We start from the raw sequence: 54,850 nt of genomic DNA, 5'->3' as shown, positions 1-54,850 counted from the left end.
CAGATTCCGCCGAGACAATGAAATTGTAGTTGTTGATCCGCGGATCGAACAGGTCGAGCGTGATGAGTTGGCCCTTGCGTCCCGTGTAGAGCAGGGCAGGGCGTCCGCCGCCCCGGAAATCGGTCTGGATCGGGGACATCAGCACCGCGGCGCGCGCGGGCACGCGAAAATCACGCTGGAGCATGCCGATGGTGCGACGGTCGGGATAAAGCCCGAAGGGCAGACTTGCGGCCAGCAGGATAGGATTGAGGTAGGACTCTTCCTGCACCATCCAGGGCAGCGGCTCGCTTTCCCACAGCCGTTTGGCGCGGGCGGCCATCTCGCGCGCCTGATGCCGGTCGCGCCCGAACACCCAGAGCGTCGGGATCACCGAGACGAAACGGCTGTTGCCGACCTCGTCCAATACCCAGCTGATTTCCTCGATCTGTTTTCCGACCTCGACGGCGAAGCTGCCTGCAGCCTTCTGGGCAGAAAGAATCTGCGCACGCTTGTGAACTTCAAACGCGGAATGATCGAACAGGACATTGAGGGTATAGAGAAACGGTCCACCGATTTGGTCGCTATCTTCCGAACTGCCGCGCATACCGCCGGTGAGGCGATTGGCGCGCTCGGCCGTGATCCGGCGCGGCGGTGATTTGGGCGTCAGGCAACGTGCGACCTGGTTGCCGAGAAATACTTCCGGTCCCTCGAAGCTCAGCGCCGGTCCCGCGTCGATGATCTGGCGGCGCAGCGGCACATCGGCCGTCTGGGTGAACACGCCGGGCGCAGGTACGTGGACGCCATTGAAAATTCGCCGGTAGAGCGAGACGATCTCGCCGGGCGCCATCGGTCGGATGCCCAGCTTGGCCATCTGCTCCTCGATCTGGCGCTTGAGATCGCTATCCATGGGCTGACGCATCTTGACCGCGAGGAACGTGCGGAAATCGCGGACCGGGATGCCGTGCAGAGCCTTCAGGCCCAGGGTGCCGGCGCGCAGATAGTCAAAGGTACGCCGCGCCGAAGCCTGGATCAGCGGATCGGGGCGGCTTTTCAGATCGAGATAGGCGTCGAGCTGATTGTCGATCAGTGGATCAGCGAAGCTCTGGATTTGCAGAATTGTGCCTTCGGGAAATTGCACATTGAGCAATCCCAGCAGCGCTTCATGGACGTGTGCGAACATATAGGCTGATGGGACCAGCTCCCAGGCATAGCCCCAGCCGTCATCTATGGTCAGGAAGGCTTGTTCTTCCTCGACCCAGGCCGCGAGCGGCAGATAGTCGGAATAGCTGTCCCGCTCGACGCTGCGCCGCAGTCGTGCGAGCGTCATGCCGCCCTTATGCGCGCTCATGGCTGCGGCTCCGCATCGTTCTGGCGATCCTTGACCTGCTCAAGCACGCTGGCGCGCGCTGCGGCCGGAACTGGTTCCACCAGATAGTCGCCGACCACCCATTGCGGGCGCTCGAGCACCGAATAAACATAGCGCGGCATGTAGAGCCGGTCGGGCCGCTGACGGTCGGCATAGGGCAGAATCAGCGTGCGCACCGCGCGCGAGGGCTTCAGCATCGGCGTGACGGGCTGGTCGATCAGACCCTGAAGCTCGCGATAAACGCTGTCGCGGTAGCCGGTGAAAGCCCCAGGCGCTGCCTTGCCTGCACGGCCTGCGGTCTTGTCGCCGCGCAGCATCTTCTTGTCGCGCGTGACGGCGGGATCGGATTTTGACGCTACCCCGGCTACCGCGTCGGCATAAGCCTTGTCCGGGTGAATGCATTGACCATGATCGTCATTCTTGCACGAGAATTTCTCGGAGTATGGCGACATGACCGAGCCGAGTGTCGCGCAGCCACTCAGCATGAGTGCCGCCGCAACAGGTATGACGAGTGACGCTACGCGCGCACCGCGCGAGCAAGTTGGTAGCCGCATGGGGCAAACTCCCTGTTTGATGGAGGGCCGGCGCATCAGAATTTGCTCCCGGCGGTAGGCTTGATCTCGAGCGTGACGCCTTCCTGGATCACGACAACGACGTCCTTGGCGGCACCTACCTCAACGATGGGGCCAGCTTGACGGGCGAGATCGAGATAGAAATCGGTGAGCTTGTCAGAGGACTTGGAGAGACCGCCGGCGATACCGGCCTTGGCGGCATCGCCCGCATCGAAGCTGCGCACCGAGCCCAGCGCCGAGGTCGAGACGTTGCCGACTGTGTTTTCGACCGTGTCGGCGATGCCCGTGATGGTGCCAGCGATAAACGCGCGAGCAAGAGCTGCCCCGGCGCGCGTCACGACTTTGCCGGATAGGCCTTTTTTCCCGTCAGCGTCGACGAAGAAGCCCTTAATTGGCTGGTCTACAACGGAGCGCTCGTCAAAATCGACGCAGGACAGCGAGACCAGCTGGATCTCGACCCGTTCCTTGGCGAGACTGCCGGTTGCGTTGCCAATAACGAAGCAGCCGGCGAGGTTTGCCTTCACGTCATTGGGAAGCACGGCGGGAGCCTGAACCCGAGCGATCAGCGGTTCGGGATTGCTGGTCGCGTCCCGACTGGCCAGCGCGTCGATCCCGGTCAGGAGCCGCGCCTTCATGAAACCAGGTGGTAAATAGATAGTCCGATTCTTTTTTTTCGAGCCCGAAGCCTGATCACCGGCCGCGACCGGACTGGTCGCGCCGCCGATCGCGCCAACGGTTTTTTCGACGGGTGGCGCGGGAGGGGCAGGCGGAGCGGATGGAGGCGCGGGAGGGGCAGACCCGATGTCGCCGGTCGAAGGCGGTTCGGGGAAATCGGGTACTTCACCCGGTATTGCTGGAGGCAGATCGGGATTGGCGGTATCCGGTGATGATCCGCGAGACCCGGCGCCGGGCACGATTTTGCCCTCTTCTATCGCGGTGATGCGTTCACCGAGCAGCGACTGACCATCGAGGATCTTCTGAAGGTCGCCGCGCAGTTTGACCTCGAGACTATCGCCGCGAAGACCCGCGCCCATATCCAGTTTCGATGCCGGCGGCGCACTCGCTTGCTCCGGCTTGTCGCCGCTTGCGATATACAGACCCAGGCCCAGTGCGCCGATCGCGCCAATGACACCGATCTGCTTGAGCCGGAGTTGATGACGGGCACTCAGTGCTGCCCAACGTGCCTTGACGTCAAGCAAGGCAGGACCTCGCTCGAAACCTGTAGCCCGGACGCGGTTTTCCGCCATGCTTTCAAGGTCGAGCTCGTCGCCTTCAACCTGGGAGCCGCGATCACGGGGAGAGCCGCCCGCGCTCATTGTCCGGCTCCCCGGCGAACGACGATGAGCCTCGCGGTCTCGCCTGCTGAGAGATTGCCGCGGTCCAGCGTAACGGCGAAAATATTGGCGCCAAGCGCACTATCAAGGAAGCTACGCTCGTCGAGCACGGCTTCACTGCTAACCGAAACCAGATATTCGGACGCTGATAGTCCCGAACCATCTATCTCGATACGCTGGCGTTCCTCGATCGCTGCGTCAGGCAGGCTGACAAGGCGGATCGTACCGGAACGTGGTGCGACAGTTGTGAAGCTTCCCGGTATGCGATCCTGGAGCATGGCGAGCGTGATGGAAATCGCACGCTCTTCCTCGACCAGGGGGCCGAGCAATTCTTCATTGGCTCTGGCGCGCTGAGGAGTCCCAGGTTGCAACATGACTGTCTGCGCAGGAATGTCGGAAGGCTCGGCATAGAGCGGGTAGACCGCACCGTTGCAGGTCACGAAAAACTCCGATGGGGTGGTGACGAAGCTTCGCGTCACCATGCCCGCATCGTCGATCTCTCGGACCAGAAACTTGATCCAGGCATCGGACCCGGCGCGCTCGACCGCGATAGCCTTCTCAGCGCTGAATTTGACGTCCTCGATCTCACCGCCCGCACAGATGACATGGTTGATGTCACGGTTGGACAGGCGGATCGTGCTGGTCTGGTCAGGCAGCGCGACGATGGTCTGCGCTTGTCCCGGCAGCGGCGTCAGCGCAAGGCCGAGCGCCAGCAGCCGCTTAACGGGGCTGGGCATCGAAATTTTCCTCCGTCAGGGCAGTCAGCCAGAAGCGGCCATTGTCGATCACGTAGCGAATCCGCAGATTGCCCCGGAATTTGCGGATCACACCGCCGATGACTCGAACCTTCTCGACCGGCACGAGTATCTCGCGGTCGGTCCAGGTCACGGGCTGGTCGGGGCGGATGTAGGTCGCGATCGAAAGCGTGGAATTGTCGGCGAGCTCGTCGAGCAAACGATTAAGGCTGTCTCTCAAGCCATTGTAGCTTGAAGGATGCACAATGCTCAGCAGCTCCTGAAACTGCCGGTCAGCCGAATAGGCGGAATATGTGCCCGAGAGCGAAACCACGTTGCGCGTGATCATTCGGAGATAAGCTTCAGACGGCTTGTTCCCCGTGACATAGAGATCGCCACCCGCGCCGAAGGGCACGACGACCGTGCGCGTGTTCTGGTCAGACGTGTAGATCGCCATGCCCAGCACGGCCGTGATGCCGAACAGCCCAACCACCGCGAGCTTCAGCAGCCGGTTCTCTTCGAACAGGTTGCTTGCGCCCTGGACATAGCGATGGATGCCGTAGCTGGCGGGCTTGCCGAGCAGCGGGTCGCGCGGGGGCATATCGGGGGATTTGCGTCCGAACATCGCTTGTCCTCACTCGAAAAAGCGGGTCTGCGTCGGCCCAGGATACTTGGACCAACGGACCAGCCCCCAACGCCAGGCAAGGTGCGGAATGAACCCACGTGACTTGGTCCGGAGCCAGGGAATGAAAAGGAGAAGGGCCGCGATGAGCGCCCAGCCGAGCATCCCGCCGACAATCACGGCGACGAAGATGGTCGACATCACCAGCACGAATTCGTCGGAGCCAAACCACAAGATTTGGACCGGCTTATGCAGATATTGGGGTAGCCGTTCGTCCACGAACCCTTCTCCTCCTGCTTCAAGACCGCCCTGCGAAGCTGCGGTTGAACAACACAGGCAGTCTCACCAGCACGCCGGAGCGCCCTGGTCTGTTGAGGTCCGTCGTCCGCGCGAACGGGCGGCGGACCGAACCGTCAGATCACCATTCCGAAGGTCTGGAGGATGGTGTCGGATTTGATCAGGCAGACCGCGGCGACGATGGTCGGGATGCCGACCATGACGTTGCTGAACAGGCGCGAGACGCCGAACAGGAAGGCGGCGACGCCGCCCACAAAGCCAAGTGGGCCTTTCACGCCTTTGTTGACCACGATATCGTAGATGTCATAGCCCAAGTCACCGGCCGTGGGCGCGGTGAACGCGTGGGCTCCGCCGCTGACCAGCGCAGCGAGAGCGAGGGGAATGCCGATATTGGCAAAGGATGCGGACTGTCTTCCGAGAGTCTTCAACATGTACGTGCTCCAGTGAAAATGGGCCGTTCCGCGATATGCTTGCCGGCATCGATGGGTATCGCTGTCGGCCGACGGCGAGGCTGAACGGCCCGTTTCGGGCTTCGCCATCGGCATTCCGGTGCGCGCGACGTCCCTGCAGTGCGGCAGGAGGACAACCGCGAACATCCGCGATGGGGGAGTAAAGAGGGGGCGTTCATCGCGCAGCATCGGCGAGCGCCTTCCCGGTCTTCAGAAACTCTTCGAGCTCGGCCTGCTGAAAGCCGGAAATAACCTTTCCATCGACGATCAGCGTGGGTGTCCCAGTGATACCAACCTTGCTCACGACCTTGGCGTCAGCCTCGACCCTGGACCGGCCTTCCGCGCAGCTTTGAAGCGCAGTGGGTGCCGCACCCGCGTAGATCGCCTTGAACGCGACCTCCTTGTCAGGCGAACAGAGGATATGCTCTGCCTTCGCCGCCGCTTCGGCATGGATGCCGGAAACGAAAAAGATCAGGCGCCGAACCGGCTTGCCTTCCGCCGCCTTCGCGGCCCAAAAGCGATCAAGGGCTCGACAATAAGGGCAGTCAGGATCGGTGAACTCGATTACCACCGGTGCCCCGATGGGACCGAGCGCCAGCGCTTTGCTCGTATCGATCCCTGCCAGCTTCCGCTGTGCAGTCGAATCCTGGGCAAGAGCGGTAATGTTTATACCGTTGCGGTCATAGACCGCCGCGAAGAGCAGATGCTCGCTTTCGGGAGCATAATATATGATACGGCCGCCAGCTGAGGCCTGATAGATCGGTCCCTTGACTGGCGCTGGTCCGAAATCCTCAAACTGCAAATTGCTAAAGGTCTGCCGCAATTCGCTTTCGGCCTCGCGAGCTGCTGCGATAAGCGGATCAGCCTGTTGCGCTGACGCGGCGCTTTGGGCGACGAGGATCAAAGGCAGAACGAGAGCGACCGCCCCCAGCTTAGCGACGCGCATGTGAATTCTCCTTGATTGAGCTGGCCGGGCGCAGGAGCAGTCGCGCATCGAGATGCACGCCGGTACCGATCCGGATGGTTTTGGGTGGAGCCGAGCGGTTGGAGGTGTCGTCGCCTTGTTCGGGGATGGAAGCGCGAATGACGAAACCACTCCCCGTCGGAACGATGTCACGCGGGCCTTCCACGCGCGGCGATGCGTTTCCGCCAGGTGCCGCCTTTGCGGCTGTCATGGTGACGACGGCGCAACAGGCAAGCGCAATCGCTTTGGCAATCGGCTTCATGCACGACTCCATTCGGCGCCTCGCGCCATGTTTGAGAATTACTTGTGATCTTGAAGTATCAGGTTCGATTCGACCTGAGTTTTCAGGAACGAAGTCTGATTGATTTGAAACGAAGAAGATTGCAACAGCGCTAGGCAGTTAAGTTCCGATTCCTTAAAATTAGCCGGTAACACACCGATTTTGTTTGTTTTATCCTTGGATTGCAGAATCGAACTATGCGTTTGCTATTCGGTCTTGAAATGCTGAATAGGCGCATCTGTGAACATTTTTGCGCGCTGGCGATTTTTCGGCATGTATTAGAGAACGGGGACTGCTAACTACAAAACCGGCAACGAAGTTCCTCTAAAATCAACGCTAAATATTATTGCATAAATCCTTGAGATTAACTTAGCTGCTCTCTCTGCCTGTCATGTCAGGAGCGTCTGCCGAGGAGTGCGGAAGCATGTCATCGAACGAGAGATTTGCCGCTGTCGATCTGTCCCCTTTAAAGCTGATCAAGAAGATTGCCGGGGAACGGATCAGGCAAGAGCGAAAGCGGCGCCACATTACGCAACCGGAGCTTGCCCAGGAGATGGGCTTCAGTCCGCGATGGCTTCGCGAGATGGAGTCCGGGGCCCCGAGCACCCGACTGGACGATCATCTGAACGCCACTTTGCGGCTAGGGCAATCGGTTGGCCATATCGTGCTGCCGCTGCTCTGTATGGGGCACGGCATCCGATTTCCCCAGCACCTGATCTATGATGATCTCGGTGACATCGAGCTCAAATGTATCGAGTTGATCGCGGGTTCAGCGGTCAATTCGCTGAAGCAGGATCTGTCTCCCGAGTGGTGGCCATCAGGCGAGGCTTGATCGAAGCTCGCTACGATATCGCCCGCGAGCACCAAGGTCACTGATCAATCCGGTGCGGGACTTTGGCAAGCTCGTCGCAGATCAGTCCGTAAGCTACATTTTGTATCCATCACAAGCACGTAGCGAGAAGACTGTCTGAGAGACAATTTTGTTCAATGGGTTTGCCAAAAAATGCGCGTCGGCGTGTCCTAGAAATAGGGCAAGTGCATCAATGCGATGGTCGGCCAGAAGGGTCGATACGGAGCAGCGCCTTGCCGGAACACGGGGGCAGAATGATGCAAATTTCGCTGAGTCGGCGTTTCGCGGCAATCTCCTTAAATTTCCGGTGCACTCCCTTGCTCCGAGTTCTGATTGCGCTCGCTGTTGTGGTTGGACTCTCATGCCAGCCTTCACTGGCGCAGACCGGCGTCACTACGGTGGAACCCCCACCTTTGGTGCAGTCGGTGGATGAGAATATGGTCGACCTGATCAGCGGGCAAATGAGCATCGCATTGCCCGACATCTCGGTTGGAAATGGCGACAGTGGCCTGTCGTTTGCGTTGACCGCTGACAGCGACCAGATCGTGCCCACACATCTGTCGGGCATCCAGTATATGAATACTAGAACTTATCTAGGGAGTGGTGCAGCGATTGATGGCTTGAGGCTGCCTGTAAATGTTTTAGGCATTACTGATTCCTTGTTTCAATGTACTGACAAGTATCAACGTGCCCAGGTAGGGCTACCGCATCGATACACGCCCTGCGAAAACGGAAATAATGTTGGCGGAGAGGTCAGTCTTATATGGGACTGGTCAAAGTTTCTCACCGAGCTTAGCTCTGGTGGCAATATTTCGCTCCAGAGCGATGGCCTGATCAGATATCAAAGCAGAGATGGCGCTAGAGCATACTTTATTGATAATACATCAGAAATAAGCGGTCGGGAGGTATTTTCTCGTGCGATTGCCGCGACGTTCCGGGCCAGAACCGATCGAGTTGAGTTTCCGTCTGGAGAGACTACGAAGTTCAACTATCGCGAGATAGAAAGCACGGCGTGTACGATTGTCTGTAACGTGAGGCGCGCTTACCGGCCACAGTCGATTACTAATAACAATGGATATCAGATCAAGTTTGAATATCAAACTGACTCGATACCTTCGAGCAACGCAACGGATGCCGACTTCCAGGCATGGACGACATTGGTCAAAGCTACCGCCATCAACATGGCAGTCGACTATTGTGATCCCCTAGCAGATCATTGCTCCAACCTGTCACAAACCTGGCCCTCTCTTCAATTCGTTCGCGTAAATCAGGGGCAAGGTCATAGCTATACGGTCATTGATGCGCTCAATCGCTCGACCATATTGACCTACTCGGCAACAGGCAGTGGCGCAGTCAAGCTCACGGCAATCCGGCGCCCTTCCGCCGTAGCTGCGGGCGGGCCGGACAATATAGTTGTTGGCTATGATACGAACGGACGGGTCAGTTCGGTCAATCGCGATGGGGTCGTGACGAACTACAGCTATGTCCTCACTGGACAGAGCGATGGCGTAGGTACGAATAGCCAGCTTTTGAACCAGCAATTGACGGTAACCGCGACAGCACCGGCCGGGCGGAAATGGATTGGCCATATATTCAGAGGATCGTCTTTTAACCGGACTCCCAGCAAGCCAGTCGCAAGTCCGGCGACCCGTTTGACTGCCTTGACTGATGCCCTCAATCGTCAAAGCGGATTTGCCTTTGACGAGTTTGGCCGCTTGGTACGGGCAACCGCGCCCGAAGGGGACTATGTCCGTTACAGCTATGATGGCCGCAGCAATCTCATCGAGACAAGGCATGTGTCGAAAACACCGGGTACTCCAGCCGACATCGTGACCAGCGCGGGCTATGATGCGTCTTGCGCCAATCCCGTCACCTGTAACAAGCCGAACTGGGCGAAGGATGGAAAGGGCAATCAAACTGACTTTGTTTACGATGGCTCAACCGGACTCGTCCTCTCTGTTACCGCTCCCGCTCCGGCCAGTGGGGCAGTTCGTCCTCAAACTCGATATGCCTATTCGAACCTCTACGCCTACTACAAGCAGGCCAGCGGTGGAGCGCCGGCGCAGTCAGCGAAGCCCAACGTCAAACTGACCAGCCTATCGACCTGCCGCACCGGCGCGACCTGCTCTGGAACGGCGGATGAGAGCAGAACGACCACGAGCTACGGCGTTCAAAGCCCAGGCACCGCCAACAATCTGCTGCCGGTTTCAGTCACAGTCGGTGACGGCAGCGGCTCGCTTAGTGCCACCGTTGCGAACAGATATGATCCGATCGGCAACGTCCTGACAGTGGACGGTCCGCTTCCAGGGGCAGCGGACACGACACGCTACCGCTATGATGCCGCGCGCCAGTTGCGCGGCGTTGTTGGGCCTGACCCGGATGGAACGGGGCCACGTGTCCATCAGGCAACGCGCATGACCTATGATCTCGACGGGCAACCAACGCTGATCGAGAGCGGAACAGTCGCCGATCAGGGCGATAGCGCATGGAATGCCTTTTCGTCGCTCCAACAGACTGAGACGAGCTACGATAGCGCCGGGCGCAAGACGAGAGGCGCCCTTAAAGCTGGCGGAACTGTCTATTCCGTCACGCAATATAGCTATGACCCTGCTGGAAGAATAGACTGCACCGCAGTCCGCATGAATCCCAATCAGTGGGCAAATGCGACCGATCCATGTACACCCCAGGCCGCAGGCTTCTATGGACCTGATCGCATCAGTCGCAACAGCTATGATGCTGCCGACCAATTGACGAGCATCACCGATGGTCGCGGGACGAATGTCCAGCGAGTTGAGCGATCGATTTCCTATACGAATAATGGTCTGCCCAAAACCGTCAAAGACGCAAAGAACAATGTCACGACCTATCTTTACGATGGATTCAACAGGCTCTCGCAGACCCAATACCCATCGTCATCCACTCCTGGCGTGAGCAATGATGCTGACTATGAGCAGATAAATCATGATGCCAATGGCAACATAATTAGTATAAGGCTGCGAGATGGGGAGTATATCGTAAATAATTATGACAATTTGAATAGGCTTACTATTCAGTATATGCCGAACATTGGCAACAATGCGAATAAGACCTTTGGTTATGATAATCTTGGTAATATGCGTTACGCCAATGTCGGCAACGGGAACTATACTGCAAATCTGAGCTTCGGCTATGATGTGCTTGGCCGACGGGTCTCGGAAGCATCAACGCTCGGTGGCACGAAGAACTATGCCTACGACCTTGGCGGACGCATGACGCGTTTGACTTGGGGAGACGGTTTCTATGTGACCTATGATCGCCGCGTCACCGGTGAGGTTTCAGCGATCAAGGAAAATGGGTCCACATCCCTCGCATCCTATGCCTATGATGACCTGGGCCGCAGAACCGGCATCTCGCGCGGGAACGGCACCGCGACCAGCTACTCCTACGATGCGGTGTCTCGGCTGAGCGCCCTGACGCATGATCTGGCTGGCAGCGCGCAGGATGTGACCTTTGGCTACAGCTACAATCCGGCGTTCCAGATCGCCAGCATGACACGCTCAAATGACAGCTACGCGTTCACGAAACATGTGAATGTGGGGCGCGGCTACACGGTGAACGGGCTCAATCAATTTGGCAAGGCGGGCGGCGTAAACTTCGGCTATGATGCGCGCGGCAATCTCACCGCCTCCGGTGCGGATAGCTATGCCTATAGCGCCATCAACACCCTGACTTATGCCAATGGCAAGCGGTTCGACTACGACGCCTTTGACCGCATGATCTACAGCGAGGTGGGAAACCGCCGATCGGACTATGCTGGATCAGCGCTGATTGCCGAATATGATGCAACGGGCGCTCTGCAACGTAGGTTCGTGCCGGGTCCAGGCTTGGATGAGCCGATCGCCTCCTATGTCGGTAGCGTGAAATACTGGTTCCATGCCGACGAGCGTGGCAGCGTCATCGCTCGAACCAGCGCCGCAGGGAGCGGCGTTATCACCCGCTACGACGAATATGGCATCCCAGATTCGGACAATGGGATGCGGTTCCTGTATACTGGCCAAGTCTGGTTGCCCGAAGTCGGGATGTATAACTACAAGGCTCGCATCTACTCGCCAACGCTTGGCCGGTTCCTGCAAACCGATCCGATCGGATATGCCGATGGTCTGAACTGGTATGCCTATGCAGGCAATGATCCCCTCAACAGCACCGATCCGTTCGGGATGGACGGTGAGCCTATCGAGGTAAGAGGTAACCGTCCTAAGCCAGTGGTCCAGGAGCCTTCAGGTCCCACCATACCTCGTGGGCCGGTTTCGACCCCTTATGTGGGCGGAGGTTTGTCCGGGCTTAGTGCAAGCTGTAAAATGGGCAATCAAGCCGCATGCGATGAGTTCACGGACTGGTTCCAGCGCCGGTATCCAGCTTCTAGGTTGACGCAGAAGCCTCAAAATAGGCACCGTGTATCGGGTGCATTAGCTGTAGCCGCCGGTGCATTGGTGGCGGACGATGTTACAGGCATAGGGGTTGCAGACGACCCCTTGGCGGCCGTACTCGGTGTTGCCGCCTTGGGCGCACTGGCGATTGAAAGCCTTCCAAGCGTTGAAGTGCATGGCAATTCAAGTCGCTCTCAGCGATCAACAGAGGTGTATAATTTGATCAATCGATCAACGGGAGCAATTGATAAAATTGGCATTACAAGCAATGCTGCTGCAAGATACTCGCAGGCGTGGCTCGATGTAAACAATGTTCGCTACCGAGCCATTCAAAGATACTCTTCGAGGTATCCTGCGATTGTTCATGAAAATATCGCGTTGACTTGGTATAAAGTAACTCATGGGGATTACCCTCGCTTAAACAAGGTTGCACGATAACATGGAATTTTGGGCTTCTTCAGAATCTTATGCGCCGGCGGATTCCAATCTTGAGCGCGCACGCCATTTCGTCGAGCCATATTTGAACGACACGTTGGAAAAATCGTCAATGGCAGATGTCGAATTGAAGTTACGGTACATACCTATTGTTATGCCGGTAGATATGCATGACCGTTATAAGGAGCGCTCAAAGGCCCGAATAAAGCAAAAAATCTATGATTGTGCGCCTCATTTGAATTATGAGGTGTTCGTATCGGGAGGTTTTGAAGATCAGATTGCTGAATATCTGCGCGGTGTCGGACTTTCCATACCTCATCTGAGGAAATTTGGTCTCAATGCAGAGCAGGTCGAGGAATTTTCGTCTATTCTCACGGAGGCTTTGAAAGCCTTGTCGGAACATCGTCCAGACCAAACAAGGCACTAAGCCGCGGAATGCAACGAAACCATGTTACTGTCTGGTGACATATTGAAGATTATGGCCAGAGATATAGACGTCCTGAAGCGATATAGATGATTGGTAGGATACCTTCATTTTGACAATAGCAAGAATGCGGGAGGTAATATGACCTTTACTCGGTATGCAGCTATATTGTGTAGCACAGTTCTGGCATTCACATCCGTCGCCGCGGCAGGTTCCGATTTTAACGGCTACTCATATGATGCATTAGGCCGACTTCGCGGCGCTTGCCGTATCTCCTCGCTTGGGGAGCATCGCGTGCAATATCTATACGACGCTGCGGATAACAGGATATATTATGACAGCGCGGATTTGAATACTGTCGTAAATCTGGGATCTGGCGCGGTAATGCGATCACCAGACCAACGGTTCACCCTGACCATGCAAGGCGATGGAAATCTGGTGCTCAGAGGGCCAACTGGCACATTGTGGGCGAGCAATACCGCAGGGCAAGCCGGTGCTATTATGCAGTTCCAAACAGACGGAAACCTTGTTCTCTACCGTAGCGGTGCGCCTATCTGGGCCTCTGGAACAGACGGCAATCAGTGCGCTATGTTGAATCTCCAGAACGATGGAAATCTGGTCATCTATGCAATGGGCTCGATGGCTGTTTGGGCAACGAATACCGCCGGTCATTGATGCTTATCTGATCTGCTCGGATGCACGATAATTGGCAGTGGCCCAGAAGCTTAGTTTGGTGGTCGCCTTATGCAGATACACCTCAAGGGCGTGCCAGGGTCAATACGGACGCCTTTGCCCAGCGCCCTGTCTATTGCAAGATGCGCGTAGCAACCCGTTTCTGTGTCCTCGATACCATCCGGCACGGCAAGAGCTTACAGTAAAAATATGGCAGCGCGGTGCGCCCGCTTAGCGAGGGCAGAGAAACTCAACGGGGTCGAGCCTCAAGCTTATATCGCCGACATTATCGAGAAGATCGCCTCAGGCCGGCCCACATGCGAACTCATGCCTTGGAACTGGACAGCACAGGCCGCACCCCTATGCATGGCAGCATGACCGATCAGATAGCCCGGATTCGCATCACGCTCGAAGACATAAAGCCCGCCGTCTGGCGCCGTGTCGAACTTCCCATCACAAACAGCCTCAAGACCCTGCATCTCGCGATCCAGGCATGCATGCTCTTCGAGAACTACCATCTGTTCCGTTTCGACGTCGGTGATGCCGCCTATGGCATCCGCTTCGATGATGACGATGCTTTCATGATCCGCACTCGCGACGCCTCCAATATGCGTATCGGTAAGCTCGTTGAGCGCGACATAACCGGCTTCACCTACACATATGATTTCGGGGACAATTGGCGTCATCGTATCGAGATCGAAGCGGTCCTGCCGGCAATTCCCGGCGCCAATTACCCCCGCTTCGTCGATGGTGAACGGCGCGCCCCGCCAGAAGATGTTGGCGGAACTCCGGGATTTGAAGAGTTCCTGAACGCGATGGCCGACCCCCGCCATCCTGCCCGTGCGTCCATGATCGAATGGTATGGTGGTCTCTTCGATTCTGCCGATATCAGCGCCGACGAGATCAGCGCACGCATGGCAAAACTCACCAAGCGAAGGGCGCAGGGAAAAGCCGCATACGCCGACGCTAAATCTCGCAACAGCTAATCGACTGTTACTTTGCCCCACTTGTCGGATGAGATGGTAGAGCGAATAAAAAGAAACAGTGCAGCCAAGGTCTCCCCAGGCGAATTTTCGGCAGTGATGTGCTGAAACTTCAAATTTGGTACTTCAATATTATCCCGAAGAAATGCTAAAGTGACTTCGCTTCATGACTGTCCTGCGCTGCCTTTTGGGGTAGCGTTCCATGTGTCTTGCCGAAAGAAATAAATCTAGCCCTTCCTGGTGGATGGGCTACTTGTCATGTCCCATCCATGGCGGACTGTCTGTTGATGACGAGATCCTAGCGGAACAATCGGTATCCGTACCAATTGGGGAGTCCGGCCAAGCGGTCGGGCAAGCCACTCAATGAAGGGGCGCGAGGATGGGCTAGGGGACGATGATCGTCCCGTGCGCCACAGCAGGCGGTTTTCCGACGAGATCGTCGAGAAGGCCCGGAAGGTCTTCCAGAAACGCACCAGCAGAAAGCTTACAAACGAGGACGCGCGCCAGATTCTAGAGAATCTGACGGGCTATTTCCGTGTACTTCACGACTGGGAGAGGACCCAACGGAAGCGGGAGGCTGAAGGCGCGGGCCCCGACAAAGGTCGCCGCAACCGTATTGACGAGGATTGATGTCAATGGTATCACTGATGTCATTCTTGTTCTAGGGGGTGGGCTATGGCCGGTGCTCTTCAGGTGCGTAATCTTGAGGACGATATTATCCAGCGCTTGCGTCGCAGGGCTGCACGCCATGGCCGTTCCGTCGAAGCTGAACACAGGGAAATTTTGCGACAGGCTTTGTTTGCCGAGATCGACCCTTCTTTCGAGGCGCTGGCTGCCGAAATGCGCGCGCTGACTGCGAACCGGGAGCAGACGCCTTCTGAAGTCCTGATGCGTGAGGGGCGTCAAGAACGGTGATGCGCTTGGTGATAGACGCCAGCATCGCGGTGAAGTGGGTGGTGACGGAAGACGGAACCGACGAAGCCGTGTCATTGCTTTCCGGCCATCGCTTGGCAGCCCCCGATCTGCTGGTTGCCGAGTGCGCGAACATCCTCTGGAAGAAGGTTCGTCGCTCCGAACTTACGGTGGAGGAGGCGATGGTTGCCGTCCGAATCATCCAGCGTGCCGATGTCGAACTCCTACCCATGCGTGCACTGATGGAGTCGGCCGCAAAGCTCGCCATTGAGCTGGATCGCCCTGCCTATGAATGCGTGTACCTCGCGCTGGCAATGAACCAAGGTTGGCAATTTGTGACCACCGATACGAAGTTCGTCGACAAAGCGCGGCAATTATCGCCGCCCGTGGCGCAAGCCATACTTTCCTTGGAGGAATTGGCGGGCGGCAGTGGAGATCGGCACTAGCCGTCATCAACGGAGGATCGAAATGGCGCGAGCAGCCAAGACGAAGACAAGGCAGAAGGTGCAGGAGGTTCAAACTCCAAAGGCCGTGATATATGCGCGCGTCTCTTCTCGCGAGCAGGAGCGGGAGGGCTTCTCGATTCCGGCGCAACTCAAATTATTGCGAGAGCATGCCGAAGCCAACGGGTTAGTTGTAGCTGCTGAATATATCGACATAGAGACAGCCAAGCAGAGTGGGCGCACCAATTTTGATGAAATGACCCGCTATCTTCGCAAGCACAAGACAATTCAGGCTATTCTAGTTGAAAAGACAGATCGACTGTATCGGAACCTCAAGGACTGGGTGACGATCGACGAGCTTGATGCTGAGGTTCATCTCGTAAAAGAAGGCGTCTCTCTTTCACGAGAATCACGATCATCCGAGAAATTCATGCACGGCATCAAGGTATTGATGGCCAAAAATTATATCGACAATCTTTCGGAAGAAGTCCGCAAAGGCATGTTGGAGAAAGCCGAGCAGGGCTTATGGCCGAGCGCTGCGCCCTTCGGATACCGAAATGTGGTGGCACAGGATGGCAAGAAGGGCATCGTCGTCGATCCCGATCAAGGCCCGATCATTACCCGCCTATTTGAATGGTATGCGACTGGGGGCTATTCCTTGAAGGAAATCGGCGCGCGGGCCCGTCAGGAAGGTCTTGCCTATCGCAAGAGCCAACGGCCGGTGCCGGTTAGCACCGTGCATAAAATTCTTCGCAGCCGCCTTTATACCGGAGAGTTCGAGTGGCTGGGCAAAGTCTATCAGGGAAGCCACCAACCGCTAATCTCGAAGGATTTGTGGCATTGTGTGCAGGATATTCTTGATGGGCGCAACATGAAGACGCGTAATCCCAAGACCGGTGGTGGCGTCCGTGAGTTCGCCTTCACTGGTCTGATCAGCTGCGGCCATTGCGGGTGCGCGCTCACGGCGGAGATCAAGAAGGGCAAATACATTTACTACCACTGCACCGGCTTCCGGGGGAAATGCCCTGAAAAATTCGTACGCGAGGAAGCCCTTGAGGAGCAGTTTGGGGCATTGCTGGCCAAACTCCGCTTCGACAAGGAGGTTTACGACCTGATTGTTGAAGCGCTGAGAGACAGCTTCGAGGTCGAAAGGCACGACCATGATGAAGCCGTGACACATTTGCGCGCTGAGAGCGACCGACTTCGGAAGCGCCTGGAAGCGGTTTATGTAGACAAGCTAGACGGCACCGTCACCGACGACTTCTATCGTCGCATGGCCGTCCAATGGCGCGATGAGCTCGATCGTTGCCAGCGCGATCTGGCCCGGCATCAGGAAGCTAGCAACGACTATATGGATGAAGGGGTCGCGCTGCTCACGCTGGCACGCAAAGCGCATAGATTGTTCGACGGTTCTATTGGAAGCGAGAAACGTAGGTTGCTCAATTTCGTACTATCGAACTGTGTCTGGAAGCACGGTGAGTTGAGTGCTGATTACCGGCAACCATTTGATATGCTTGTTAAAACTATAAATGAAACCGACCCATCTCAGGGGGGCGGCAGCGCCGACACCCCCATAAATGAGATTTGGTCGGGACGAGAGGATTCGAACCTCCGACCCCCACACCCCCAGTGTGATGCGCTACCAGGCTGCGCTACGTCCCGACCGGAGCGGCGCAATTAGAAGCAGTTTGGGGAATATGCAAGCCATTCGATGCAGGCTTTTTGCGCATTCGTCGGAAACCCTAATCATGTTGCCTCCGCCGTGCGATCTGTGTTAGCCGCGCGCCCTTGATCTGTGGGCGTTTATCGGCGCCCGCGACTGGACAAGAGAATAAGGCGAAAGTCCCAAGCATGTTCATATCTCCAGCCTTTGCCCAGACTGCGGGCGGGGAATCGTCCGGCGCCTCCATGCTGGTTCAGATGGCCCCGCTGGTCCTCATCTTCGTCGTCTTCTATTTCCTGCTGATCCGTCCGCAGCAAAAGAAGATGAAGGAGCACAAGGCCAAGATCGACGCCGTGAAGAAGGGCGATCAGGTCGTGACCGGCGGCGGTCTGATCGGCAAGGTGGTGCGCGTCGACGAATTCTACGCCGAAGTCGAACTGGCGCCGGGCATGAAGGTGAAGGCGGTGAAGTCCACCCTGACCGACGTGATCGATCCCGCCACCGCCAAGCCCGCGAACGACTGAGCCCCACCCATGCTGAATTTCCCTCGCTGGGCGGTCGTCGCGATCCTGCTGCCGCTGCTGATCGGCATAGCCTGCGCCGTGCCGAGCTTCCTGCCGGACACGGTGGTCGGGCAACTGCCCAAATTCATGCAGACCCGCGTGAACCTGGGCCTCGACCTGTCGGGCGGCAGCCACCTGCTGCTCGAAGCCTCGACCCAGGACGTGGCGAAGCAGCGCATCGCCAATATGGAGGAGCAGGTCCGCACGGAACTGCGCCGGGGCGACACGAAGATCGCGATCGGGGATATTTCCAGCCGCGACGGGAAATTGAGCTTCATGGTGCGCAACCCGTCGCAGGTCGATGCCGCCGTGGAGCGCATCCGGCCGCTGACCCAGGGGGCGGGCCTCACCGGCCAGCGCGATTTCAATGTGGAGGTGGTGAACAGCTCCACCATCGTCATCACCCCGACCAAGGCGGGCATCGACAATGCGGTGAAGGGCGCGATGGAAGTCGCGACCGAGGTGATCCGCAAGCGCATCGACGAAATGGGCACGCGCGAACCGACCATCCAGCAGCAGGGCGACAACCGCATCGTCGTGCAGGTGCCCGGCCTTCAGGACCCCAGGGCGCTGAAGGACCTGCTGGGCCAGACCGCCAAGCTGGAATTCAAGCTGGTCGACGTCAACGCCAACCCTGCCGAGGTGGCGCAGGGCCGCGCGCCTGTGGGCAGCGAAGTGCTGCCCTATCCCACAAATCCCGCCGGCCCGCCGGTGATCGCCGTCTACCGGCAGGTCATGGTGTCGGGCGAGGACCTGACCGACGCGCAGCAGGGCTATAACCAGCAGGGCAACGAGCCGATCGTCAACATCCGCTTCAACGGTGCGGGCGGGCGCAAATTCGGCCAGGTGACGTCGCAGAACGTCAACCGTCCCTTCGCCATCATCCTCGACGGCAAGGTGCTGTCCGCGCCGAACATCAACGAGCCGATCCTGGGCGGCAGCGCGCAGATCAGCGGCAGCTTCACCGTCGAAAGCGCCAACCAGCTTGCGATCGCGCTGCGTTCGGGCAAGCTGCCCGTCGCGCTGACCGTGGTGGAGGAACGCACGGTCGGCCCGCAACTCGGCGCCGATTCGATCCGCGCGGGCCTGCTCGCCTCGGTGATCGCGGTGGCGGCGGTGGCGGCCTTCATGTTCATGAGCTATGGCCGCTTCGGCATGTACGCCAACCTCGCCGTCGCCATCAACGTGCTGGTGATCCTGGGCGTCATGGGCATATTGGGCGCGACGCTGACGCTGCCGGGCATCGCCGGTTTCGTGCTGACCATCGGCACCGCGGTCGACGCCAACGTGCTGATCTACGAGCGCATCCGTGAGGAAAGGCGGAGGGGACGCGGGGTCGTGCAGGCCATCGAACATGGCTATAAGGAAGCCAGCCGCACGATCTTCGAAGCGAACGTGACCCACGCCATCGCCGGCGGCATCATGCTCGCTCTGGGGTCGGGACCGGTCAAGGGCTTCGCGATCGTGCTGCTGATCGGCATCGCGACCAGCGTGTTCACCGCCGTCACCTTCACGCGCCTGCTGGTGTCGCGTTGGGTCCGCGCCAAGCGCCCGACCGAAATCCACATCTGACGGGCGGAGAGAAACATGAAACTGCTTAAGCTCGTCCCGGACAACACCAATATCGGCTTCGTCAAGCTGCGCCACTGGGCCTTCGCCCTGACGGCGCTGCTGACTGTGCTGGCGGTCGGCGCGACCTTCTACAAGGGGCTGAACCTGGGCGTCGACTTCGTCGGCGGCCTGATGATCGAGGCGAAGTTCGAAACGCCGCCGCAGACCGACAAGGTGCGCACGGTAATCGACCGACTGGGGGTGGGCGACGGTTCGCTCCAGCAGTTCGGCGATCCGAAAACGGTGCAGATCCGCCTCCCTCTGCCGGAACAGGGCGGCGCGGGCGCGGCCAACGCCATCGTCGAAAAGGCGCGCAAGGCGATGACGGCGGAATTCCCCGGCGTCACCTTCTCCCGCTACGACACGGTGTCGGGCAAGGTGTCGGGCGAACTGATCCAGAACGGCGTGCTGGCGGTGATGCTGGCGGTGATCGGCATCGCGATCTTCTCCTGGTTCCGCTATGAATGGCAGTTCGGCGTCTCGACCTTCGTCGCGATCATGCACGACGTGCTGATGACGCTGGGCTTCTTCGCCATCACCCAGCTCGAATTCGACCTCAACATCGTCGCCGCCGTGCTGACCATCGTGGGCTATTCGATCAACGACAAGATGGTGATCGACGACCGCATCCGCGAAAATATGCGCAAATATCGCAAGATGGACATGAAGTCGCTGATCGACCTTTCGGTCAACGAAACGCTGCCGCGCACGGTCATGACCTCGGTCACGGTGCTGCTGGCGCTGGGCGCGCTGCTGCTGCTGGGCGGCCATGTGCTGCGCGGCTTCACCGCGGCCATGATGCTGGGCATCATCGTCGGCACCTATTCGTCGGTCTATGTCTCCTCCTCGCTGCTCATCAGCCTGGGCCTGTCCCCCGCCACGGCGGAGAAGAAGGCGAGCAAGGTCAATATCGCCGCCCAGGCCGAGCGGATGGGCCCGCGCGACGACGGGGCGCGACCCTGAACGGGAACCGCTCCGGCATAGAGCTGCGCCGCGATGAATCGGGGCAGGGGCCGATCGTCACCGGCTTTCAGGGGCGGGGTTTCCGGGTTCGCGACGATGTTTTTCCCGAAGGCCTGCTGCTCTCCCCGGTGCGGGCGCTCGCCTGGCAGGATGCGCCGCCCGTCGACGCGCTGACGGTGGCGCATCTGGGCGACCTGTTCGACCTCGACGTCCAGCCGGAATTCCTGCTGGTCGGCACGGGCGCCGCCCTGCGCCAGCCGCCGCGCGCCTTCGTGCGCGAACTGGAGGGGCGCGGCATCGGCGTGGAGGTGATGGACAGCCGCGCCGCCGCCCGCGCCTGGGGCGTGCTGCGCGCCGAGGAACGGTGGATCGTCGCGGCCCTCATGCCGCTTGTCTGAGGGGGCTGTCCGCCCCGCCTTGCGCTTTCCTGTTCCTTTGCCTACTCTTGTCGCCAAGTTCCGGCGCTTTTCGGCGCTGGCGAAGAAGAAAAGAGATACGGCCATGGTGCAGCACAGCCGCCCATCGCCGCAGAGTTCCGGCCCGGCCGGCGGAATTTCGGGCAAGGGGGTCCGTTCCGGTCAGGGCAATGGGAGCAAGGCTGCGGCCCTCACTCCCCCGTCGAAATCGCGGGGCCTTTTGCCTCATCCGCTGCGCGGACGCCGGTCCTACGCGGCCATCGACCTTGGCACCAATAATTGCCGCCTGCTGATCGCCAAGCCATCGGCGGACGGCTTCATCGTCGTCGACGCCTTTTCGCGAATCGTGCGGCTGGGGGAGGGGCTTGCCGCTTCCGGCCGGATCAGCGACGCCGCCATAGAGCGCGCGATTTCCGCCCTGTCGGTCTGCGCCGACAAGCTGCGCCGCCGGCACGTCACCCTGGCCCGCTCGGTCGCGACGGAGGCGTGCCGCCGCGCCTCCAACGGGGCCGAATTCATCCAGCGCGTCTATCGGGAAACCGGCATCGCCCTCGACATCATCAGCGCGCAGGAAGAGGCGCGGCTGGCGGTGCTCGGCTGCCACGCGCTGCTGGAGCCGGGCGACGGCCCGGCGCTCATCTTCGACATTGGCGGCGGCTCGACCGAGCTGGTGCTGGTGGACGCCAATCGCGCCGGCGCGCCGCATATCGTCGATTGGGTGAGCGCCCCCTGGGGCGTGGTCTCCCTGACGGAGAGCGAGCCTTTCGACCATGCCGATCCCATGGACCGGCTGTCCGCCTATGCCCGGATGCGCGCCCGCGTGGCGGATGCCTTCGCGCCGCTGGCTCGCCGCCTGCCCGCTCCGCAGGCGGATATCCGCCTGCTCGGCACGTCGGGCACGGTGACGACGCTGGCCAGCCTGCATCTCGACCTGCCGCGCTACGACCGGCAGGCGATCGACGGGCTGATCGTGCCGTCGACGTCGATGCGGGCGATTTCGGCGCGGCTGTCCTCCATGCCCCTGGCGGAGCGGCAGAAGCTGCCCTGCATCGGGACGGAGCGGGCCGATCTGGTCGTGGCGGGCTGCGCCATCCTGGAATCCATCCTCGACATCTGGCCCGCCCAGCGCCTGGGCGTGGCCGATCGCGGCATTCGCGAGGGCATATTGCGCGGCCTGATGGACCGCGACGGAGTGAAGATGTGAGAGGCCCCCTGTGAGAGGTACCGGTGCCGGCAAGGTGCGGGTCAAGACGGCGAAGGGACGGACGGCACAGTCCACCCGCTGGCTCGAACGCCAGTTGAACGACCCCTATGTCCGCCGCGCCAAGGCGGAGGGGTGGCGCAGCCGCGCCGCCTTCAAGCTGATCGAACTGGACGAGAAGTTCCACTTCGTGAAGGGGTCCCGCGCGGTGGTCGACCTGGGCGTGGCGCCTGGCGGCTGGGCGCAGGTGGTGCAGAAACTCTGCCCCAAGGCGAAGGTGGTGGGCATCGACCTGCTGCCGACCGATCCCATTCCGGGCGTCACCCTGTTCCAGATGGACTTCATGGACGACAGCGCGCCCGCCCTGCTGGCGGAGGCGCTGGGCGACGCGCCCGATCTGGTCATTTCCGACATGGCGGCGAACACCGTCGGCCATGCCGCGACCGACCATCTGCGCACCATGGGGCTGGTCGAGGCGGCGGCCATGTTCGCGGTGGAGAATCTGCGCAAGGGCGGCACTTTCGTGGCCAAGGTGTTCGCGGGCGGCACCGACGCCGACCTGCTCGCCATCCTCAAAAGGCATTTCACCACGATCAAGCATGCCAAGCCGCCCGCCAGCCGCAAGGGCAGCGTCGAATGGTATGTCGTGGCGCAGGGCTTCAAGGGCCGCCCGGAAGAGGGCTGATCCGTCCACCATCACCAGGAGATTGAAATGCCTCCCTGTTCCTGCGAAGGCAGGAACCCGGTTCGGCCCCTGACGCGGCACTCCTGCCCTCGCGGGAGCGCCATGGAGGCCGTCCGGGGCATGGGGGAACATCATTGGTTTCGACGGTATCGACGGTCGCCTATCTGGGGCTGGAAGCGCGCGGCGTGGAGGTTCAGTGCCAGCTCGTTCCCGGCCTTCCCAATTTCATCGTCGTCGGCCTGCCGGACAAGGCGGTCGCGGAAAGCCGGGAGCGGGTGCGCAACGCCATCGCCGCCATCGGCCTTTCGCTGCCGCCCAAGCGGATCACCGTGAACCTCTCGCCCGCCGACCTTCCCAAGGAGGGGTCGCATTTCGACCTCCCCATCGCGCTGGCCCTGCTCGGCGCCATGGGCGTGATCGATGCCGAGACGCTGGCGGGCTATGTCGTCGTGGGCGAGCTGGGTCTGGACGGCCGCATCGCCCCCACGCCCGGCGTGCTGCTCGCCGCGCTCCATGCGGGGGAGCGGGAACTGGGCCTCGTCTGCCCGGTGGCGCAGGGCGCCGAAGCCGCCTGGGCCGGTCAGGTGGAGGTGATCGCCGCGCCCGACCTGTTGGCCATCCTCAACCATTTCAAGGGCGCCGCCGCCCTCTCGCCGCCGCAGCCCGGGCAGGTGGAGCCGCCGATCCGTGCCGCGGACCTCAGGCAGGTCAAGGGTCAGGAAAGCGCCAAGCGCGCGCTGGAGATCGCGGCGGCGGGCGGCCATAATCTGCTGATGGTCGGCCCGCCCGGCGCGGGCAAGTCGCTGATGGCGAGCTGCCTGCCCGGCATCCTGCCCGAACTGACGCCGGGCGAGGCGCTGGAAACCTCCATGGTGGCCAGCGTCGCCGGCACGCTGGAGGGCGGCCGGATCAGCCGCGCCCGTCCCTTCCGCAATCCGCATCACAGCGCCTCCATGGCGGCGCTGGTCGGCGGCGGGCACAAGGCGCGGCCGGGCGAGGTCAGCATGGCGCATCTGGGCGTGCTGTTCCTCGACGAACTGCCCGAATTCCAGCGGACGGTGCTCGATTCGCTGCGGCAGCCCCTGGAGACGGGGGAAGTCACCGTGGCGCGGGCCAATGCGCATGTCACCTTCCCGGCGCGGGTGCAGCTGGTGGCGGCGATGAACCCCTGCCGCTGCGGCCATCTGGGCGATCCGGCGCTGGCCTGTTCCCGCGCCCCCCGCTGCGCGGCGGACTATCAGGCCAAGGTGTCGGGACCGCTGCTCGACCGCATCGACCTGCATGTGGAGGTGCAGGCGGTGACGGCGGCGGACCTGGTCCTGCCCCCGCCCGCCGAAGGATCGGCGGAGGTCGCGGTCCGGGTCGCCGCCGCGCGGGCCGTGCAGACGCGCCGCTATGAAGGGACGTCGCTGCGCACCAATGCGGAGGTCGATGGAGAGCGGCTGGAGGATGTCGCCGGGCCGGATCAGGCCGGGCGCGAACTGCTGGCGCAGGCGGCTGCGGCGATGAAGCTGTCGGCGCGGGGCTATACCCGCGTGCTGCGCGTGGCGCGGACCATCGCCGATCTGGCGGGGGCGGATCGCGTCGGGCGCGTCCATGTGGCGGAAGCGCTCAGCTACAGGCGGCGGGCCCCGGTGAACTGACGGCGCCCGACCCGGCCGGGCCGGCCTCCACGGCATCGCCCGGAAAGCCGGCGCCCGCTTTTCTACGCCCTGTTAAAGCTTGCCGGGTTCCGTCATGACCACGTCCATGTCCGCCATGGCCAGCCGCAGCAACTCCACCATGCCGTTGCGCGCGGCGGCCGTGTCGCGGGTGGCGATGGCGCGATAGACCGCCTTGTGATCGGGCAGGGGATCGCGCGGCAGCAGCTTCTTGCGATGCTTGAAGGTGGTGGTCCAACTCACCGCCGCCCCCACCGAACTGGCCAGCGCGGCGAGCGCGTCATTATGCGTCGCCGCCAGCACCGCATGATGGAAACGCTGGTCCGCCGCCCGCCCTTCCGGCGTCGAAAGGCCGTGCTTTTCCATCTCGTCCAGCGCCTGCGCCATGATGGCCAGTTGCTCGTCGGTCCGCCGCCGCGCCGCGAATTCGGCCGCCGCCGGTTCGATCACGCCGCGCAGTTCGAACAGGTCGCGGATGAAGTCGCGGTCCGGCTCCCCCGCGAACATCCAGGCGAGCATTTCCGGGTCCAGCACATTCCATCGGCTGCGCGGCAGCACGCGGGTACCGGCCTTGGGCCGGCTTTCCAGCATCCCCTTGGCGATCAGGATGCGCACCGCCTCGCGATAGGCGGTGCGGGATACGTGAAGCCGCTCCGACGCCTCGATCTCCCCCTCGAACAGGTCGCCGGGCTTGTGGACGCCCATCAGGATCGCCGTGCCCAATTGCCGGGCGATGGCCTGATGGATGCGAAGCGAGCCTTCGTCCGTCGCGAATTTGCGTTCCGTTACGTCCTTGCGCTCGCTTCCCAATGTTCAGGCCCCCCCGGTTCAGTCCTCGAAGGCCGTCGTAGGGCAATGCCGCCCACAAAGGAAGGCGTCCGCCACCAAACGCAGCGGCGCGATGTCGGCGTCGATCGCCCGGTCCTCGACCAGCCCCACGAAGCGGCGATACATGGCCGGATATTCCTCGTCCGGCGCCTTGAGCTGGATTTCCCCGTCCAGGCGCAGCATATTGCCGCCCTCCGACAGCAGCAGGCTGCCATTCGCCGTCTCGACCGCGATGTCCCATGTCTGCGGGCCGGTCTGGCGCCAGTCGAACACGGCCTCGACCGTCGCGCCCGACGCCGTCGCCATGCTCAGCGCGGCGCCGATGGGCGCGTCCCTGTTCTCCGGCACTTCCAGGCTGGCCGACAGCATCGTCACCGGCTCCGGCACAATCTCCGTCAGGATCGACAGGGCGTTGATGCCCGGATCGAACACGCCGAACCCGCCCGCTTCCCAGATCCACGGCTGGCCCGGATGCCAGTGGCGGACATCCTCGCGCCACTGGATGTCGATGTGCCGGATCGTGCGCTCGGCCACCCACGCCTTCGCCTGCGCGACCGCGGCGGCATAGCGGCTGTGCCAGCTTGCATAAAGGGTGACGCCCTGCGCGCGGGCGAGGGCGATCAGCGCCTCCACTTCCGACACGGTGGCGCCCGGCGGCTTTTCCAGGAAGACGTGCTTGCCCGCCAGGATCGCCTGCCGCGCCGCCTGGTATCGGACCTGCGGCGGCTGGCAGAGGATCACGGCGTCCATGTCCGGCTCCCCCGCCAGCATCGCGTCCAGATCGGGATAGTTGTTCACGCCCTCGCCCCGCGCATTGCGGCTGGCGACGGCGACAAGGTCTATGCCGCCGGTCTTCGCGATGGCGGGAAGGTGCTGGTCGCGGGCGATCTTGCCCAGGCCCACAAGGCCTGCCCTGATGGTCATAGGACTTTCACCTTCGTCTTGCCCTCGTCCGCCGCGCGGCGCAGGCCGTTGCGCACGGGCAGGGCGAAGGGCGCGGCCTCCACCTCGAACACATCGCCTTCCTGCGCGGCGAAGCCTTCCGAAAAGGAAAGGGTGGCGGTGCCGAAGAAATGGACATGGATGTCGCCCGGACGGCGGAACAGGCCATATTTGAAATGATGATGTTCCAGATTGTCGATCCGGTGGGACATGTTGGTCTCGCCGGAAAGGAAGGGCTTTTCCCACACCGTCACGCCATTGCGGACGATGCGGCTGGTGCCGCGCAGGTCCTCCGGCAGGTCGCCCAGCAGCAGTTCGGGCCCCAGCGCGGCCTGACGCAGCTTGCTGTGCGCAAGCCACAGATAATTGCCGCGTTCGGTCACATGATCGGAAAATTCATTGCCGATGGCAAAGCCGAGGCGAACCGGCGCGCCGTCCCCGTCGATCAGGTAGATGCCGGCGACCTCCGGCTCCTCCCCGCCATCCTCCGCGAAGGCCGGCATGGTGAAATCCTCGCCGGGATGGACCAGTATCTGGCCGTCGCCCTTGTAGAACCATTCGGGCTGCGCGCCGATGCCGCCGTCGGCGGGCTTGCCGCCCTCCACGCCCATCAGGAACATGCGCATGCTGTCGGTCAGATCGCCCGACGCGGCCGCCTTGTGCATCTTGTCGCGGCCTTCCGCCGAGCCGAGATGGGTGAGGCCGGTGCCCGCGACCAGCAGGTGCGCGGCATCCTCATGGTCGATGGGGCAGAGCAGCCGGACGGCGGAAAGGTCCACCGCCCCGCCCAGCCGCGCTTCCGCCATGGCGGCCAGGCCCTGCCCAGCCGCGATCGCCTCCAGCGCCAGCGCGCGGGTGGAGCTTGCGGCCTCCACGCGCCGGGCCGCGCCGGTCCGGTCGAGGGCGGCGACGCCGCGGCGGCCGCCTTCCTCGAACTGGACCAGCGACCGGATCATGGATTCATCCACGGACGGCATCACCGGGCGATCTCCAGCCTGCCCTCGATACGGCGGTTGAGCTGCCACGGATTGGCGGCCTGCAAGGCGGGCGGCAGCACCGCGTCGGCCACGTCCTGATAGCAGACCGGGCGCAGGAAGCGCATCATCGCCAGCGTGCCCACGGACGTCGAGCGGCCGTCGGAGGTCGAGGGGAAGGGGCCGCCATGCACCATGGCATGGGTGACTTCCACCCCGGTCGGCCAGCCATTCGCCAGCACGCGTCCGACCTTGCGGGACAGGGTGGGCAGCAGCTTCGCGGCATCGGCCTGGTCGCTGTCGTCCATCTGGAGCGTCGCGGTCAACTGGCCCTCCATCCGGGCGATGGTGTCGATGACCTCCTCGATCGTCGCGCATTTGACGAGGATGGAGGAGGAACCGAACACTTCATGCGCCAGCGCCGGATTGGCGCGGAACTGCTCGCCGCTGGCGGCGAACAGCGCGTGCTGGCCGCGATTGACGCCGTCCGCCGCCGCGCCGCGCGCGATGGTGGTGACGCCCTCCGCCCCGGCCAGCGCCGCGACGCCCTTTTCATAGGCGGCATGGATGCCGGGCGTCAGCATGACCTGCGCCGCATTGGCCGACAGCGCCTGGGCCGCCGCAGCGACGAAACGGTCCAGATCGGGGCTGTCGAGCGCGATCACCAGCCCGGGATTGGTGCAGAACTGGCCCGAAAACAGCGTCAGCGACCCGACGAAGGCGGCGCCCAGCGCTTCGGCCCGGGCGGCCAGCGCGCCGGGCAGCAGCACGACCGGGTTGATGCTCGACATTTCGGCATAGACCGGGATCGGCTCGTCGCGCCCGGCCGCGATCTTCATGAGGGCAAGGCCGCCGCCCCGCGACCCGGTGAAGCCCACCGCCTTGATGCGCGGATCGGCCACCAGAGCGCCGCCCAGGTCGTTGGTCGTGCCGGGCAGGTAGGAAAACACGCCTTCATGCAGGCCGCTGGCCTCGACCGCCGCGGCGATGGCGCGGGCGACCAGTTCGCCGGTGCCGGGATGGGCCGGATGGCCCTTCACCACCACCGGGCAACCCGCCGCGAAGGCCGATGCGGTGTCGCCGCCCGCGACCGAGAAGGCGAGCGGGAAGTTGGACGCGCCGAACACGGCGACCGGTCCGACCGGCTGGTTGACGCGGCGCAGGTCGCTGCGCGGCAGCGGCTGCCGCTCCGGCAAGGCCTTGTCGATGGTGGCGTCCAGCCAGTCGCCCTGGCGGACATAGCCTGCGAACAGGCGAAGCTGGCCGACGGTGCGGCCCCGCTCGCCTTCCAGCCGCCCGCGCGGCAGGCCGGTCTCGCTCATGGCGGTGGTGATCAGCAGGTCGCCAATGGCCATGATCCCGTCGGCCACCGCCTCCAGAAAGGCGGCGCGGGCGTCGGGCGTCAGCGTGGAGAAGCTCTCGAACGCGGCATCGGCCAGCGCGCAGGCGTCCGCGACATCGGCGGCCGAGGCGTTGTGAAAGGCGATCCCGCCCTTCGCGCCGGTCGACGGGTCGATGGCGAAGAAGGGCTCGCCGCCCTGGCGCTCGCTCGCGCCGACAAGAATGGCTCCGTTGAACATGGGGATAAACTCCGAAATGGGGGATTAATGATTGTCGCGCGGCAGGCCCATGGTCTGGGCAATGCGCTGATATTTCTCCGCGCCCTCCAGGATCGCGCCGCTGTTCAGCTGGCCGACGACGGAGCGCTGGATTTCCTGCCACGGCGTCTGCGAGGCGGGATAGGGATAGCCGCCCTCCGCCTCCAGCGCCGCCCGGCGGCCGGCCAGTTCCTCGTCGGGAATGAGGACGTTCACCGTGCCCCTGTTCAGGTCCATCCGCACCCGGTCGCCGGTCCGCAGCAGCGCCAGGCCGCCCATGGCCGCCGCTTCGGGCGAGGCATTGAGGATGGAGGGACTGCCCGAAGTCCCCGACTGCCGCCCGTCCCCGATGCAGGGCAGGGCGGACACGCCCTCGGTGATGAGGTAGGCGGGCGGCCGCATGTTCACCACCTCCGCCGCGCCCGGATAGCCGACCGGGCCGGCGCCGCGCATGAACAGCAGCGTATCGGGCGTGATGCCGACGGCCGGATCGTCGATCCGCGCATGATAATCCTCCGGCCCGTCGAACACGACCGCCGGGCCTTCAAAGGCGTTGGGATCTTCAGGGTTGGACAGATAGCGCTGGCGGAACTCGTCCGAAATCACGCTGGTCTTCATCACCGCCGCGTCGAACAGATTGCCCGACAGCACCAGGAACCCGGCCTCCTCCTTCAGCGGCCGGGCGAAGGGACGGATGACCTTCTCGTCCTCGATCTCCGCGCCCCGGCAATTCTCGCCCATTGTCTTGCCGTTGACGGTCATCGCGCCCTCGCGGATCAGGCCCTGCGCGATCAGCTGGCCCACCACCGCCGGCACGCCGCCGGCGCGATAATAATCCTCGCCCAGATATTCGCCCGCGGGCTGGAGGTTCACCAGCAGCGGTACCTTGTGCCCCACCGTCTCCCAGTCCTTGAGCGGCAGCTCCACCCCGACATGGCGCGCGATCGCCGCCAGGTGGATCGGCGCGTTGGTCGACCCGCCAATGGCCGAATTGACGACGATGGCGTTGTGGAACGCGTCCAGCGTCAGGATGTCGGACGGCTTCAGGTCCTCCGCCACCATCTCGACGATGCGCTTGCCGGTGAGGTAGGCGACCTCCTGCCGGTCGCGATAGGGCGCGGGGATCGCCGCCGATCCCGGCAGCATCATGCCCAGCGCCTCGGCCAGCGAGTTCATCGTCGTCGCCGTGCCCATGGTGTTGCAATAGCCGGTCGACGGCGCGGAGGACGCCACCAGCTTGATGAAGCCCTCATCGTCGATCTTGCCCGCGGCCAGCAATTGCCGCGCATGCCAGACGATGGTGCCCGAACCCGTCCGCTCGCCCTTGAACCAGCCGTTCAGCATCGGCCCGACCGACAGGGCGATGGCGGGGATGTTGACCGTCGCCGCCGCCATCAGCAGCGCGGGCGTCGTCTTGTCGCAGCCCGTGGTCAGCACCACCCCGTCCAGCGGATAGCCGTAGATCGCCTCGACCAGCCCCAGATAGGCCAGGTTGCGGTCCAGCCCCGCCGTCGGCCGCTTGCCGGTTTCCTGGATCGGGTGGACCGGAAACTCCAGCGCGATGCCGCCCATCTCCCGAATGCCCTCGCGCACGCGCTCGGCCAGCACCATATGATGGCGGTTGCAGGGCGACAGGTCGCTGCCGGTCTGGGCGATGCCGATGATCGGCTTGCCGCTGCGCAGTTCGTCCAGGCTCAGGCCGAAATTCAGATAACGCTCCAGATAGAGCGCGGTCATGTCTATATTGTCTGGGTTGTCGAACCAGGCGCGGCTGCGCAGCTTGTTGGCGGGCTTGGACGAATCGCTCATTGAGAAGGCACCCTGTCGAAGAAAATGGTCAATGGATTCTCGGGCACGTTGACGCGCTTGCCTCTCCGATATACTCATACAAATAGAAATTCAAGGATGGTTCGGGCCAGGTGACGAATTTGCTGAGCCGCTACGAGGTCGTCGGGGACTGGGGCACCAGCCGCCTTCGGCTGTTCCGTATCGAGCAGGGCCGCGTCACCGCCCGCCATGACGGCCCCGGCATCGCTGCGGCGGCCGGGCAGGCGGAAGCGGCCTTCGCCGCCACCATCGCCCCCTGGCTGGAGGAAGCCGCGCCGACGGAAATACGCCTTTGCGGCATGGCCGGCGCCCGCGACGGCTGGGTGGAGGCGCCCTATGCGGATTGCCCCGCCGACGCCGCGACCTGGCGTGCGGCGGCGGCGCGGTTCGACTGGCGCGGCGTGCCCGTCGCGATCATGGCGGGCCTCGCCTGCACCGGGACGGCCGGCGCGCCCGACCTCATGCGCGGAGAGGAAACGCAGATATTCGGCGCCATCGCGCGCGATCCGGCGCTGGGGCAGGGCCGCCGGCTCATCGTCCTGCCCGGCACCCACAATAAATGGGCGGTGGTGCAGGATGGCCGCGTCACCTCCTTCCGCACCATGCCGACGGGGGAGCTTTTCGCCCTGCTGCGGGATCGTTCCACCTTGGGCGCGCCGGCCGACCGGCCCGATCCGGCGCAGGAGGCGCAGGGCTTCGCCGACGGTCTGCGCCGGGCGGAGGAGGGGGGGCGTCTGCTCTCCTCCCTGTTCGCCGCGCGCAGCATGCGGCTGCGCGCCGGACGTTCGGCGGACTGGTCGGCAGGCTATCTGTCCGGCCTGCTGATCGGGTCGGAGGTCGCGGAAATCCTCGCCACGTCCGGACTCGCCACGTCCGGACAGGCGGACGACATATGGCTGATCGGGGACGCCCGGCTCTCGGTGCGCTACGCCCAGGCGCTGGGCAGGCGCGGCGTGCCGAGCGAGACGCTGGACGGCGACGCCTGCTCGCTCGCCGGCCTATCCTGATGGGGGCCTGTCCCGATGGGGGGCTGTCCTGATGAGGACCGGGGAGGAGAGAGGCTGTTCCCGCCGCCCCATCCGCCAACGCCCCATCTCACGGAGACCCCTCATGACCCTGGACGACCTGCTGGCCAAAGGCGCGCCGCCCATTTGCGCGATCCTGCGCGGCATCGGGCCGGAGGAAGCGCTTGCGGTCGGCGCCGCCCTGATAGGGGCGGGCATCCGCATTCTCGAACTTCCCTTCCACTCGGGCTTCAGCCCACCTGCCGCGCTCCGTTCCGGTCCAGCATGTCGCGCACCTTGGCGGCCAGTTCGGCATAGGTGAACGGCTTGGTCAGCAGTTCCACGCCCGGATCGAGCCGCCCGTGATGGATGATGGCGTTGCGCGCATAGCCGGTGGCGAACAGCACCCTCAGCCCCGGCCGCTCCGCGCGCGCCTGTTGCGCGATGTCGGCCCCGGTCATGCCGCCGGGCAGGATGACGTCGGTGAACAGCAGGTCGATGGACTGCGAAGCGCTGTCCAGCGCCTGCAAGGCCGCCGCGCCGTCATTCGCCTCGATCACCCGATAGCCCAGTTCCTTCAGCACATCGACGGTATAGGCGCGCACCTTCTCGTCATCCTCGCACACCAGCACCGTCTCGTCGCCGCCGCATATCGGCGCGGCGCGGTCCACCGACCCGGTGTCGTTGTCCGGCAGCGGACCGTAGAAGCGGGGAAGGTAGATCTTGACCGTCGTGCCATGGCCGCTTTCGGAATAGACGCGGATATGGCCGCCGGACTGCTTGATGAAGCCATAGACCATCGACAGGCCAAGGCCGGTGCCCCGCCCGACCTCCTTGGTGGTGAAGAAGGGTTCGATGGCGTGGCTCAGCACCTCCTCGTCCATGCCCTCGCCCGTATCGGACACGCTGATCAGCACATATTGGCCGGGCTTTACCTCCGCCTCCTGCGCGGCATAATCCTCGTCGATATGGGTATTGGCCACCTCTATGGTCAGCTTGCCGCCGTCCGGCATGGCGTCGCGCGCATTCACCGCCAGGTTCAGCAGCGCATTCTCCATCTGGTTGACGTCGATCTCGATCGGCCAGATGCGCGCGCTCTGGATCGTCTCCACCTCTATCGTCTCGCCCAATGTGCGGTTGAGCAGGTCGGACATGCCGCTGACCAGCCGGTTGGGGTCGATCCGCTCGGGCGCCAGCGGCTGGCGGCGGGAAAAGGCGAGCAGCCGCTGCGTCAGCAACGCGGCGCGCTCCGCGCCCGCCATGGCATTGTCGGCGGCGCGCCGCAGCCGCGCCTGATCCTCGTGAAGGCCGCGTTGCAGCAGTTCCAGATTGCCGGTGACGATCTGCAGCAGATTGTTGAAGTCATGCGCGACGCCGCCGGTCAACTGGCCCAGCGTCTCCATCTTCTGCGCCTGCCGCAGCGCCTCTTCCGCCTCCGCCAGCGCCCGGGCATGGGCGCGCTGCTCGGTCACGTCGCGGGCGACGCAATAGATAAGGTCGTTTTCCGGCACCGCCGTCCAGCTGAAATTGCGATAGCTGCCGTCCTTCGCCCGGAACCGGTTTTCGAATCGCACCGTCGGCATGCCCCGCGCCAGCCCGGCGATCTCCCCCTTCGTCTTCTCCAGATCGTCGGGATGCTCCATCCATTCGGACGTGCGCCCGATCAGGTCCGCCTCGCTCCATCCCAATATTTCGGTCCAGGCGGGGCTGGCGGCCAGCCAGGTGCCGTCCCGGTCGGCGACCAGGAACGGGTCGCGCGCCAATGCCCAGAGGCGGGCGCGATCGGCGCGCATCTCCTTTTCCGCGACCACCCTCTTGGTGGTCTCGCTGACGATGCACAGCGCGCCGCCGACGGAGCCGTCCGTCTCGAACACCGGGGAATAGTTGATGTCGAAGAACACCTGTTCGCCCTGTCCGCCGTCCCGCTCGATATAGAAGGAGCGGTCCTTGGCATGCACGGACTGCCCCTGGTCGACGACGGAACGCAGCAGCGGCTCCAGATCGTCCCACAGTTCCGTCCACCCCTCCCGCGCCGGGCGGCCCAGCACGCGGGGATGCTTGTCCCCGATGGTGGGCGCATAGGCTTCGTTGTAGAGCGCGCAGAGATCGGGGCCCCAGAACAGCACGATCTCCGCCTGCGACGACAGCATCAGCCGGACGGTCGACACCAGCGCCGGGGACCAGCCGTGCACCGGCCCCAGCGGCGATCCGGCGTCGATGCGCGCGGTCAGGGCGCCCAGCGGCCCCTGCGCGGCGATCATCTCCGCTATGCCCGGCGCGCCGCTCATCGATTATCCTCGGTCAGCCTGTTCATAGGGCGAGATACGCCTGTCCGGCGCTTTGTATCCGTTCAGGCAGAAGGCGTTACGACCTTTTGTCCACCGGTCAGGGTTATCCTTGCAACAGGCGAAACAAGCGCGCATGGATCGGCGCCATGACCGCGACGACCCTGAGCCGCCCCGCCACCGCCGTCCCACGCCCCGCGCCGATCGCGCGCTGGCTGCTGACGGTCGCCGCCCTCGTCTTCTGCATGGTCGTGGTCGGCGGCATCACCCGCCTGACCGAATCCGGCCTGTCGATCACGCAATGGAAACCGATCAGCGGCGCCATCCCGCCGCTGACCCACGACCAGTGGATGGATGCGTTCCGCGCCTATCAGCAGATTCCCGAATATCGGCAGTTGCGGCAGGGCATGACGCTGGGCGATTTCCAGTTCATCTTCTTCTGGGAATGGGTGCACCGGCTGCTCGGGCGGCTGATCGGCGTCGCCTTCGCGCTGCCGCTGCTGTGGTTTGCGTGGAAGCGGGCGATCCCGCAGGGCTATGGCTTCCGTCTCGTCGCGCTGCTGGCGCTTGGCGGGCTGCAGGGCGCGATCGGCTGGTGGATGGTGGAATCGGGCCTGTCGGTGCGCACCGACGTCAGCCATTACCGGCTGGCGGTGCATCTGCTGACGGCGCTGTTCATCATGGGCGGGCTGATCTGGACCGCGCTCGACCTGCTGACCCGTGCGAAGACCCCCTTCGCCAGGCCCGCCATGCTCCATCCCTTCGCGGTGGTCGCGCTGCTGGCGCTGCTGGTGCAACTCATGTTCGGCGCCTTCACCGCTGGTTTGGACGCGGGCTATGTCTCCAGCACCTGGCCGCTGATGAACGACCATCTGGTGCCGGAGGGGATCGAATGGCTGGGTTCGCTCTGGGCCACCCTTTCCAGCGATCCCTATCTCGTCCATTTCATCCATCGCTGGTGGGCCTGGGTCGCCGCGATCCTGCTGGTCATGCTGGCGCGCATGGCGAAGCAGGCGGGGCAGCGCGGCCCCTCCATCGCGATCAACGCGGCGGTGGGCACGCAGGTCGCGCTCGGCATCGCCACGGTCGTCAGCGGCATCGCCCTGCCGCTGGCGGTGCTGCACCAGGCGGTCGGCGCGCTGGTGGTGGCGTCCGCGACCTGGGGCGCCCATGCGCTGGGGGAACGCCGGGGATGAGCGCCGTCGCGCTCGTCTACACGCTGTTCGGCTCGCGCGAGGCCGCGACCCGCATCGCCCGCCAGCTGGTGGAGGAAAGGCTGGCCGCCTGCGCGAACCTGCTGGGGGAGGCGACCTCCATCTACGAATGGAACGGCGCGGTCGATACCGCGGCGGAGGTGCCCGTCCTCTTCAAGACCGCGCCCGCCCGCCGCGACGCGCTGATGGCGCGCATGGCGGAACTGCACGATTATCAGGTTCCGGCGATCCTCGCTCTGCCCGTCGACGCGGCCCATGCCGCCTTCGCCCGGTGGGTGGACGATCGGACGGGCTGATCGACAGGTATTATTTTACCCGTCAGCAAAGCCGCCGAATCTCTTGACTTGCGCCCTTCCACCCGTCATTAGCGCGCATCTTCCGAAAGCTGGAAACAGCCTTCAATTCACTGTTTCATTCTTGGAGTATTGGCACCATGAAGGCGCTGATGAAGACCACCAAGCCGGCGACCCCGGCCACGGTCGAAAAGAAGTGGGTCCTGATCGACGCGGAAGGCCTCGTCGTCGGCCGCCTCGCCTCGACCGTCGCGAACATCCTGCGCGGCAAGCACAAGCCGAGCTTCACCCCCCATGTCGATTGCGGTGACAATGTCATCATCATCAACGCGGAAAAGGTGAAGTTCACCGGCCGCAAGCTGACCGACAAGGTCTATTACAAGCACACCGGCTATGCCGGCGGCATCAAGGAAACCACCCCCCAGAAGGTTCTGGAAGGCCGTTTCCCCGAACGCGTCCTGGAAAAGGCCGTCGAGCGCATGATCCCCCGCGGTCCGCTGGGCCGTCAGCAGATGCGCAACCTGCGCATCTTCGCCGGCGCCGAACATCCGCACGCCGCGCAGAACCCCGAAGTGCTCGACTTCGCGTCGCGCAACCGCAAGAACAAGGTGGGTGCATAATGTCCGATAACCGCCAGTCCCTGTCCGACCTCGCGTCGCTGACCGCCAACGCTCCGGCCGCTGCCGAAACCGTCGCCGCCGACGCGCCGATCGCTCCGGTCCAGCCCTCGGCTCCGCTGCGCGCCCAGGAAATCGACAGCCTCGGCCGCGCCTATGCGACCGGCCGCCGCAAGGATGCCGTCGCCCGCGTCTGGGTGAAGCCCGGCACCGGCAAGATCACGGTCAACGGCCGCGATCAGGAAATCTACTTCGCCCGCCCGACCCTGCGTCTGGTGATCAACCAGCCCTTCGGCGTCACCGAGCGCGAAGGCCAGTATGACGTGATCGCCACCGTCAAGGGCGGCGGCCTGTCCGGCCAGGCCGGCGCAGTCAAGCACGGCATCGCCCAGGCGCTCGCCAAGTACGAGCCGGCGCTGCGCAGCGCGGTCAAGGCCGAAGGCTTCCTGACCCGCGACAGCCGCGCCGTCGAGCGCAAGAAGTACGGCAAGGCCAAGGCCCGCCGCAGCTTCCAGTTCTCGAAGCGCTGATCGGTTCGACCGTTACGAATGCAAGGGAAGGGGTCGGGTTTCCGGCCCCTTTTCCTTTTCGGGCAGATGAACCCCCGGCAGGCAGGCGCGCGGATCAGGCGGAGCTGGAAATCCGGATCAGCCGGAAGCAAAAGCGCTAACCGCGGCCGCCGACATCCGCCAGACGCGCCGTGGCGATCTGCTGGATCTGGAGGACATCCTTGCGCGCCTCCAGGAAGCGGCGGGGATTGATGGCATTGCCGTTCACCCGCACCTCGAAATGAAGATGCGGCCCCGTGGAGCGGCCTGTCGATCCCATCCGCGCAATGGCGTCGCCGCGCGCCACCTGCTGGCCGACCCGCGCGCTGAAGCCCGAAAGATGGGCATATCGGGTCAGGATGCCATTGCCATGGGTAACCTCGACCACATTGCCATAGCCGCTGCGCTGGCCCACGAAGCTGACCTTGCCCGATGCGGCCGCCAGGATCGGCTGGCCCATGCTGCCGGGAAAATCCAGACCCGCGTGAAAGGCCGCATGGCCGTTGAACGGATCGCTCCGGTAGCCATAGCTGCTGCTCAGCATCGGCGTCGCCGTGGGCTTGCCGGAGGGGATGGCGAGCAGGCTCCCTTCCAGAAATTCCATGCGGGACAGCGCCTGGGCGAGCTTTTCGAACTCGTCCGGCAGGACGTCCTGCCCTTCCCATGGCACGAAGGGGCCGCCCTGCGCGCGGGCCGCCGTGCGGGCGAGGCTGTCGGGATTGAGGCCGAAGCTGCGGATCGCGGCGGCTGCCTTGTCGGCACGATGCCGGACGGCGTCGGTCAGCAGGGCGGCAAAACGGCGCTGCCGCGCGTCGATCCGGAACAACGGCGCCGCTTCGGGCGCGACGCTGATCTTGGTGTCGAGCTTGGACGTGCCGTTCCTGGTTCCGCTGTCGGCCTTGCCGACCACATCGCCGGCCGGAGCCGCGCCCTCCTGACCGAAATGCGTGCGGTAGAGGTCGTCCATGAAATCCTGGCGTTCCTGCAACTCCTGCGCGAGCTGGTCGACCGACTTGCGGTAGCGCTCGACCTGGCTGGCGCTGTTGGCAACGGCCTTGTCACGGGCGGCGAGGGCGGCGCGCTCCTGCTCGATCTCCGCGTTGTTGGCGGCCATGGACAGGGATAGCCCAAGCCCACCGATCAAGGCGGAAGAGAGCAGGCCGACCGTGGCGAGCTGCGCCCCGCGCGAAATACGGATGAACTTCACCTGGCCGCCGGAGCGCAGGAAAATCTCCCGTTCCGGGCACAGCTTCGAACACCGGGCGGTCATGCCGGCCCAGAGGGCGGCTGCCCCCATCTTGCTCCATTGCGACAATTGCGACCCCGCATGCGTTTTTAGTGAACGGGGCGCTAACAAAAGGAATCGAGTCGCGCGAATCCGGGGGAGCGGAGTCGTGACGAGTCGAAAGATGAACGGGGTGAAACGTGGAACCGGGCAAAGGGTTCCGATCCCCCGCGAAATTTTTGCCGGCGCTCTCCATCCTTCGCAAACCGGCCTCGCGGACTCTCCGACTCCGGATAGAAAGGCGCCATCGCCTGCCGTCCCCGCCACGTCGGATCGGGACGGCGCGATCGTCGGGCCTGTTCTTGACCGGCGGCCGCCACATGGCTATAGGCGCGCCTGCCCAAAGGCCGGAATGGACGGATTCGTTCGCGCCGAACCCCGGTCCTCAGGGCATCAGAGCTGAACATTGCCGGTGCTCTTGCGGCTCCGGGCGGGTTTCCGCCGGAGCCTTTGCTGTTTGGAGGCGATTCGTTTTCCAGGCCGCAAGGAACGCGGGAATGCATGCGGTAAAGTAACTGAAAAAGGTGAAGGGCTTCATGCCAACGATCAACCAGCTGGTCCGCAAGGGCCGCGAACTGCAGAAGACCAAGTCGAAGGTCCCTGCAATGGAAGCGAACCCGCAGAAGCGCGGCGTTTGCACCCGTGTCTACACGACGACCCCGAAGAAGCCGAACTCGGCTCTCCGCAAGGTGGCGAAGGTGCGCCTGGTCAACCAGCGCGAAGTCATCACCTACATTCCGGGTGAAGGCCACAACCTTCAGGAGCACAGCGTCGTGCTGATCCGCGGCGGCCGCGTGCGCGACCTTCCCGGTGTGCGCTATCACGTGCTGCGCGGCGTTCTGGATACCCAGGGCGTCAAGGACCGCAAGCAGAGCCGTTCGAAGTACGGCGCCAAGCGTCCGAAGTAAGGGGAGACCAGTAATATGTCACGTCGTCGTCGCCCCGAAAAGCGCGTCATCCTGCCCGATCCCAAATTCGGTGATGTCGTGCTGTCGAAGTTCATGAACAGCATCATGCAGGACGGCAAGAAGGCCGTCGCCGAGTCCATCGTGTACGGCGCTCTCGACACTGTCGAGGCGAAGTCCAAGAAGGACCCGATCGCCATGTTCCATGACGCGCTGAACAATGTGAAGCCCGGCATCGAGGTCCGCAGCCGCCGCGTCGGCGGTGCGACCTACCAGGTCCCCGTCGAAGTGCGCCCGGAGCGCGCCCAGGCGCTGGCGATCCGCTGGCTGATCACCGCGTCGCGCAACCGCAGCGAAACCACCATGGCCGCCCGTCTGTCGGGTGAACTGCTGGACGCCGCCAACAACCGCGGCAATGCCGTCAAGAAGCGCGAAGACACGCACCGCATGGCGGAAGCGAACCGCGCCTTCTCGCACTATCGCTGGTAATTCGGCGCTGGAAAAAGGCGAAGCGGGCGCCCATATCGTCCGCTTCCTCTCATGGTTTCGAAAAATCGGTCCGTTCGCCACGGGTGGCTACCCATGGCGGACGGATTGGTTTAGGGGCCACGCGCAGATTTAACGAATCCCCAACCGCCGGCGCGCCGGCAACGGAGAAGCATCATGGCCCGCAGCCATCCGCTCGAACGCTATCGCAATTTCGGTATCATGGCGCATATCGACGCCGGCAAGACCACCACGACCGAGCGTATCCTTTACTATACCGGCAAGTCCTACAAGATCGGCGAAGTCCATGACGGCGCCGCCACCATGGACTGGATGGAGCAGGAGCAGGAGCGTGGGATCACCATCACGTCGGCTGCGACGACCTGCTTCTGGAACGATCATCGCCTGAACATCATCGACACCCCCGGCCACGTCGACTTCACCATCGAAGTCGAGCGTTCGCTGCGCGTGCTCGATGGCGCGGTCGCCGCGTTCGACGGCGTCGCGGGCGTTGAGCCGCAGTCGGAAACCGTGTGGCGCCAGGCGGACAAGTACAAGGTTCCGCGGATGTGCTTCATCAACAAGCTCGACCGCACCGGCGCCAACTTCTATTATTGCGTGCAGACGATCATCGACCGTCTGGGCGCCACCCCGGCTGTCCTCTATCTGCCCATCGGCGCGGAATCGGACTTCAAGGGCTTGGTCGACCTGGTCGAGAACCGCGCCATCATCTGGAAGGATGAGAATCTGGGCGCCGAGTTCACCTATGAGGAGATTCCGGCCGACCTCGCCGACAAGGCCGCCGAATATCGCGAGAAGCTGATCGAGCTCGCCGTCGAACAGGACGACGATGCGATGGAAGCCTATCTGGAAGGCAATCTGCCCGACGTCGCCACGCTCAAGAAGCTGATCCGCAAGGGCACGCTGGGCCATGCCTTCGTGCCGGTGCTGTGCGGTTCGGCGTTCAAGAACAAGGGCGTGCAGCCGCTGCTCGACGCGGTGGTCGACTATCTGCCCTCGCCGCTCGACATTCCCGACGTTCAGGGCATCAACCCCGACACCGACGAGCCCGACAGCCGCAAGACGGCCGACGACGCGCCCTTCTCGGGCCTGGCGTTCAAGATCATGAACGACCCGTTCGTGGGTTCGCTCACCTTCCTGCGCGTCTATTCGGGCACGCTGACCAAGGGCAGCTATCTGAACTCGGTCAAGGACAAGAAGGAAAAGATCGGCCGCATGCTCCTCATGCACGCCAACTCGCGTGAGGACATCGACACCGCCTATGCGGGCGACATCGTCGCTCTGGCGGGCCTCAAGGAAACCACCACCGGCGATACGCTGTGCGCCGAGCGCCAGCCGATCATCCTGGAGCGGATGGAATTCCCCGAGCCGGTGATCGAGCTGTCGGTCGAACCCAAGACCAAGGCCGACCAGGAAAAGATGGGCATCGCGCTCAACCGCCTGGCCGCCGAGGACCCGTCCTTCCGCGTCTCGACCGACCACGAATCGGGCCAGACCATCATCAAGGGCATGGGCGAACTGCACCTCGAAATCCTCGTCGACCGCATGAAGCGCGAGTTCAAGGTCGAGGCCAATGTCGGCGCGCCGCAGGTCGCCTATCGCGAATATCTCGCGAAGAAGGTCGACATCGACTACACCCACAAGAAGCAGTCGGGCGGCTCGGGCCAGTTCGGCCGCGTCAAGGTCACCGTCATCCCCGGCGAGCGCGGTTCGGGCTACCAGTTCTTCGACGAGATCAAGGGCGGCAACATCCCGCGCGAATATATCCCGTCGGTGGAAAAGGGCTTCCGCGAGACGGCCGAGACCGGTCATCTCATCGGCTTCCCGATCATCGACTTCGAAGTCCACCTGACGGACGGCGCCTATCACGACGTCGACTCGTCGGCCCTGGCCTTCGAAATCTGCGCCCGCGGCGCCATGCGCGAGGCGGCCGCCAAGTCGGGCATCAAGCTGCTTGAACCGATCATGAAGGTCGAGGTCGTGACCCCGGAGGAATATCTGGGCGACGTCATCGGCGACATGAACAGCCGCCGCGGCCAGATCCAGGGCACCGACAGCCGCGGCAACGCGCAGGTGGTCGAGGCGATGGTCCCGCTGGCCAACATGTTCGGCTATGTGAACCAGCTTCGCTCGTTCACCCAGGGGCGCGCGAACTACTCGATGATCTTCTCGCACTATGACGAAGTGCCGCAGAATGTGGCGGACGAGGTCAAGGCGAAGATGGCCTGATGAATTTCCCGGGCCGGGCCGCGCAAGCGGCTCGGTTTTGGGCTGGCATTCTCTAAATTTGCTGCTATGGACGCGCCTTCGCGAGGCGCGGCCGAGCGGTCAGACCAAAGCTGATTTGATTAGAAGGTAGGATAAAATGGCTAAGGCTAAGTTTGAGCGGAACAAGCCGCACTGCAACATCGGCACCATCGGTCACGTCGACCATGGCAAGACCTCGCTGACCGCGGCGATCACCAAGGTGCTCGCCGAAACCGGCGGCGCGACCTTCGTCGACTATGCCAATATCGACAAGGCGCCCGAAGAGCGCGAGCGCGGCATCACCATCTCGACCGCCCACGTCGAATATGAGACCGAAGCCCGTCACTACGCGCACGTCGACTGCCCGGGTCACGCCGACTACGTCAAGAACATGATCACCGGCGCGGCCCAGATGGACGGCGCGATCCTCGTCGTTTCGGCCACCGACGGCCCGATGCCGCAGACCCGCGAGCACATCCTGCTCGCCCGCCAGGTCGGCGTGCCGCAGCTCGTCGTGTTCATGAACAAGGTCGACCTCGTCGACGATCCGGAAATCCTGGAACTGGTCGAGCTGGAAATCCGCGAGCTGCTGTCGTCCTACGACTTCGACGGCGACAACATCCCCGTCATCCCCGGTTCGGCCGTCAAGGCTCTGGACGGTTCGAACGACGAAATCGGTAAGAACGCCGTTCTGAAGCTGATGGCCGCTGTCGACTCGTTCATCCCGCAGCCGGAGCGTCCGGTCGATCGTCCGTTCCTGATGCCGATCGAAGACGTGTTCTCGATCTCGGGTCGCGGCACCGTCGTGACCGGCCGCGTCGAGACCGGCATCGTCAAGGTTGGCGAGGAAGTCGAGATCGTCGGTCTGAAGGATACCCGCAAGACCACCGTGACCGGCGTCGAAATGTTCCGCAAGCTGCTCGATCAGGGTGAGGCCGGCGACAACATCGGCGCGCTGATCCGTGGCGTGGGCCGTGAAGAAGTTGAGCGCGGTCAGGTTCTGGCCAAGCCCGGCACCATCACCCCGCACACCGAGTTCGACGCGGAAGTCTACGTCCTGTCGAAGGAAGAAGGCGGCCGTCACACTCCGTTCTTCGCCAACTATCGTCCGCAGTTCTACTTCCGCACCACCGACGTGACCGGCGAAGTGATCCTGCCCGAGGGCACCGAGATGGTCATGCCCGGCGATAACGTGAAGCTCGGCGTGAAGCTGATCGCCCCGATCGCGATGGACGCGGGTCTCCGCTTCGCCATCCGCGAAGGCGGCCGCACCGTCGGTGCAGGGGTTGTCGGCACGATCTCGAAGTAATATAGGACCGCAGCGGCGCGAATCGCCTGATTCGCGCCGCTGAGTTTTTTACCGCCCCGGATCGCCTTTCTCCGGCTCCAGTCGAGCTAGAAGGGCAAGGAACGGGGCGGATATTTTTTTGGTTGGCGCATTTTCATAAATCATCGGCTGCTCCGGCTGATTTCTGAAAATGCTCCGGGTTTTGGCTCTTTCGCATCGGTACAGGAACAATGGACAGCAACATCCGCATTCGCCTCAAGGCGTTCGATCATCGCGTGCTCGATCAGGCGACCGGCGACATCGCCGACACCGCCCGCCGCACCGGCGCCCTTATCCGCGGTCCGATTCCCCTTCCGACGCGCATCGAAAAGTTCACGGTCAACCGTGGTCCGCACATCGACAAGAAGTCGCGCGAGCAGTTCGAGGTCCGCACCTACAAGCGCATGCTTGACATTGTGCAGCCGACGCCGCAGACGGTCGACGCGCTGATGAAGCTGGATCTGGCTGCCGGCGTGAACGTCGAAATCAAGCTGGCCTGAAGCCGGCAAGTCCCTGCCAACCCGCAAGGTGGGCAGGGTATCGGGCATTCCGCTGGCCGGAAGCTCAAAAGACACAGGGATACCGCACGGCCTCTCCGGTGAACCGGAAAGGGCTCGTGGTCCTGGTCCCCCGTCGCTGGTCCCGAATAGGGGTCGGCATCCAACCCGGACGGGGTGATCTATATTGGGGTTGGGCCGCGAGGGAGAAATCCTGAGCGGTTTTTTCGTTGGATACGCCCGCTGCTAAGGCGGGCCTCTATGGGAGTAATCGGTGATGCGCACAGGCGTGATCGCTAAGAAAGTCGGGATGACCCGTCTGTTCCAGGAGGACGGACGTCATATTCCGGTTACGGTTCTGGCCCTTGAGGGCAATCAGGTCGTGGCCCGCAAGGAAACCGATCGCGACGGCTATGTCGCGGTTCAGCTCGGTGCGGGCGTCGCGAAGGTCAAGAATGTCGCCAAGCCGCAGCGCGGCCACTTCGCCAAGGCGGAAGTGGAGCCGAAAGCGCGTTTGGTCGAATTCCGCGTCGCCGAGGATGCGCTCCTCGATGTCGGCGCCGAGATCGCGGCCGATCATTTCATCGCCGGCCAGCTGGTCGACGTTGCCGGCCACACCCAGGGTAAGGGTTTCGCCGGCGCCATGAAGCGCTGGGGCTTCGGCGGTATGCGCGCCACCCACGGCGTCTCGATCAGCCACCGTGCCCATGGTTCGACCGGTAACCGTCAGGACCCGGGCCGCGTCTTCAAGAACAAGAAGATGGCCGGTCACATGGGTGACCGCGAGCGCACCCAGCAGAATCTCGAAATCGTCCGCACGGACGTCGAGCGCGGCCTGCTGTTCGTCAAGGGCAGCGTCCCCGGCGCCAAGGGCACCTGGCTGACCGTCTGCGACGCCGTCAAGGTCAAGCGTCCAGCCGACGCGCCCTATCCGGCGAGCCTGAAGCAGGCTGCCAACAGCAACAACGCTCCGGCCGAAACGCCCGCTGAAGAAGCGGCCGCTCCCGAAGCGACCGAAGGCCAGGAGGGCTAATCATGAAGGTCAAGGTACAGACCCTCGATGCCGCAGCCGCCGGTGAAGTGGAACTGAACGATGCCGTGTTCGGCGTCGAACCCCGCACCGACATTCTGCACCGCGTCGTCACCTGGCAACTCGAAAAGCGTCGCGCCCCGGCCCGCGCCACCCGCGAGCGTTCGGACGTTGCCCGCACCGGCAAGAAGTTTGGCCGCCAGAAGGGCGGCGGCACCGCCCGTCACGGCGACCGCAAGGCGCCCGTGTTCATCGGCGGTGGTAAGGCGCACGGCGCCCGCGCCCGCACCTTCGGCCACGACCTCAACAAGAAGGTTCGTGCGCTCGGCCTGAAAATGGCCCTGTCGTCGAAGGCCAAGGACGGATCGCTGATCGTTCTCGACAATCTCGACGTGGCGGAAGGCAAGACCAAGGCTCTGGTCGCGCACCTCGCCAAGCTGAACCTCAACAAGGCTCTGTTCATCGACGGCGACGCGGTGAACGTCAGCTTCGCGAAGGCTTCGGCGAACATTGTCGGCGTGGACCTGCTGCCGGCCGTCGGCGCCAATGTCTACGACATCCTTAAGGCGGATTCGCTGGTGCTGACGCGCGCCGCGGTCGAAAAGCTGGAGGCGCGTTTCAATGGCTAAGAAAGAAGCCGCGACCGTCGACAACCGTCATTATGACGTCGTTGTCGCGCCGGTCATCACCGAGAAGTCGACCCTTCTCTCCGAGAACAACGCCGTGGTCTTCAAGGTCGCCAACGATGCGTCGAAGCCGGAGATCAAGGCCGCCGTCGAAGCCATTTGGGGCGTGACGGTCAAGAGCGTGAACACGCTGGTCGCCAAGGGCAAGACCAAGAAGTGGAAGGGCAAGCCCTATACGCGCTCGGACGTCAAGAAGGCGATCGTTCGCCTGGCCGATGGCCAGTCGATCGACATCACCGAAGGAGTGCGCTGACCATGGCGCTTAAGAGCTACAACCCGACCAGCCCCGCCCAGCGCGGCCTGATCCTCGTCGACCGCAGCGCGCTGCACAAGGGCAAGCCCGTCAAGGCGCTGACCGAAGGCAAGCGCAAGACCGGCGGCCGCAACAACAAGGGTCATGTGACCTCGCGCGGCATCGCCGGCGGTCACAAGCAGCGCTACCGCATCATCGACTTCAAGCGTCGCCTGTGGGACGTCGAGGGCACGGTCGAGCGTCTGGAATATGACCCCAACCGCACCGCCTTCATCGCGCTGGTCAACTATCCCGACGGCACCCAGGCCTATATCCTGGCGCCGCAGCGTCTGGCCCCCGGTGACAAGGTCGTCGCGGGCAAGAAGACCGACGTGAAGCCGGGCAATGCGATGGAACTCGGCCAGATGCCGGTCGGCACCATCATCCACAATATCGAGATGAAGCCTGGCAAGGGCGGTCAGCTCTGCCGTTCGGCGGGCACCTACGCCCAGCTGGTCGGCCGCGATCGTGGCATGGTGATGGTCCGCCTGTCCTCGGGCGAGCAGCGCTACATCCGTTCGGACTGCATGGGCACCGTCGGTGCCGTGTCGAACCCGGACAACGCCAACACCAATCTCGCCAAGGCCGGCCGCAACCGCTGGCTCGGCAAGCGTCCGCTGACGCGCGGTGTGGCGAAGAACCCGGTCGACCACCCGCATGGCGGTGGTGAAGGCCGGACCTCGGGCGGCCGTCATCCGGTCACACCCTGGGGCAAGCCGACCAAGGGTGCGCGCACCCGCCACAACAAGGCGACGGACAAGTTCATCATCCGTAGCCGCCACGCGAAGAAGAAGAGGTAAGCGAGATGGCTCGTTCCGTCTGGAAAGGTCCGTTCGTGGACCTCAGCCTTCTGAAGAAGGCGGAAGTGGCGCAGGACGCCGGTGGCCGTTCGGGTCCGATCAAGACCTGGTCGCGCCGTTCCACCATCCTGCCGCAGTTCGTCGGCCTGACGTTCAACGTCTATAACGGCCGCAAGCATGTGCCGGTCTCGGTGAACGAGGACATGGTGGGTCACAAGCTGGGCGAATTCGCCCCGACCCGCTACTTCCCCGGCCACGCCGCCGACAAGAAGGGCAAGCGCTAATGAGCAAGGAAAAGGCTCCCCGTCGCGTCGCCGACAATGAGGCGCTGGCCGTCGGCACGCAGATCCGCGGTTCGGCCCAGAAGCTGAACCTGGTCGCCACGCTGATCCGCGGCCGCAAGGTCGAGGACGCGCTGAACATCCTCGCCTTCTCGAAGAAGGCGATGGCGGTCGACGTGCGCAAGGTGCTGGCTTCGGCCATCGCCAATGCGGAAAACAATCATAATCTGGACGTCGACTCGCTGGTCGTCGCGGAAGCATCGGTGGGCAAGAGCTTCACCATGAAGCGCTTCCACGCTCGCGGCCGCGGCAAGTCGACCCGGATCCTGAAGCCCTTCAGCCGCGTGCGCATCGTCGTTCGCGAAGCAGCTGAAGAAGCGGAGGCGTAAGAGACATGGGTCACAAGAGCAATCCGATCGGTCTGCGTCTGCAGATCAACCGTACCTGGGACAGCCGCTGGTTCGCGGAAGGCGCCGACTATGGCCGCCTGCTGCTGGAGGATCTGAAGATCCGCCAGTATATCATGAAGAACCTGCCGCAGGCCGCGATCTCCAAGGTGGTGATAGAGCGTCCCGCCAAGCTGTGCCGCGTGTCGATCTACGCTGCCCGCCCCGGTGTCATCATCGGCAAGAAGGGCGCGGACATTGAGAAGCTGCGCAAGAAGCTGGGCAGCCTGACCTCTTCGGACGTCAGCCTGAACATCGTAGAGATCCGCAAGCCGGAAATCGACTCCAAGCTCGTCGCGCAGGGCATTGCCGACCAGCTGGAGCGCCGCGTGGCGTTCCGCCGTGCAATGAAGCGCGCGGTGCAGAGCGCCCTGCGTCTGGGTGCCGAAGGCATCAAGATCACCTGCGGCGGCCGTCTGGGCGGCGCGGAGATCGCCCGCGTGGAATGGTATCGCGAAGGCCGCGTTCCGCTGCACACGCTGCGCGCGAATGTCGATTATGCCGAAGCCGAAGCGCACACCGCTTATGGCGTTTGCGGCATCAAGGTCTGGATCTTCAAGGGCGAAATCCTTGGTCACGATCCGATGGCTACCGACCGGCTGATGCTGGAGGCTCAGACCTCCGGCGTGCGCCCGGCGCGCTGAGAATAAGGTAGGTATAGCGTCATGCTGCAACCGAAGAAAATGAAGTTCCGCAAGACCTTCAAGGGCCGGATCAAGGGCGACGCCAAGGGCGGTTCGGCCCTGAACTTCGGCGCTTACGGTCTGAAGGCTCTGGAACCCGAGCGCGTCACCGCCCGCCAGATCGAGGCGGCCCGCCGCGCGATCCAGCGCCACCTTCGCCGTCAGGGCCGTCTGTGGATCCGCGTGTTCCCCGACGTGCCGGTGTCGAAGAAGCCCGCCGAAGTCCGTCAGGGCAAGGGCAAGGGTTCGGTCGAATATTGGGCGGCCCGCGTCAAGCCCGGCCGCATCCTGTTCGAACTGGACGGCGTTCCCGGCCCGCTCGCAGCAGAGGCCTTCTCGCGCGCCGCGATGAAGCTGCCCATCAAGACCAAGGTCGTTGCCCGCCTCGGCGACACCTCGCACCTGGAGGGCTAAGCCGTGGCGAACGTTGCCGACCTCAAGACCAAGACGGACGACGAACTGTCGACCGAACTCAACAACCTGAAGCGCGAGCAGTTCAACCTGCGCTTCCAGGCGGCCACCAACCAGCTGGAAAAGCCCAGCCGCGTGCGTGAAGTCCGCCGGTCGATCGCGCAGATCAAGACCCTTCAGTCCGAGCGTTCGCGCTCGGCTGCGAAGTAAGAAGGAAATCACACGATGCCCAAGCGCGTGCTGACGGGAACGGTGGTTTCCGACAAGACCGACAAGACGGTGGTGGTTCGCGTGGAGCGCAAGGTTAAGCATGCGCTCTACGGCAAGATCATCCGCCGTTCGAAGAAGTACCATGCCCATGACGAGGGCAATGTCTACAAGGAAGGCGAAACGGTCCGCATTGAGGAGACCGCTCCGATTTCCAAGCTCAAGACCTGGAAGGTCATCGAGCGTGTGGACACCCACAAGTCGCCGGAAACGGCGGCCTGAGGGAGGCTCGCTGAGCCTTTGAAGAAAAGTGTCGCGCGGGGCTGGCCTTTTCCGCCTGGAAAGGGTACAGGCCCGCGCTTCGCGTAGAGTCAGATGGCTCCTCAAAGGTAGAGTCAGATGGTTCGCCAAGGGCTCTAGTGCAGTGAAATTCGGAACCGCCGGGAATTGTCCCGGTAGGCCAAATAAGAAGGAACCGGATCCATGATCCAGATGCAATCCAATCTTGACGTCGCTGACAACAGCGGCGCCAAGCGCGTCCAGTGCATCAAGGTGCTGGGCGGCTCGAAGCGTCGTTTCGCGAGCGTGGGCGACATCATCGTCGTCTCGATCAAGGAAGCTGCGCCTCGTGGCAAGGTGAAGAAGGGTGACGTGCACCGCGCCGTCATCGTGCGCACCGCCAAGGACGTGCGCCGCGCTGACGGCAGCGTGATTCGCTTCGACGGCAATGCCGCCGTGCTGATCAACAAGAACGAGGAGCCGATCGGCACCCGTATCTTTGGCCCGGTCGTTCGCGAACTGCGCGCCAAGAAGCACATGAAGATCATCTCGCTCGCCCCCGAGGTGCTGTAATGAGCGCTGCCAAGATCAAGAAGGGCGACAAGGTCGTCATCCTGGCCGGCAAGGACAAGGGCCGCACCGGCGCCGTCCTGCAGGTGCTGCCGAAGGAGGACAAGGTCCTCGTCGAAGGCATCAACGTGCATGCGCGTCACCGCAAGCCCGACCAGGCGAACCCGCAGGGCGGCATCGAGCGCAAGCCCGCGCCGCTCCACATTTCGAACGTCGCTGTCGCTGACAAGGATGGCAAGCCGACCCGCGTCCGCTTCGAGGATCGCGACGGCAAGAAGGTCCGTGTCGCCGTCAAGTCCGGTGAGGTGCTGTAATGAGCGACAAGTACATCCCGCGCTCGAAGGCGCTCTATGACGCCGAAATCGCCAAGGCGATGACCGAGAAGTTCGGTTACAAGAACGTCATGGAAGTGCCGAAGATCGAGAAGATCACGCTCAACATGGGCGTTGGCGAAGCCACGCAGGACAAGAAGAAGGTCACTTCGGCCGCCGAGGAAATGGAACTGATCGCCGGCCAGAAGCCGGTCATCACCAAGGCCCGCAAGTCGATCGCGCAGTTCAAGCTGCGTGAAGGCATGCCGATCGGCGCCAAGGTCACGCTGCGCCGCGAGCGCATGTATGAGTTCCTTGATCGCCTGATCAACATCGCTCTGCCCCGCGTGCGCGACTTCCGCGGTCTCAACCCGAAGAGCTTCGACGGCCGCGGCAACTATGCCTTCGGCATCAAGGAGCAGATCATCTTCCCCGAGATCAACTATGACCGCATCGACAAGGTGCGCGGCATGGACATCATCGTGACCACCACGGCGAAGACGGACGAGGAAGCGCGCGAACTGCTGCGTCTCTTCGGCTTCCCCTTCCCGCTCGAAGAGAAGCAGGCGGCCTGAAAAGGTCCCGCTTCTCTTTCCAACCGTTAGGCTAAGAAAGAGAACTTAAGTCATGGCGAAACTGAGTTCGATCAACAAGAATGAGCGCCGCAAGAAGCTGGTGAAGAAATATGCCGGCCGCTATGCGAAGCTCAAGGCGATCGCAGCCGATACCGCGCTCGACGACACGGAGCGTCTGATCGCGCGTCTGAAGATGGCGGAAATCCCCCGCAACGGCAACCCGACCCGCGTGCGCAATCGCTGCGAGCTGACGGGCCGTCCCCGGGCCTATTACCGCAAATTCCGTCTCTGCCGCGTGCAGTTGCGTGATCTGGCCAACAAGGGCCTGATCCCCGGCGTCACCAAGTCGAGCTGGTAAGGATCATTTGAGATGGCATTGACCGATCCCCTGGGTGATATGCTCACCCGCATCCGCAACGGGCAGCAGGCGAAGAAGGACAGCGTTGTGTCCCCCGCTTCGAAGCTCCGCGCCCGCGTGCTCGACGTGCTGCAGCGCGAAGGCTATATCCGCGGCTATTCCGAGGAACTGCTCGGCAAGCATGCCGGCCTGCGCATCGAGCTGAAATATTTCGAGGGCCAGCCGGCGATCAAGCATGTCGCCCGCGTGTCCAAGCCCGGCCGCCGCGTCTATTCGGGTTCCAAGGAACTTCCCGTCGTGCGCAACGGCCTTGGCATCACCATTGTCTCGACGCCCAAGGGCGTTCTGTCCGACGCCGAAGCGCGCGAGCAGAATGTCGGCGGCGAAGTGCTGGCGGAGGTGTTCTGATGAGCCGTACTGGTAAGAAGCCGGTTGCCGTCCCCGCGGGCGTCACCGCGGCCATCGCCGACGGCCAGCTTTCGGTGAAGGGTCCCAAGGGCACCCTGTCGCTGCCGCTGGCCGACGAAGTCACCTACAGCATCGAGGAAGGCTCGATCGCGGTGAAGCCTGCCAATGACAGCAAGCGCGCCCGCGCTTTCTGGGGCATGCAGCGCACGCTGATCCAGAACCTGATCACCGGCGTGACGGAGGGCTTCTCGAAGAAGCTGCTGATCACCGGTGTCGGCTACCGCGCCAATGCCCAGGGCAAGACCCTGAAGCTGCAGCTCGGCTATTCGCATGACGTCGACTTCGCGGTGCCCGAAGGCATCGAGATCAAGACCCCGGACAACACCACGGTCGAGATCAGCGGCATCGACAAGCAGCAGGTGGGTCAGGTTGCCGCCGAGATCCGCCGCTGGCGCAAGCCCGAACCCTATAAGGGCAAGGGCATCAAGTACGCCGGCGAGTTCATCTTCCGCAAGGAAGGGAAGAAGAAGTAAGATGGCAAAGCTTTCCCTCTTCGCGCGGCGTCGCCGCCGCGTCCGCACCGCGCTCAAGGCTGTTTCGGGTACCCGCCCGCGCCTCAGCGTCCACCGTTCGGGCCGTCACATCTATGCCCAGATCATCGACGATGCGCAGGGCAAGACCCTGGCCGCCGCGTCGACCCTGGACAAGGATGTCCGCGGCAATACCGGCGCCACCGCCGATGCCGCTGCGGATGTCGGCAAGCGCGTTGCCGCTGCGGCGACCGCCGCCGGCGTCACCCGGGTCGTCTTCGACCGTGGTGGCTTCCTGTTCCATGGCCGCGTCAAAGCGCTGGCCGATGCGGCCCGTGAAGCCGGGCTGGAGTTCTGATCATGGCTGACGAAAACGATATCCAGGCCCAGCCGGGCGCACCCGCGGCCGTTGAAGGCGGCGAGCAGACCGAAGGCCGGGGTCCCGGTCGGGGCCGTGGCCGTGGCGGTGACCGCAACCGTGGCGAGCGTGGCGGCCGTGGCCGTCGCGACGACCGTCGCGGCAATCGTGACGAGGAACAGGGTGAGGAGCTGATCGAGAAGCTGGTTCACATCAACCGCGTCTCGAAGACGGTGAAGGGCGGCAAGCGCTTCGGTTTCGCCGCTCTGGTCGTCGTTGGTGACGGCAAGGGCCGTGCGGGCTTCGGCCATGGCAAGGCGCGCGAAGTGCCCGAAGCCATCAGCAAGGCGACCGCTTCGGCGAAGAAGGCGATGGTCCGCGTTCCGCTGAAGGAAGGCCGCACCCTGCACCATGACGGCAAGGGCCATTTCGGCGCCGGCAAGGTGACCGTGCGTTCGGCGCCTGCCGGTACGGGCATCATCGCGGGCGGTCCGATGCGCGCCGTGTTCGAAAGCCTCGGCGTCGCTGACGTCGTGACCAAGTCGAACGGCACGTCGAACCCCTACAACATGATCCGGGCGACCTTCGAGGCGCTGGGTGAACAGGTCAGCCCCAAGGCGGTGGCGCAGCGTCGCGGCAAGAAGGTTGCCGACCTGCTCCGTCGCGGCGGCGCCTCGGCCGAAGTCGCCCAGGCGGATGCCGAAGCGATTGCGGAGTAAGACATCATGGCGAAGATCAAGATCAAGCAGATCGGCTCACCGATCCGCCGTCCCGAAGCTCAGAAGAAGATTCTGATCGGCCTCGGCCTTGGCAAGATGCACCGCGTGGTGGAGCTGGAAGACACTGCGGAAGTCCGCGGCGCCATCGCGAAGCTGCCCCATATGGTGGCGGTGGTCGACTAAACCGTCATCCCGGCGCAAGCCGGGATCGCAAACCGCTGGGCGCTTCTTCAACGGGATGCGCCCAGCCTCACGAGGCCCCGGCATTCGCCGGGGCTCCGGCCCGGTCCTGGTGGATCGGGCCTTCGCGCGAACATAGCGAAAGCGAGTGCAGATTATGACCAAGCTTAACGAACTCAATGACAATGCCGGCGCCCGCAAGGGCCGGATGCGCGTCGGCCGTGGTATCGGCTCGGGCAAGGGCAAGACCGCCGGTCGCGGTCAGAAGGGCGCGAAGGCGCGTTCTGGCGTCAGCATCAACGGCTTCGAAGGCGGCCAGATGCCGCTCCACATGCGTCTGCCGAAGCGCGGCTTCAACAACATCTTCGCCAAGGATTACGCGATCGTGAACCTCGGCGCGGTGCAGAAGGCGATCGACGCCGGCAAGCTGGACGCCAATGCGACCATCGACCACGCGGCGCTGAAGGCGGCCGCCCTGGCCCGTGGCGGCAAGGACGGCGTGCGTCTGCTCGGCAAGGGCGAACTGACGGCCAAGGTCAACCTGCTCGTCGCCGGCGCGTCGAAGGGCGCTGTCGAAGCCGTCGAAAAGGCTGGCGGCAAGGTCGAAGTGATCGCCGTCGTTCCCGCCGCTGAAAAGGCCGCCGCCAAGAAGGGCAGCGCCAAGGCCGCGAAGAAGGCGTGAATTAAGCCGTAAGGCTTGCAAGCATGGCCCCGCTGCCCGATATGGGTGAGCGGGGCCACGTGTTTTGGGGACTCCGGAACCCTCGCCGTCCGTATCGAGTGGAGGCTGAGCCTGTCGACAGGCGCAAGGCCATTCGGAATGGACGGGGTGCAATTCCCGGTTCGACAGCGCCCCATCGCCCCGCTAAGGGGTTAGCGATTCCGCTCCGGGCTTTCCAAATCCCGGCAAGATGTTTTGAAGGGCAGCCAAGATGGCATCGAGAGCCGACCAGCTCGCATCCAATCTCAGCCTGGCGAAGTTCAGCCAGGCCACCGACCTCAAGAAGCGCCTGTGGTTCACCCTGGGCGCGCTGATCGTTTTCCGCTTCCTGAGCTTCGTGCCGCTGCCGGGCGTCGATCCGACCGCGCTGTCGCAGCTTTACAAGCAGACCAATGGCGGCATCCTCGACATCTTCAACACCTTCTCGGGCGGGTCGCTGTCGCGCATGAGCCTGATCGCGCTCGGCGTGATGCCCTACATCACCGCCTCGATCGTGGTGCAGCTCGCCGCCTCCCTCTCGCCGCAACTCGCGGCGATCAAGAAGGAAGGCGAAAGCGGCCGCAAGAAGCTGAACCAATATACCCGCTACGGCACGGTGGGCCTGACCGCCGTCCAGGGCTATTTCATCGCCGTGGGGCTGGAAAGCTTCGGCGCCCAGTCCGGCGTGCAGGCGGTGGTCGATCCGGGCTATCTGTTCCGCGTCGCGGCGGTGATCTCGCTGATCGGCGGCACCATGTTCCTGATGTGGCTGGGTGAGCAGATCACCTCGCGCGGCATCGGCAACGGCGTCTCGCTCATCATCATGGCGGGCATCGTCGCGCAATTGCCGGTGACGCTCAGCAACCTGTTCAAGTCGAGCAGCACGGGCGCGATTTCCGGCCTGGTCATCTTCCTGGTGATCGTGCTCGGTTTCGGCCTCATCGCCTTCATCTGCTTCATGGAGCGGGCGCAGCGCCGGGTGCTGATCCAATATCCCAAGCGCCAGACGCGCCAGGGCCTGATGCAGGCCGACCGCAGCCATCTGCCGCTGAAGGTCAACACGGCGGGCGTGATCCCGCCGATCTTCGCCAGCTCGCTGCTGCTGATGCCGCTCACCGTCTCGCAATTCGCCGGCCAGACCGTGGCGGGCGAGAGCAGGCTGGGCGATTTCGTGCTGACGCTGAACCAGTATCTGTCGCACGGCAGCCCGGTCTATATGGCGCTCTACGGTCTCGGCATCGTCTTCTTCTGCTTCTTCTACACCGCCGTGGTGTTCAATCCGGAAGAGACGGCCGACAATCTGAAGCGCAATGGCGGCTTCATTCCCGGCATCCGTCCGGGCAAGAACACCGAAAATTATCTCGACTATGTGCTCACCCGGATCACGGTGATCGGTGCGGCCTATCTGGCCTTCATCTGCCTGGTGCCGGAATTCGTGATCGCCCGGGCGGGCATTCCCTTCTACCTTGGTGGGACTAGCCTGTTGATCGTCGTCAATGTTACGGTCGACACCGTGACGCAGATCCAGAGCCACCTGCTCGCCCATCAATATGGGGATCTGATCAAGAAGGCGAAGCTGAAAGGGCGTCTGCGCTAAGCGGCGCGGAACGGTAAAAAGCGCGAAGAACAGGGGAGAATGCGCG

The 54,850-nt window shown here is 63.2% G+C and carries 63 protein-coding genes, 1 tRNA gene and 2 pseudogenes (1 of these 66 cut by a window edge); 48 read left to right on the top strand and 18 right to left on the bottom strand.

The window, feature by feature from the left end:
- The 9 genes from LDB29_RS14810 to LDB29_RS14770 form a co-directional block, all read right to left on the bottom strand.
- Window positions 1–1,327: the 5' portion of a TraC family protein gene (locus LDB29_RS14810; RefSeq protein WP_257554542.1), read on the bottom strand. It extends 1,175 nt beyond the left edge of the window; the window shows 1,327 of its 2,502 coding nt (coding positions 1–1,327); the start codon lies at window positions 1,325–1,327; its stop codon lies off the left edge, out of view.
- Window positions 1,324–1,899 carry a TraV family lipoprotein gene (locus LDB29_RS14805; RefSeq protein ID WP_373886278.1) on the bottom strand — a complete coding sequence of 192 codons (576 nt, stop codon included), beginning with the start codon at window positions 1,897–1,899 and terminating at the stop codon, window positions 1,324–1,326. Before LDB29_RS14805 ends, LDB29_RS14810 begins: the two co-directional genes overlap by 4 nt.
- Window positions 1,900–1,934: 35 nt before the next feature.
- The gene (locus tag LDB29_RS14800) at window positions 1,935–3,164 is read right to left on the bottom strand and encodes a TraB/VirB10 family protein (protein ID WP_373886348.1); all 1,230 of its coding nucleotides are present in this window, start codon (window positions 3,162–3,164) and stop codon (window positions 1,935–1,937) included.
- Between the two features lie 65 nt (window positions 3,165–3,229).
- Window positions 3,230–3,988, bottom strand: coding sequence for a type-F conjugative transfer system secretin TraK (locus LDB29_RS14795; RefSeq protein ID WP_257554539.1), 759 nt, complete (start codon window positions 3,986–3,988; stop codon window positions 3,230–3,232).
- A complete protein-coding gene (locus LDB29_RS14790; protein WP_257554537.1) occupies window positions 3,972–4,610 on the bottom strand; it encodes a type IV conjugative transfer system protein TraE in 639 nt (212 codons plus the stop codon). Before LDB29_RS14790 ends, LDB29_RS14795 begins: the two co-directional genes overlap by 17 nt.
- A 9-nt stretch (window positions 4,611–4,619) precedes the next feature.
- Window positions 4,620–4,886: a type IV conjugative transfer system protein TraL gene (locus tag LDB29_RS14785; protein ID WP_257554535.1), complete on the bottom strand. Its 267-nt coding sequence runs from the start codon at window positions 4,884–4,886 to the stop codon at window positions 4,620–4,622.
- 134 nt (window positions 4,887–5,020) lie between these two features.
- Window positions 5,021–5,335: a hypothetical protein gene (locus LDB29_RS14780; protein WP_257557040.1), complete on the bottom strand. Its 315-nt coding sequence runs from the start codon at window positions 5,333–5,335 to the stop codon at window positions 5,021–5,023.
- A gap of 193 nt (window positions 5,336–5,528) precedes the next feature.
- Window positions 5,529–6,299 (bottom strand): thioredoxin fold domain-containing protein, encoded by a 771-nt coding sequence (locus LDB29_RS14775; RefSeq protein WP_257557039.1) that lies wholly within the window; start codon window positions 6,297–6,299, stop codon window positions 5,529–5,531.
- Window positions 6,286–6,579: a hypothetical protein gene (locus LDB29_RS14770; protein ID WP_257554533.1), complete on the bottom strand. Its 294-nt coding sequence runs from the start codon at window positions 6,577–6,579 to the stop codon at window positions 6,286–6,288. Before LDB29_RS14770 ends, LDB29_RS14775 begins: the two co-directional genes overlap by 14 nt.
- Before the next feature lie 442 nt (window positions 6,580–7,021).
- Here LDB29_RS14770 and LDB29_RS14765 point away from each other — a divergent pair, with 442 nt between their 5' ends.
- From LDB29_RS14765 to LDB29_RS29400, 9 genes and pseudogenes are all read left to right on the top strand, one after another.
- Window positions 7,022–7,429, top strand: coding sequence for a transcriptional regulator (locus LDB29_RS14765; protein WP_257554532.1), 408 nt, complete (start codon window positions 7,022–7,024; stop codon window positions 7,427–7,429).
- A gap of 455 nt (window positions 7,430–7,884) precedes the next feature.
- Window positions 7,885–12,291 (top strand): RHS repeat domain-containing protein, encoded by a 4,407-nt coding sequence (locus tag LDB29_RS14760; RefSeq protein WP_257554531.1) that lies wholly within the window; start codon window positions 7,885–7,887, stop codon window positions 12,289–12,291.
- A 1-nt stretch (window position 12,292) separates the two neighbouring features.
- On the top strand, window positions 12,293–12,715 hold the full coding sequence (locus tag LDB29_RS14755) for a hypothetical protein (RefSeq protein ID WP_257554529.1): 423 nt from the start codon (window positions 12,293–12,295) through the stop codon (window positions 12,713–12,715).
- A gap of 291 nt (window positions 12,716–13,006) precedes the next feature.
- On the top strand, window positions 13,007–13,387 hold the full coding sequence (locus tag LDB29_RS14750; protein ID WP_257554527.1) for a hypothetical protein: 381 nt from the start codon (window positions 13,007–13,009) through the stop codon (window positions 13,385–13,387).
- Window positions 13,388–13,758: 371 nt separating this feature from the next.
- Complete coding sequence (locus LDB29_RS14740) at window positions 13,759–14,370, top strand: plasmid pRiA4b ORF-3 family protein (RefSeq protein ID WP_257554524.1); 612 nt, start codon at window positions 13,759–13,761, stop codon at window positions 14,368–14,370.
- 360 nt (window positions 14,371–14,730) lie between these two features.
- Entirely contained in the window at window positions 14,731–14,997 is a 267-nt protein-coding gene (locus LDB29_RS14735; protein ID WP_257554523.1) for a hypothetical protein, read from the top strand.
- A 45-nt stretch (window positions 14,998–15,042) separates the two neighbouring features.
- Complete coding sequence (locus tag LDB29_RS14730; RefSeq protein ID WP_257554521.1) at window positions 15,043–15,282, top strand: hypothetical protein; 240 nt, start codon at window positions 15,043–15,045, stop codon at window positions 15,280–15,282.
- Window positions 15,282–15,725 (top strand): type II toxin-antitoxin system VapC family toxin, encoded by a 444-nt coding sequence (locus LDB29_RS14725; RefSeq protein ID WP_257554519.1) that lies wholly within the window; start codon window positions 15,282–15,284, stop codon window positions 15,723–15,725. The genes LDB29_RS14730 and LDB29_RS14725 overlap by 1 nt, the downstream gene beginning before the upstream one ends.
- Window positions 15,726–15,747: 22 nt before the next feature.
- Window positions 15,748–16,728 (top strand): annotated as a pseudogene (locus LDB29_RS29400) (recombinase family protein); the annotation flags it as partial.
- Window positions 16,729–16,959: 231 nt separating this feature from the next.
- On the opposite strand, the gene LDB29_RS14715 reads toward LDB29_RS29400, so the two are convergent.
- Both LDB29_RS14715 and LDB29_RS14710 read right to left on the bottom strand, forming a co-directional pair.
- On the bottom strand, window positions 16,960–17,118 hold the full coding sequence (locus LDB29_RS14715) for a hypothetical protein (RefSeq protein WP_257554515.1): 159 nt from the start codon (window positions 17,116–17,118) through the stop codon (window positions 16,960–16,962).
- Window positions 17,119–17,307: 189 nt separating this feature from the next.
- A tRNA-Pro gene (locus LDB29_RS14710) sits at window positions 17,308–17,384 on the bottom strand.
- Window positions 17,385–17,573: 189 nt separating this feature from the next.
- Between LDB29_RS14710 and yajC the strand changes: the two genes are divergently transcribed.
- From yajC to LDB29_RS14675, 7 genes are all read left to right on the top strand, one after another.
- Window positions 17,574–17,909 (top strand): preprotein translocase subunit YajC, encoded by a 336-nt coding sequence (gene yajC / locus LDB29_RS14705; RefSeq protein ID WP_025551594.1) that lies wholly within the window; start codon window positions 17,574–17,576, stop codon window positions 17,907–17,909.
- A gap of 9 nt (window positions 17,910–17,918) precedes the next feature.
- The gene (gene secD / locus LDB29_RS14700; RefSeq protein ID WP_025551592.1) at window positions 17,919–19,520 is read left to right on the top strand and encodes a protein translocase subunit SecD; all 1,602 of its coding nucleotides are present in this window, start codon (window positions 17,919–17,921) and stop codon (window positions 19,518–19,520) included.
- Between the two features lie 15 nt (window positions 19,521–19,535).
- On the top strand, window positions 19,536–20,522 hold the full coding sequence (gene secF, locus LDB29_RS14695; RefSeq protein ID WP_025551591.1) for a protein translocase subunit SecF: 987 nt from the start codon (window positions 19,536–19,538) through the stop codon (window positions 20,520–20,522).
- Window positions 20,519–20,920, top strand: a complete 402-nt coding sequence (locus tag LDB29_RS14690; protein WP_306303108.1) for an Mth938-like domain-containing protein — start codon at window positions 20,519–20,521, stop codon at window positions 20,918–20,920. Before secF ends, LDB29_RS14690 begins: the two co-directional genes overlap by 4 nt.
- A gap of 103 nt (window positions 20,921–21,023) precedes the next feature.
- Entirely contained in the window at window positions 21,024–22,142 is a 1,119-nt protein-coding gene (locus tag LDB29_RS14685) for a Ppx/GppA phosphatase family protein (RefSeq protein WP_025551587.1), read from the top strand.
- 10 nt (window positions 22,143–22,152) lie between these two features.
- Window positions 22,153–22,824 carry an RlmE family RNA methyltransferase gene (locus LDB29_RS14680; RefSeq protein WP_025551585.1) on the top strand — a complete coding sequence of 224 codons (672 nt, stop codon included), beginning with the start codon at window positions 22,153–22,155 and terminating at the stop codon, window positions 22,822–22,824.
- A 134-nt stretch (window positions 22,825–22,958) separates the two neighbouring features.
- On the top strand, window positions 22,959–24,467 hold the full coding sequence (locus LDB29_RS14675; protein WP_025551584.1) for a YifB family Mg chelatase-like AAA ATPase: 1,509 nt from the start codon (window positions 22,959–22,961) through the stop codon (window positions 24,465–24,467).
- Window positions 24,468–24,539: 72 nt separating this feature from the next.
- Here LDB29_RS14675 and LDB29_RS14670 read toward each other — a convergent pair whose 3' ends face one another.
- From LDB29_RS14670 to LDB29_RS14650, 5 genes are read right to left on the bottom strand one after another with little or no spacing between them, the layout of a single operon-like run.
- The gene (locus LDB29_RS14670) at window positions 24,540–25,295 is read right to left on the bottom strand and encodes a FadR/GntR family transcriptional regulator (protein ID WP_025551582.1); all 756 of its coding nucleotides are present in this window, start codon (window positions 25,293–25,295) and stop codon (window positions 24,540–24,542) included.
- 18 nt (window positions 25,296–25,313) lie between these two features.
- A complete protein-coding gene (locus LDB29_RS14665; protein WP_025551580.1) occupies window positions 25,314–26,237 on the bottom strand; it encodes a Gfo/Idh/MocA family protein in 924 nt (307 codons plus the stop codon).
- Window positions 26,234–27,211 carry an AraD1 family protein gene (araD1, locus tag LDB29_RS14660; protein WP_099187016.1) on the bottom strand — a complete coding sequence of 326 codons (978 nt, stop codon included), beginning with the start codon at window positions 27,209–27,211 and terminating at the stop codon, window positions 26,234–26,236. Before araD1 ends, LDB29_RS14665 begins: the two co-directional genes overlap by 4 nt.
- A gap of 20 nt (window positions 27,212–27,231) precedes the next feature.
- On the bottom strand, window positions 27,232–28,809 hold the full coding sequence (locus LDB29_RS14655) for an aldehyde dehydrogenase (NADP(+)) (protein WP_025551578.1): 1,578 nt from the start codon (window positions 28,807–28,809) through the stop codon (window positions 27,232–27,234).
- 24 nt (window positions 28,810–28,833) lie between these two features.
- Window positions 28,834–30,636 carry an IlvD/Edd family dehydratase gene (locus LDB29_RS14650; RefSeq protein ID WP_099186380.1) on the bottom strand — a complete coding sequence of 601 codons (1,803 nt, stop codon included), beginning with the start codon at window positions 30,634–30,636 and terminating at the stop codon, window positions 28,834–28,836.
- 122 nt (window positions 30,637–30,758) lie between these two features.
- Between LDB29_RS14650 and LDB29_RS14645 the strand changes: the two genes are divergently transcribed.
- Together LDB29_RS14645 and LDB29_RS14640 are read left to right on the top strand one after the other, a co-directional pair.
- Window positions 30,759–31,661, top strand: coding sequence for a 2-dehydro-3-deoxygalactonokinase (locus LDB29_RS14645; RefSeq protein WP_037481572.1), 903 nt, complete (start codon window positions 30,759–30,761; stop codon window positions 31,659–31,661).
- Window positions 31,662–31,764: 103 nt separating this feature from the next.
- Window positions 31,765–31,905, top strand: a pseudogene (locus LDB29_RS14640) (2-dehydro-3-deoxy-6-phosphogalactonate aldolase); the annotation flags it as partial.
- Window positions 31,906–31,909: 4 nt separating this feature from the next.
- Here the strand turns inward: LDB29_RS14640 and LDB29_RS14635 are convergent.
- Window positions 31,910–33,946 carry a PAS domain-containing sensor histidine kinase gene (locus LDB29_RS14635; protein WP_257554511.1) on the bottom strand — a complete coding sequence of 679 codons (2,037 nt, stop codon included), beginning with the start codon at window positions 33,944–33,946 and terminating at the stop codon, window positions 31,910–31,912.
- Window positions 33,947–34,092: 146 nt separating this feature from the next.
- Between LDB29_RS14635 and LDB29_RS14630 the strand changes: the two genes are divergently transcribed.
- From LDB29_RS14630 to rpsI, 4 genes are all read left to right on the top strand, one after another.
- A complete protein-coding gene (locus LDB29_RS14630) occupies window positions 34,093–35,139 on the top strand; it encodes a COX15/CtaA family protein (RefSeq protein WP_061939341.1) in 1,047 nt (348 codons plus the stop codon).
- A complete protein-coding gene (gene cutA, locus LDB29_RS14625) occupies window positions 35,136–35,453 on the top strand; it encodes a divalent-cation tolerance protein CutA (RefSeq protein ID WP_257554508.1) in 318 nt (105 codons plus the stop codon). Before LDB29_RS14630 ends, cutA begins: the two co-directional genes overlap by 4 nt.
- Window positions 35,454–35,590: 137 nt before the next feature.
- Window positions 35,591–36,070, top strand: coding sequence for a 50S ribosomal protein L13 (gene rplM / locus LDB29_RS14620; RefSeq protein ID WP_007686594.1), 480 nt, complete (start codon window positions 35,591–35,593; stop codon window positions 36,068–36,070).
- Complete coding sequence (gene rpsI / locus LDB29_RS14615; RefSeq protein WP_044661332.1) at window positions 36,070–36,597, top strand: 30S ribosomal protein S9; 528 nt, start codon at window positions 36,070–36,072, stop codon at window positions 36,595–36,597. The genes rplM and rpsI overlap by 1 nt, the downstream gene beginning before the upstream one ends.
- A 136-nt stretch (window positions 36,598–36,733) precedes the next feature.
- Here rpsI and LDB29_RS14610 read toward each other — a convergent pair whose 3' ends face one another.
- The gene (locus tag LDB29_RS14610) at window positions 36,734–37,912 is read right to left on the bottom strand and encodes a M23 family metallopeptidase (RefSeq protein WP_099186379.1); all 1,179 of its coding nucleotides are present in this window, start codon (window positions 37,910–37,912) and stop codon (window positions 36,734–36,736) included.
- 524 nt (window positions 37,913–38,436) lie between these two features.
- Between LDB29_RS14610 and rpsL the strand changes: the two genes are divergently transcribed.
- From rpsL to secY, 26 genes are all read left to right on the top strand, one after another.
- On the top strand, window positions 38,437–38,808 hold the full coding sequence (rpsL, locus tag LDB29_RS14605) for a 30S ribosomal protein S12 (RefSeq protein WP_007686591.1): 372 nt from the start codon (window positions 38,437–38,439) through the stop codon (window positions 38,806–38,808).
- 15 nt (window positions 38,809–38,823) lie between these two features.
- On the top strand, window positions 38,824–39,294 hold the full coding sequence (rpsG, locus tag LDB29_RS14600) for a 30S ribosomal protein S7 (RefSeq protein ID WP_007686590.1): 471 nt from the start codon (window positions 38,824–38,826) through the stop codon (window positions 39,292–39,294).
- Window positions 39,295–39,468: 174 nt separating this feature from the next.
- Window positions 39,469–41,541 (top strand): elongation factor G, encoded by a 2,073-nt coding sequence (fusA, locus tag LDB29_RS14595; RefSeq protein ID WP_044661334.1) that lies wholly within the window; start codon window positions 39,469–39,471, stop codon window positions 41,539–41,541.
- Window positions 41,542–41,677: 136 nt separating this feature from the next.
- Window positions 41,678–42,868: an elongation factor Tu gene (gene tuf / locus LDB29_RS14590; protein ID WP_025547259.1), complete on the top strand. Its 1,191-nt coding sequence runs from the start codon at window positions 41,678–41,680 to the stop codon at window positions 42,866–42,868.
- A gap of 209 nt (window positions 42,869–43,077) precedes the next feature.
- Window positions 43,078–43,386 carry a 30S ribosomal protein S10 gene (gene rpsJ / locus LDB29_RS14585; RefSeq protein ID WP_007686587.1) on the top strand — a complete coding sequence of 103 codons (309 nt, stop codon included), beginning with the start codon at window positions 43,078–43,080 and terminating at the stop codon, window positions 43,384–43,386.
- Window positions 43,387–43,660: 274 nt separating this feature from the next.
- Window positions 43,661–44,416, top strand: coding sequence for a 50S ribosomal protein L3 (gene rplC / locus LDB29_RS14580; RefSeq protein ID WP_025547262.1), 756 nt, complete (start codon window positions 43,661–43,663; stop codon window positions 44,414–44,416).
- A gap of 2 nt (window positions 44,417–44,418) precedes the next feature.
- The gene (gene rplD / locus LDB29_RS14575) at window positions 44,419–45,042 is read left to right on the top strand and encodes a 50S ribosomal protein L4 (protein WP_025547264.1); all 624 of its coding nucleotides are present in this window, start codon (window positions 44,419–44,421) and stop codon (window positions 45,040–45,042) included.
- A complete protein-coding gene (locus LDB29_RS14570; protein ID WP_007686581.1) occupies window positions 45,035–45,352 on the top strand; it encodes a 50S ribosomal protein L23 in 318 nt (105 codons plus the stop codon). Before rplD ends, LDB29_RS14570 begins: the two co-directional genes overlap by 8 nt.
- 2 nt (window positions 45,353–45,354) lie before the next feature.
- On the top strand, window positions 45,355–46,191 hold the full coding sequence (gene rplB / locus LDB29_RS14565; RefSeq protein WP_007686579.1) for a 50S ribosomal protein L2: 837 nt from the start codon (window positions 45,355–45,357) through the stop codon (window positions 46,189–46,191).
- 5 nt (window positions 46,192–46,196) lie between these two features.
- Entirely contained in the window at window positions 46,197–46,475 is a 279-nt protein-coding gene (gene rpsS, locus LDB29_RS14560) for a 30S ribosomal protein S19 (protein WP_007686576.1), read from the top strand.
- On the top strand, window positions 46,475–46,861 hold the full coding sequence (rplV, locus tag LDB29_RS14555) for a 50S ribosomal protein L22 (RefSeq protein ID WP_025547267.1): 387 nt from the start codon (window positions 46,475–46,477) through the stop codon (window positions 46,859–46,861). The genes rpsS and rplV overlap by 1 nt, the downstream gene beginning before the upstream one ends.
- Before the next feature lie 5 nt (window positions 46,862–46,866).
- On the top strand, window positions 46,867–47,562 hold the full coding sequence (rpsC, locus tag LDB29_RS14550) for a 30S ribosomal protein S3 (RefSeq protein ID WP_021239758.1): 696 nt from the start codon (window positions 46,867–46,869) through the stop codon (window positions 47,560–47,562).
- Window positions 47,563–47,583: 21 nt separating this feature from the next.
- Window positions 47,584–48,015, top strand: a complete 432-nt coding sequence (gene rplP, locus LDB29_RS14545; RefSeq protein ID WP_007686573.1) for a 50S ribosomal protein L16 — start codon at window positions 47,584–47,586, stop codon at window positions 48,013–48,015.
- Between the two features lie 3 nt (window positions 48,016–48,018).
- Entirely contained in the window at window positions 48,019–48,222 is a 204-nt protein-coding gene (gene rpmC, locus LDB29_RS14540) for a 50S ribosomal protein L29 (protein WP_013847759.1), read from the top strand.
- A gap of 15 nt (window positions 48,223–48,237) precedes the next feature.
- Entirely contained in the window at window positions 48,238–48,501 is a 264-nt protein-coding gene (gene rpsQ, locus LDB29_RS14535) for a 30S ribosomal protein S17 (RefSeq protein ID WP_006960320.1), read from the top strand.
- A gap of 201 nt (window positions 48,502–48,702) precedes the next feature.
- A complete protein-coding gene (rplN, locus tag LDB29_RS14530; RefSeq protein WP_007686569.1) occupies window positions 48,703–49,071 on the top strand; it encodes a 50S ribosomal protein L14 in 369 nt (122 codons plus the stop codon).
- Window positions 49,071–49,382 (top strand): 50S ribosomal protein L24, encoded by a 312-nt coding sequence (rplX, locus tag LDB29_RS14525; RefSeq protein ID WP_025547274.1) that lies wholly within the window; start codon window positions 49,071–49,073, stop codon window positions 49,380–49,382. Before rplN ends, rplX begins: the two co-directional genes overlap by 1 nt.
- Window positions 49,382–49,954 (top strand): 50S ribosomal protein L5, encoded by a 573-nt coding sequence (gene rplE / locus LDB29_RS14520; RefSeq protein ID WP_037481563.1) that lies wholly within the window; start codon window positions 49,382–49,384, stop codon window positions 49,952–49,954. The genes rplX and rplE overlap by 1 nt, the downstream gene beginning before the upstream one ends.
- Before the next feature lie 52 nt (window positions 49,955–50,006).
- Window positions 50,007–50,312, top strand: a complete 306-nt coding sequence (gene rpsN / locus LDB29_RS14515) for a 30S ribosomal protein S14 (protein ID WP_025547277.1) — start codon at window positions 50,007–50,009, stop codon at window positions 50,310–50,312.
- Between the two features lie 12 nt (window positions 50,313–50,324).
- Window positions 50,325–50,720 carry a 30S ribosomal protein S8 gene (gene rpsH / locus LDB29_RS14510; RefSeq protein ID WP_025547278.1) on the top strand — a complete coding sequence of 132 codons (396 nt, stop codon included), beginning with the start codon at window positions 50,325–50,327 and terminating at the stop codon, window positions 50,718–50,720.
- Window positions 50,720–51,253 carry a 50S ribosomal protein L6 gene (gene rplF, locus LDB29_RS14505; protein ID WP_025547280.1) on the top strand — a complete coding sequence of 178 codons (534 nt, stop codon included), beginning with the start codon at window positions 50,720–50,722 and terminating at the stop codon, window positions 51,251–51,253. Before rpsH ends, rplF begins: the two co-directional genes overlap by 1 nt.
- A 1-nt stretch (window position 51,254) precedes the next feature.
- Window positions 51,255–51,608: a 50S ribosomal protein L18 gene (gene rplR, locus LDB29_RS14500; RefSeq protein WP_025547282.1), complete on the top strand. Its 354-nt coding sequence runs from the start codon at window positions 51,255–51,257 to the stop codon at window positions 51,606–51,608.
- A 2-nt stretch (window positions 51,609–51,610) separates the two neighbouring features.
- The gene (gene rpsE, locus LDB29_RS14495) at window positions 51,611–52,327 is read left to right on the top strand and encodes a 30S ribosomal protein S5 (RefSeq protein ID WP_044661335.1); all 717 of its coding nucleotides are present in this window, start codon (window positions 51,611–51,613) and stop codon (window positions 52,325–52,327) included.
- Window positions 52,328–52,333: 6 nt separating this feature from the next.
- Window positions 52,334–52,510, top strand: coding sequence for a 50S ribosomal protein L30 (gene rpmD / locus LDB29_RS14490; protein WP_013847753.1), 177 nt, complete (start codon window positions 52,334–52,336; stop codon window positions 52,508–52,510).
- A gap of 154 nt (window positions 52,511–52,664) precedes the next feature.
- Window positions 52,665–53,189: a 50S ribosomal protein L15 gene (gene rplO, locus LDB29_RS14485; protein WP_025547286.1), complete on the top strand. Its 525-nt coding sequence runs from the start codon at window positions 52,665–52,667 to the stop codon at window positions 53,187–53,189.
- A gap of 250 nt (window positions 53,190–53,439) precedes the next feature.
- Entirely contained in the window at window positions 53,440–54,804 is a 1,365-nt protein-coding gene (gene secY / locus LDB29_RS14480) for a preprotein translocase subunit SecY (protein WP_013847751.1), read from the top strand.
- Window positions 54,805–54,850 lie beyond the last annotated feature (46 nt).

The organism is Sphingobium sp. CFD-2, from assembly GCF_024611135.1.
Lineage (GTDB): Bacteria > Pseudomonadota > Alphaproteobacteria > Sphingomonadales > Sphingomonadaceae > Sphingobium > Sphingobium fuliginis.
This window is presented reverse-complemented; position numbering and strand designations above follow the sequence as displayed.

Coding starts and splice junctions, on each gene's coding strand:
- LDB29_RS14805 (WP_373886278.1), bottom strand. CDS start 1,899: ATGCGGCTACCAACTTGCTCGCGCGGTGCGCGCGTAGCGTCACTCGTC.
- LDB29_RS14800 (WP_373886348.1), bottom strand. CDS start 3,164: ATGGCGGAAAACCGCGTCCGGGCTACAGGTTTCGAGCGAGGTCCTGCC.
- LDB29_RS14795 (WP_257554539.1), bottom strand. CDS start 3,988: ATGCCCAGCCCCGTTAAGCGGCTGCTGGCGCTCGGCCTTGCGCTGACG.
- LDB29_RS14790 (WP_257554537.1), bottom strand. CDS start 4,610: ATGTTCGGACGCAAATCCCCCGATATGCCCCCGCGCGACCCGCTGCTC.
- LDB29_RS14780 (WP_257557040.1), bottom strand. CDS start 5,335: ATGTTGAAGACTCTCGGAAGACAGTCCGCATCCTTTGCCAATATCGGC.
- LDB29_RS14775 (WP_257557039.1), bottom strand. CDS start 6,299: ATGCGCGTCGCTAAGCTGGGGGCGGTCGCTCTCGTTCTGCCTTTGATC.
- LDB29_RS14770 (WP_257554533.1), bottom strand. CDS start 6,579: ATGAAGCCGATTGCCAAAGCGATTGCGCTTGCCTGTTGCGCCGTCGTC.
- LDB29_RS14765 (WP_257554532.1), top strand. CDS start 7,022: ATGTCATCGAACGAGAGATTTGCCGCTGTCGATCTGTCCCCTTTAAAG.
- LDB29_RS14760 (WP_257554531.1), top strand. CDS start 7,885: ATGGTCGACCTGATCAGCGGGCAAATGAGCATCGCATTGCCCGACATC.
- LDB29_RS14755 (WP_257554529.1), top strand. CDS start 12,293: ATGGAATTTTGGGCTTCTTCAGAATCTTATGCGCCGGCGGATTCCAAT.
- LDB29_RS14740 (WP_257554524.1), top strand. CDS start 13,759: ATGACCGATCAGATAGCCCGGATTCGCATCACGCTCGAAGACATAAAG.
- LDB29_RS14735 (WP_257554523.1), top strand. CDS start 14,731: ATGAAGGGGCGCGAGGATGGGCTAGGGGACGATGATCGTCCCGTGCGC.
- LDB29_RS14730 (WP_257554521.1), top strand. CDS start 15,043: ATGGCCGGTGCTCTTCAGGTGCGTAATCTTGAGGACGATATTATCCAG.
- LDB29_RS14725 (WP_257554519.1), top strand. CDS start 15,282: ATGCGCTTGGTGATAGACGCCAGCATCGCGGTGAAGTGGGTGGTGACG.
- LDB29_RS14715 (WP_257554515.1), bottom strand. CDS start 17,118: ATGCGCTTTGCGTGCCAGCGTGAGCAGCGCGACCCCTTCATCCATATA.
- yajC (WP_025551594.1), top strand. CDS start 17,574: ATGTTCATATCTCCAGCCTTTGCCCAGACTGCGGGCGGGGAATCGTCC.
- secD (WP_025551592.1), top strand. CDS start 17,919: ATGCTGAATTTCCCTCGCTGGGCGGTCGTCGCGATCCTGCTGCCGCTG.
- secF (WP_025551591.1), top strand. CDS start 19,536: ATGAAACTGCTTAAGCTCGTCCCGGACAACACCAATATCGGCTTCGTC.
- LDB29_RS14685 (WP_025551587.1), top strand. CDS start 21,024: ATGGTGCAGCACAGCCGCCCATCGCCGCAGAGTTCCGGCCCGGCCGGC.
- LDB29_RS14665 (WP_025551580.1), bottom strand. CDS start 26,237: ATGACCATCAGGGCAGGCCTTGTGGGCCTGGGCAAGATCGCCCGCGAC.
- araD1 (WP_099187016.1), bottom strand. CDS start 27,211: ATGATCCGGTCGCTGGTCCAGTTCGAGGAAGGCGGCCGCCGCGGCGTC.
- LDB29_RS14655 (WP_025551578.1), bottom strand. CDS start 28,809: ATGTTCAACGGAGCCATTCTTGTCGGCGCGAGCGAGCGCCAGGGCGGC.
- LDB29_RS14650 (WP_099186380.1), bottom strand. CDS start 30,636: ATGAGCGATTCGTCCAAGCCCGCCAACAAGCTGCGCAGCCGCGCCTGG.
- LDB29_RS14635 (WP_257554511.1), bottom strand. CDS start 33,946: ATGAGCGGCGCGCCGGGCATAGCGGAGATGATCGCCGCGCAGGGGCCG.
- LDB29_RS14630 (WP_061939341.1), top strand. CDS start 34,093: ATGACCGCGACGACCCTGAGCCGCCCCGCCACCGCCGTCCCACGCCCC.
- cutA (WP_257554508.1), top strand. CDS start 35,136: ATGAGCGCCGTCGCGCTCGTCTACACGCTGTTCGGCTCGCGCGAGGCC.
- rplM (WP_007686594.1), top strand. CDS start 35,591: ATGAAGGCGCTGATGAAGACCACCAAGCCGGCGACCCCGGCCACGGTC.
- rpsI (WP_044661332.1), top strand. CDS start 36,070: ATGTCCGATAACCGCCAGTCCCTGTCCGACCTCGCGTCGCTGACCGCC.
- LDB29_RS14610 (WP_099186379.1), bottom strand. CDS start 37,912: ATGGGGGCAGCCGCCCTCTGGGCCGGCATGACCGCCCGGTGTTCGAAG.
- rpsL (WP_007686591.1), top strand. CDS start 38,437: ATGCCAACGATCAACCAGCTGGTCCGCAAGGGCCGCGAACTGCAGAAG.
- rpsG (WP_007686590.1), top strand. CDS start 38,824: ATGTCACGTCGTCGTCGCCCCGAAAAGCGCGTCATCCTGCCCGATCCC.
- fusA (WP_044661334.1), top strand. CDS start 39,469: ATGGCCCGCAGCCATCCGCTCGAACGCTATCGCAATTTCGGTATCATG.
- tuf (WP_025547259.1), top strand. CDS start 41,678: ATGGCTAAGGCTAAGTTTGAGCGGAACAAGCCGCACTGCAACATCGGC.
- rpsJ (WP_007686587.1), top strand. CDS start 43,078: ATGGACAGCAACATCCGCATTCGCCTCAAGGCGTTCGATCATCGCGTG.
- rplC (WP_025547262.1), top strand. CDS start 43,661: ATGCGCACAGGCGTGATCGCTAAGAAAGTCGGGATGACCCGTCTGTTC.
- rplD (WP_025547264.1), top strand. CDS start 44,419: ATGAAGGTCAAGGTACAGACCCTCGATGCCGCAGCCGCCGGTGAAGTG.
- LDB29_RS14570 (WP_007686581.1), top strand. CDS start 45,035: ATGGCTAAGAAAGAAGCCGCGACCGTCGACAACCGTCATTATGACGTC.
- rplB (WP_007686579.1), top strand. CDS start 45,355: ATGGCGCTTAAGAGCTACAACCCGACCAGCCCCGCCCAGCGCGGCCTG.
- rpsS (WP_007686576.1), top strand. CDS start 46,197: ATGGCTCGTTCCGTCTGGAAAGGTCCGTTCGTGGACCTCAGCCTTCTG.
- rplV (WP_025547267.1), top strand. CDS start 46,475: ATGAGCAAGGAAAAGGCTCCCCGTCGCGTCGCCGACAATGAGGCGCTG.
- rpsC (WP_021239758.1), top strand. CDS start 46,867: ATGGGTCACAAGAGCAATCCGATCGGTCTGCGTCTGCAGATCAACCGT.
- rplP (WP_007686573.1), top strand. CDS start 47,584: ATGCTGCAACCGAAGAAAATGAAGTTCCGCAAGACCTTCAAGGGCCGG.
- rpsQ (WP_006960320.1), top strand. CDS start 48,238: ATGCCCAAGCGCGTGCTGACGGGAACGGTGGTTTCCGACAAGACCGAC.
- rplN (WP_007686569.1), top strand. CDS start 48,703: ATGATCCAGATGCAATCCAATCTTGACGTCGCTGACAACAGCGGCGCC.
- rplX (WP_025547274.1), top strand. CDS start 49,071: ATGAGCGCTGCCAAGATCAAGAAGGGCGACAAGGTCGTCATCCTGGCC.
- rplE (WP_037481563.1), top strand. CDS start 49,382: ATGAGCGACAAGTACATCCCGCGCTCGAAGGCGCTCTATGACGCCGAA.
- rpsN (WP_025547277.1), top strand. CDS start 50,007: ATGGCGAAACTGAGTTCGATCAACAAGAATGAGCGCCGCAAGAAGCTG.
- rpsH (WP_025547278.1), top strand. CDS start 50,325: ATGGCATTGACCGATCCCCTGGGTGATATGCTCACCCGCATCCGCAAC.
- rplF (WP_025547280.1), top strand. CDS start 50,720: ATGAGCCGTACTGGTAAGAAGCCGGTTGCCGTCCCCGCGGGCGTCACC.
- rplR (WP_025547282.1), top strand. CDS start 51,255: ATGGCAAAGCTTTCCCTCTTCGCGCGGCGTCGCCGCCGCGTCCGCACC.
- rpsE (WP_044661335.1), top strand. CDS start 51,611: ATGGCTGACGAAAACGATATCCAGGCCCAGCCGGGCGCACCCGCGGCC.
- rpmD (WP_013847753.1), top strand. CDS start 52,334: ATGGCGAAGATCAAGATCAAGCAGATCGGCTCACCGATCCGCCGTCCC.
- rplO (WP_025547286.1), top strand. CDS start 52,665: ATGACCAAGCTTAACGAACTCAATGACAATGCCGGCGCCCGCAAGGGC.
- secY (WP_013847751.1), top strand. CDS start 53,440: ATGGCATCGAGAGCCGACCAGCTCGCATCCAATCTCAGCCTGGCGAAG.